Below are 54953 nucleotides of genomic sequence, written 5' to 3' on the forward strand. Positions count from 1 at the left end.
CCAATGTGTTCGGAGATGCCAAGATGACCACGGCGCTGCTGGACCGCCTCACGCATCACTGCCATATTCTGGAAACCGGCAACGACAGCTACAGGTTCAAGAACAGCTCCGCACAGCAACCACCACAGACCACCAAGAAGGAGAAGATAGCCAAGAACTTATCCACAACGTGAGCGTGAAGTTCACGAACAAGGGTGGGTCAGATCGAGATGGAAATGGTGGGTCAGGTTTGCGTGGAAATCAACAATCACAGCGTCGGCTCCCACCCCTGGCTCACGATTCAAGCGGCGCGGTGGCTCAGTTCTACTTCGGCGCGGACACTCTGCTGCTCGAAAGATTTTGAACAGGCTCTTAGCGAAATTGCGCATCTTGTCCACTCGTGAGTACCACTTGGTCAAGAAGGGCGACTCAAAGCAGTTATGCAAAGTCGGCGCGGCCCTTGCTATTCCAGTCCTCACCAATCAGATACGCAAGGCCACGCGAACGATTGATAAAGTCCAATCAGTTCAACATGTTTCAAGACTTTGTTTGGGCCGCAAGATCTGCGACGAATCGAGTTTTGAAACTATGTTCAATTTTTTTAGACTTTGTTTAGCACTCCCTCTCCCTGCCGCATGCTCCGCTACCTCACCGTCCCGGTTACCGCCTTCCAGCAGAACTGTTCCCTCGTCTGGTGCGATGCCACCCACCAAGCCGCCGTGATCGACCCCGGGGGCGATCTGGATGTGCTGCTGGCTGAAATCAAGCGGCTGGGCCTCACGCTGTCGCAGATCTGGCTCACGCACGCGCACATCGACCACGCGGGGGGCACGGGCGAGCTGGCCACGCGTTTGGGGCTGCCCATCGTGGGGCCGCACCCGGGCGACCAGTTCTGGATCGATGGGCTGCCGCAGCAAAGCGCGATGTTCGGCTTTCCGCCCGCGCAGCATTTCACGCCCACGCGTTGGCTGGCAGACGGCGACACAGTGCAGATTGGCAACGAGACGCTGGCCGTGCGCCACTGCCCCGGGCACACGCCGGGGCATGTGGTGTTCCATGCGCCGCAGATCGACCGGGCCTTTGTGGGCGATGTGCTGTTTGCGGGCAGCATCGGCCGCACGGATTTCCCGATGGGCAACCACCAGGATTTGATCGACAGCATCACCCAGCGCCTGTGGCCCATGGGCGACCAGACGGTGTTCATCCCCGGGCATGGACCAGAGAGCACCTTTGGCCGCGAGCGCAAGAGCAATCCCTACGTGGGCGGCACCTGAAACGGTGTGCTCACGCTTTGAAGTTTGTGCTTTTCAGCCGTTACCGCGCACTGGATAAGCGACATTAGCTATCAAATTTGAAGCAACAGACTCCCTGCCCTGGTCCCTGCGCGCCCACCAGGTCACGCGCCGGTCTCCGTGGCAGGGGCCTCACCCCGCCTTAAAAGTCAAACGTGGCCGACAAGCGCACGGCGCGCGGTGCGCCCACGTTCACCCGGCCCGCACCCCAGATGCTTTCAAAGTACGCGCGGTTGGCGAGGTTGGTCACCGTGGCGCGCAACACCACCGGCTGTGCGCCAAAACGCGTAGCATAACGCGCGCCCACGTCCACGGTGGTCCAGGCAGGCAGCTTCACGCTGTTGTCGCCCGTGAGCCACTGCGCGCCCGTGTGGTTCACCCGGCCGTTGACCGACAGGCCCTGCACACCGGGGATGGCCCAGTCGGCGCCCAGGTTCAGCGTGAGCTTGGGCACGCCAAACTGCGCACGGCCCTGGTTCACGCCCTTGGTGGTCTTGGTCTGGTCGGCCTCGGTGTAGGCCACGCCGCCCAGCAGCGTGAGGGCTGGGTTCAGCTGGCCAAACATGTTCCACTCCACGCCCCGGTTGCGCTGCTCGCCGTCCGGCACCTGGCGGTTGCCCGCCTCGATGAGCGCGGGCTTGCTGATCTGGAACAGGCTCACGGTCTGCGTGAGGCTGCCGCTCACCCACTTCACGCCCACTTCCATCTGCCGGCTCTTGTAGGGCGCAAAGGTCTCGCCCTCGTTGGCATAGGGCGCCTTCACGGTGGTGCCCGCGCTCAGGCCTTCCACGTAGTTGCCGTACAGCGAAACGCTCTCGCCCCAGGGCTTGGCCACCACGCCCACCAGCGGCGTCACGGCGCTTTCCTTGTACTTGTTGAGCTTCTGGTTGACCTGCTGCGCGCGCAGGCCCAGGGTGAGCTGCACCTTGTCGTCGGCAAACGCGAGGGTGTCCACCACGCTCAGCGCCGTCATCACGTCGTCGTTGTACCTGGTGAAGGTCGAGGCTGCGGCGCCATTGGGCATGGTGATGGGCCGGGGGTTGTAGATGTTGCTGTTGATGGCGGCCGTACCGTTGGCGCGGCTGCCGCCTTCGTAGTTCATCACATTGGCCGCCAGGGTCAGCCTGTGCGCCACGGCGCCGGTGCTGAACTGGCCGCGCAGGCCCAGCTCGGCCGTGGTGGTGTTGTACTCGCCCCAGGAGTTGTAGGCCGTGCCCGTGGCGTTGCCGGTGGCCGCATTGGCCGTGGTCCAGACAGGCCGGGTGCCAAAGATGAAGCCGTCGTAGGAATGCTCGGCCTTGCCCGCAGAGGCAAACGCCATCCAGCCCGCATCGATCCGCGCCTGGCTGCGCACGATAAGGCCCTGCGTCTGCGTGTTGCTGTACACACCTTCGCCATAGAAGAAGTTGGTGGAGCCATCGGGCGCCTTGGGCACCGTGGTCCAGCCCGTGATGATGGGCTGCATGGGCGAGCCCTTGCGCACCTTGTTCTTCAGCGAATAGGCGTCGGCCTCCACGTTCCAGCCCTCGCCCTGGTAGTCCAGCGCCAGGTGGCCGATCTCGCGCGCCTTGGTCTGGTGGTCCAGCCAGGTCTCGCCGCCTGACAGCACGCCGTTGACCCGCACGCCCAGGCGCTGGTCTGCGCCGAAGCGGCGCGACACATCGGCATGCACGCCCACGTTGGATTGGGACGAGTAGGTGGTGGTCACGCGCGTCAGCGGCTCCTTGCCCGCGCGCTTGGGCACGAGGTTGATGGCGCCGCCCACATCACCCGCTGGCGGCAGGCCCATCATCATGGCGCCGGGGCCCTTGAGCACTTCCACCCGCTCGAAGATCTCGGTCGGCGTGTTCTGCTCGGGCGCCAGGCCAAACACTCCGTTGATGGCCAGCGAGTTGGCAGAGACCCCAAAGCCCCGGATGATGAAGTTCTCGACGATGTGGCCTTCGTTGGTGGTGGTGCGCACTGACGGGTCGTTCTTGAGCACGGCGCCCACGGTCTGCGCCTGCTGGTCGGCAATGCCTTCGGCGGTGTAACCCGTCATGTTGAAGGGCGTGTCCATCACGCCCACATTGCCCAGCACGCCCAGGCGCGTGCCCTTGGCCACCTTGCCGCCGGGTGCGGCAGCGGGCAGGCTCTCGGGCGTTTCAGCCGCCGCGTTCACGGTCACCTCCTTGAGCACCACCGGGGCGGCCGGGCTTTGTGCCAGTGCCGCGCCAGCCCCTGCCAGCAAGGTCCACGCACAGGCCTGAGCGATCTGGCGCAGGGCAAAAGGATGGGCCGGGGAGTTCCCCCGGAATGGGCGGCGAGTCTGCATAGAGAAAGTCCTGAATCAAAAACGGCAGGAAAAGGGAAAGCCGCCCCACCAATGGATTGCAAACAAGAATGAGTGCGATTTCATCCAGAGCACGAACCCGCTCCAGGACGGAGCGGTAGCAACGAAGTGCCCAGGACGTGTTGCAAGGCGTGCCGACTTGTTACATCCGGCATACAGCGATGGTTCCACGCGGCCCGTGGACCTGTGTTTGCACGGTCAACAAAGATGTTTGCGGCACCCGCGCTGCCCGCAAAGAGCACATGGCCAAGCTACGTTGGAAGCGCCCTCCTGGGGAAACGCACCGCCATGGAATACGGGGCTTCGAATCTCCCCACGCGCCTGCAGCGGGCGCGGCCCCGCCAGGGCCGCCGCGCAAGGGCCGCCCCGCCGCGCTGGCGGCGTCCCCCTCTGGGGGAAGGCGCCGCAGGCGACTCAGGGGGTTTCAAACTCTTCCGCGGGCCAGCTTCGGCGGCATCCCAAACCGCTTGCGGTACGCCGTGGCAAAGTTGGCGGCGCTGTTGTAGCCCGCCACCAGGGCTGCCTGCCCCACCGTCAGGCCATCCTGCTCCAGCGCGTGGCGCGCCCGCTGCAAGCGGTGTTCGCGCACAAAGTCGAACACTGTGGTGCCATACACGGCGCGGAAGTGGCGCTGCAGCGTATTGGCATTGGTACCCGCCTGCCGCGCCAGGGCGTCCAGCGACATGTCCATGGCACCATCGGTCTGCAAGAAGGCGTGCAGTGCGCGCATGCGCTGGTGTTCGTGGGGCAGCAGGCGCAGCGCGGCGGCAGCGGGGGCCGGTGCAGGGGAGGGCGCCGGGGCAGGCCCAGGGGCGTGCTGCGACAGGCTGCCCAGCGCCTCGCCCACCAGCTCTAGCGCGCGGCTTTCCAGGTACAGGTGCAGCAGCAGGGGGCTGAGGTCGGGGGCGCGGGTGATCTGCTCGGCCACGGCCGCAATGCGGGCCGACGGCTGCCAGTGGTGCATGGCCAAGTGCTGGCGGCGAAAGGCCTCAATGGCATCCGACGCCGATGGGCCCGCCACCTGCTCCAGCCATTCCCCGCCCAGGCCCACGCTCACGCGGCGCGCATAGGCGCCCTGGCGTCCGCGCCGTTCAAACCGCTCGGGCTGGGCCACCGACACCAGCAGTGCGCGCGGCAACCCCGGCGCGCGGGCGCGCTGCGCCGCCGCACTGGACGACAAGGCCACGCGGCGCGGGCCATAGCTCACATCCACCGAGCCCTCCAGCAGCAGCACGATGCGCAGGCCCGCCTCCATCTCGCCGCTGGCCGTGAAATCCTGCACATCCGCCGTGTCGTCGGCATGCAGGTGCAGCCCGGGGCGCAGCACCCGCACGCGCTGCAGGTGGCGTTGCAGCGACGCCTGCATGCCTTCCAGCGGCGGCGCCGAGGGTTGGACATGCATGGGACTCAGCAGCGACATGGACAGACCGGGCGGTGGATGGAAAGGTGAAAAAAGAATGAGGACGGAGAGACAAGGTGCGCGGCCCATGCCACCGGGCCAGGGCCGCGCAGCAACCCTTCCCAGCTCCCTCGCCGCTTGGAGGTTTGCGCAAAGGTTTTTCTCCATCAGGCAAACACGGCGGGCGCCAGGCTATGGGATGCTAGCAACTTGCGATAATAAATGCAAATGATTCTCAATATTGCGTTTCGGCGTTGGCCCACCCTGGCCGCTCCGCGCGCACCTTATCGCCCATGACGCTCACCCTCACCCGCTGGCTGGCCTCCACGCCCGCCGTTGCCGCCCTGCTCTGCGCCCTGGCCCTTGCAACCGCCCCCGCGCAAGCCCAGACCATCACCCACACCGTGACCGACCTGGCCGGCCGCAGCGTCACCGTGCCCACCAAGGTGGACCGCATCCTGCTCGGCGAAGGCCGGCTGCTGCCCGCGCTGGGCGTGTTCGAGCGCCAGGATGTGGCCCGCCGCCTGGTGGGCATGATGGGCGACTACGAAACCCTGGACGCCGCCGGCTATGCCCAGTGGCGCAGCCGCTTCCCGCAGCTGGACAAGGTGCCCCGTGTGGGCCGCAACAACGCGGGCAGCTTCAGCGACGAGCAAGCGATTGCGCTGCGCCCGCAGCTGGCCATCCTGGGCCTGGCGGGCGGCCATGGCCCCAGCAAGAACGACCGCGAAACCCTGGCCCGCCTGGAAGCCGCCGGTGTAGCCGTCGTGTTTGTGGATTTCCGCCACGACCCGCTCAAGAACACCACCCGCAGCATGGAGCTGCTGGGCGCCGTGCTGGGCAAGCGCAAGGAGGCCGAGGCCTTCAACACCACTTGGCGGGCGCAACTGGAGCGCGTCGAATCGCGCCTGCGCACCCTGCCCGCTGGCACGCGCCACCCCGGCGTGTTCCTGGAAAACCGCGTGGGTCTGTCCGATGAATGCTGCGCCACCATGGTGGGCCTGGTGGGCGTGCTGCTGGATGCGGCGGGCGCCGACAACGTGGCACGCGGCCGCATCCCCGGAGAGCACGGCACGCTGAACCCCGAGTTTTTGATTGCCACGCAGCCCCGGCTGTACATCGGCACCGGCATCGGCAGCATGGCCACGGCCGAGAAGTCGCCGCTGCGCATCGTGCTGGGCGCCGACGCCACGCCCGAGGCGGCCCGTGCATCCCTGGTGCGCGCCACGCAGCGCCGGGGCATCGCCCAGCTGCAGGCCGTGCAGCAGCCCGGCCGCGCACACGCCATCTGGCACCACTACTACAACTCGCCATTCAACGTGGTGGCCGTGCAGGTGTTTGCCAAATGGCTGCACCCCGAGCTGTTCGCCGACCTGGACCCACGCGCCACGCTGCAGACGATGTTCAGCCAATTCCAGCCGATCCCGCTGACCGGCGTGTACTGGACCAGCCTCTGATGCCCGTGCCCCCGCCACCGCAGGGCACGCGCCGCGCGCTGCTCGCCGCCGGTGCTGGCGCCAGCCTGGGCCTGCTGGGCGGCTGCGCCAGCGGTGGCCCGGCGGCGCCCGCGCCGCTGCTGCAGGCCCCCGCCGCGCAACTGCCCGGCACCCACCAGCAAGACCTGCGCGACCCGTCCAGTGGCCGCACCTGGCGCGTGTGGGTGCAACGCCCGGCTGGCCCCATGCCGCCCACAGGGCACTCGGTGCTGTATGTGCTCGATGGCAATGCCGCGTTCGCGCTGGCCGCGCAGCTGGCCCGCAACGACGCCGAACGCCCGCCCGAGATGCGCCCCGACGCGGCCATCGTGGTGGGCATCGGCCACCCCGGCGACGCGGTGATCCACCCTGCCGAGCGCCAGCGCGACTACACCCCCCCGCCCCCGGGCGGCGGCGCCACGGCCCAGGCGGGTGGCGCAGACCTGCTGCTCGGCTTCATCGCGCGCGAGCTGCAGCCCCGCATTGCCGCAGCCTTTCCCGTCGATGCTCAGCGCCAGACGATCACCGGCCACTCGTTTGGCGGTCTTTTTGTGCTGCACGCACTGTTCACGCGCCCGGCGCAGTTCACGCGGTACGCAGCCACCAGCCCCTCGGTATGGTGGAACCAGGGCCAGGTGCTGCAGACGGCCCAGCAGTTCATGCAGGCGCATGCCACGGCGCCCCGCGCCTTCAGCGCCCGGCTGCAGCTGCGCGTGGGCAGCCTGGAGCATGTACAAGCGGCCGCTACGCCCGCGCGCGCCGCCGTGCAGGCCGAGCGCCGCCTGCTGGAGCGCACCACAACGCTGGCAAACCAGCTCACCACCCAGGCATGGCCCGAGCTGCGTGTGCAGATGGCCGTGTTGCCCGGCCTGGACCATGGCAGTGTCATGCTGCCCGGCCTGGTCGATGCGCTGGCCCTGGCGCAGCAGGCGCGCTGAGCCTTTCACCCGCTTTTGCAATGTCTGCCGTGCCTGATTCCGCAACCGCTTTGGCCCCCGCCTCCCCCACCCCGCCATCCACGGGCCCGCTCGCACAGCGCTACCGGCATTTCGTGCGCAGGCGCCTGCTGCTGCTGGCCGCACTGCTGGCCGTGCTGTGCGCCAGCGTGGTGGCCGACATTGCGCTGGGCCCCTCCACCTTCACGTTTGCCGATGTGCTGCGTGGCCTGTTCGCACCCGACGCCCTGCCGCAGGCGCAGCAGGTGATCCTGTGGGAAGTGCGCCTGCCCTATGCCGTGATGGCCGTGCTGGTGGGCGCCAGCCTGGGACTGGCGGGTGCCGAGATGCAGACTGCGCTCAACAACCCGCTGGCCAGCCCGTTCACACTGGGTGTGTCGGCCGCCGCCGCCGTGGGCGCCTCGGCCGCCGTGGTCAGCGGCTTCACGCTGCTGGCCTGGGGCGAGAACCTGGCCGTGCCGCTGTGCGCCTTTGTGGGTGCGGCGTGCGCCACGGCGCTGATCCAGCTCTTGGCCTGGCGCCAGGGCTCCAGCGTGGACACGGTGGTGCTGTTCGGCATCGCCCTGCTCTTCAGCTTCGAGGCGCTGCTGTGGCTGCTGCAGTTCATCGCCGACAGCAATGCGCTGCAGCAGATCGTGTTCTGGACTATGGGCAGCCTGGGCCGCGCCACCTGGACCAAGATCGGCATCGTGGGCACGGTGCTGCTGCTGTGCCTGCTGTGGTCGGCACGCCAGGCCTGGGCCCTCACGGCGCTGCGCGCGGGCGAGGACCAGGCGCGCAGCTTTGGCATTGCGGTGGAGCGGCTGCGGCTGGTGACACTGCTGCGCGTGAGCCTGCTGGCCGCCACGGCCCTGTCGTTCGTGGGCACCATCGGTTTTGTGGGCCTGGTGGGGCCGCACATCGCGCGCATGCTGCTGGGCGAAGACCACCGCTACTACCTGCCGGGCAGCGCGCTGGCCGGGGCGCTGATGCTGTCGCTCGCGTCCATCCTGAGCAAGGCGCTGGTGCCGGGCGTGGTGCTGCCGATCGGCATCATCACTGCGCTGGTGGGCGTGCCGCTGTTCATGGTGCTCGTTCTGCGCCAAAGAAGGGCTGCGTGATGAGCACGACCGGCTTTGCCCTTGAACAACTCACCGCAGGCTACCCCGGCCGCCCCGTGCTGCAGGGCGTGACCCTGCCCGGCGTGCCCGCTGGCACGCTGGTGGCGGTCGTGGGGCCCAATGCCGTGGGCAAATCCACCCTGCTCAAGGCCGTGGCCGGGCTTCGGCCTGCGCAGGGCCGCGTGTGGCTGGAAGGCACGGACCTGGCCACGCTGGCGCCGCGCGAGCGCCTGCGCCGCGTGGGCTACCTGCCCCAGGCACTGCCGCAAAGCACCTCGCTCGTGGCCTACGAAACCTGGCAGAGCGCGCTGCGCGCCGGGCGCAGCGAATGGAGCACCGCCCAGCGCGAGGCGGCCATCGAATCCGTGGTGGCCGCGCTGGGCCTGCAGGCGCTGGCGCTGCGGCGGCTGGACGAACTCTCAGGTGGGCAGCGGCAGATGGTGGGCCTGGCCCAGGTCATCGTGCGTGCGCCGCGCCTGCTGCTGCTGGACGAGCCCACCAGCGCGCTCGACCTGCGCTGGCAGCTGCAGGTGCTGCAGGCCGTGCGCGCCATGGTGTTGCAGCAGGGCGCCATCGGCCTGGTGGCCGTGCACGACCTGAACCTGGCCCTGCGCTTTTGCCAGCATGTGCTGGTGCTGGGCGGCGGCAGCGTGCTGGCGGCAGGCAACCCGGCCGAGGTGCTCACCCCGGCCCTGCTGCAGCGTGCGTATGGCGTGCAGGCCCGCGTGGAGCGCTGTTCGCAGGGCAACCTGCTGGTGCTGGCCGATGCAGCCCTGCCGCTGTAACCCCTTCACTTTCCGCACAACAACGACACCCACCCATGATGCGACGCGAGGGTCATGTGCCCACCACCGAGGCCAGCCGCTACCTGCAGCGCCTGTGTTACCACTTCAAGCGCAAGATCAGCGTGACCTACGACGAGCACCGGGGCGAGGCCCACTTCCCCTGGGGCCTGTGTGTGCTGCGCGCCGATGAAGCGGCGCTGCACTTCGACTGCAGCGCCGAGGACGATGCCAGCCTGGCACGTGTGCAGTTCGCCATCGACTCGCATGTGGAGCTGTTCTCGCGCAAGAGCCCCGTGGCCGTGGACTGGAAGCCCGTGCAGGCCGACTGAGCGCTACCGTCCGTCAGAGCGCCCACAGGCCTCAAAACACACGAAGAAATAGCCGTTTGCGCGCATCCCCCATGCCCAAAAAGCTATCCAAAGAATAGCATTCAGCCTTTACTCCGCGCCGCTTCATACAACCCCTGTACCTTGGGCACGTTCTGCTCCAGCTCCTTGATGCGCGCGGGCCCTGAGGGGTGGGTGGACAAAAAGGCCAACCCGCCCTGTTTGCCGCCCGTGGCGTTGCCCATCTTCTGCCACAGGCTCACGGCAGCCGAGGGCTGGTAGCCGCCGCGCGCGGCCAGCTCCAGACCCACCAGGTCGGCGTCACTCTCGTCCGATCGGCTGAACTGCAGCGTGAGCAGCTGCCCACCCAGCCCGGCCGCCGCCTGACCCAGGTCGCCCAGGCCCAGCAGCTGCGAGCCCAGGCGCAGCGCCAGGTTGGTGCCCTGCGTCTTGGCGATGCGCTCGCGCGCGTGTTCGCGCAGCGCGTGGGCCATTTCGTGGCCCATGATCATCGCGGCCTCATCGTCGGTGAGCTTGAGCTGGTCGAGGATGCCGGTATAGAACGCGATCTTGCCGCCAGGCATGCAGAACGCGTTGATCTGCTGGCTGCCGATGAGGTTGACCTCCCAGCGCCATTGCTTGGCGCGGTCGTTCCACGGCGTGGTGAACGGGATCAACCGCTTGGCGATGGCATGCAGGCGCTGCAGCTGGGGGTGGTTGTCGGGGGCCAGCGCACGTTTGGCGCTGGCCTGCTCCAGCATCTGGCGGTACTGCTGGGCGGCAGAATTCTCCAGCGTCTCGGCGGGCACCAGCTTGCGCAGGCTGGAGGACGAGCCCACATCGACCTGTGCGATCACCGGTGTGGCCGCTGCAGCGCCTGCAGCCAGCAAAAAGGCCCGGCGTGCAGACCAGGGGGACGAGACCGCAGCGGAAGGGGTGGGGCAAAAGAGGCACATACCAGAATCACCTGAAGGAATAATGGGCGGCGCTGACCGACCCTGTGGTTTGCAGCAGCGTCTGCCGCCCAGATGGAGGCAGCGGGCTGCGCTGCAAGGGTGTCGGCGATGATAGACAAAACCTCCAGCCCCCCATGTCAGACACCTCCACTTCTTCCACCCCTGCCCGCGCTGCCGACAAGCCGCCCCGCACGCCCTGGCTGCAGACCCTGCGCGTGTACCTGGAGCCCGCGAGCCTGCGCATGCTCACGCTCGGGTTCTCCGCCGGGCTGCCACTGCTGCTGGTGCTCGGCACACTGAGTTTTCGCCTGCGCGAGGCGGGCATCGACCGCAGCACCATCGGGTATCTGAGTTGGGTGGGCCTGGCCTATGGCTTCAAGTGGGTGTGGGCGCCACTGGTGGACCGCATGCCGATCCCGCTGCTCACCCCGGCGCTGGGGCGCCGCCGCAGCTGGCTGCTGTTGTCGCAGGCGTTGATCGTGGCCGGGCTGGTCGGCATGGCACTGGCCGACCCGCGCCAGACGCTCGGGCCCATCGTGTGGTGCGCGCTGGCCGTGGCCTTTGGCTCGGCCACACAGGACATTGCGCTGGACGCCTTCCGCATCGAATCCGCTGATGCCAACCACCAGGCGGCGCTGGCGGCGTCGTACCAGACGGGCTACCGGCTGGCGATGATCTGGGCCGGGGCGGGCGTGTTGTGGATTGCGGCGCGCGCCGAGGTGGCGCCCGCCGTGGGCCAGGCAGTCGCCCAGGGTACGGCGGCCTACCAGAACGGTGCGTGGCAGGCGGCCTATCTGGTGATGGCGGCATCGATGGCCGTGGGCGTGGTCACCGTGCTGTTCTCACGCGAACCCGCACCGGTGGCGCTGCCCCCGGCCAGGAACGCCGCCGAGTGGATCCAGGGCGCGCTGGTGGAGCCTTTTGCCGACTTTCTGCGCCGCTATGGCTGGCATGCGGCGCTGATCCTGGCGCTCATCGCCGTCTACCGCATCAGCGACGTGGTGATGGGCATCATGGCCAACCCGTTCTACGTGGACATGGGCTTTACCAAGGACGAGGTGGCCGCCGTGACCAAGGTCTACGGCGTGATCATGACGTTGGCAGGCGCCTTCGTGGGGGGCGTGTTGTCCATGCGTTTTGGCGTGATGCGCATCCTGATGCTGGGCTCCATACTGAGCGCGGCCAGCAACCTGCTGTTTGCCTGGCTGGCGGGCCACGGGCATGACGTGACGGCGCTGATCGCCGTGGTGTCGGCCGACAACCTGGCCAGCGGCATCGCCTCGGCCGCGTTCATCGCCTACCTGTCGAGCCTGACCAATGTGAGCTACTCGGCCACGCAGTACGCGCTGTTCAGCTCCATGATGCTGCTGCTGCCGAAGTTTGTGGCGGGCTTCTCGGGCGACTACGTGGATGCGTTTGGCTACGCCCACTTCTTCACATCGACGGCGCTGCTGGGGCTGCCGGTGCTGGTGCTGGTGTGGCTGGCTTCCAGAGTAAAAACCGCCCCTACCGCCCGATGAATATGCCTTAATAGCTATGTTATTGATAGCAAATTGAGTCACATACCCAAAGGCGATTTACCGCAACTTTACGGAGGCTTCAACACGGGGTGACGCCCCCGCCTGAGCATGGAACCCTGTCTGGAGACCCCCAACTACACTGCCCCCATGAGCTCCCAACTGCTGATGATCGAAGACGATGCCCGCCTCGCACAGATGGTGGGCGAGTACTTGGGCCAATCGGGCCTGCAGGTCACGCACCGTGCGGACGGCAAAAGTGGCCTGGCGCAGTTGCAGGGGCCCGATGCCGGGCCACTGCCCGACCTGGTGATCCTCGATCTCATGCTGCCCGACATGGACGGCCTGGAAGTGTGCCGCCGCATCCGCTCGCTGCAAGGCAACGCGGCCCAGGTGCCGGTGCTCATGCTCACCGCCAAGGGCGACCCCATGGACCGCATCATTGGCCTGGAGCTGGGCGCCGACGACTACCTGCCCAAGCCGTTCGAGCCGCGCGAACTGTTGGCCCGCATCCGCGCCATCCTGCGCCGCCGCACCGATGGCGGCAACGCGGCGGCGGCCACGCAGGTGCTGCGCTTCGGCACGCTGGAGATCGACCGCGACGCGCGCACCGTGACCGTGGGCGGCGAGCTGGCCGACCTCACCTCCTACCAGTTCGATTTGCTGGTGGCGCTGGCCGAGCGTGCGGGCCGCGTGCTCACGCGCGACCAGATCATGGAAGCCGTGCGTGGCCGCGAGCTGGAGGCGTTTGACCGCAGCATCGACGTGCACATGGGCCGCATCCGCGCCGCGATTGAGCAGGACGCCAAGAACCCGCGCCGCATCCTCACGGTGCGGGGTGTGGGCTACGTGTTCGCCAAGCAGCAGGACTAGACATGCCCCCTGAGTCGCTTCGCGCCTTCCCCCTCAGGAGGACGCCGCCAGCGCGGCGGGGCGGCCCCTGCGCGGCGGCCACGGGCCTGGGCTGCGCCAGTTTTCAGCAGCGCGCCTCCTGCTGACGCCCACCGAAGGATCATGTCCCTCTCCACCCCTTTTTCCCGCCGCCTGTACCTGCGCATCTGGCTGGCCGTGGTCGCTGGCATCGCCGTGCTGACCCTGACCGTGGGTTGGGCCTGGCGCATGGCCGAGGAGCAGAAGGCACAGACCAACCAGCCTTTTGTGCCGCCCTCGCGCGAGATGGCGCTGCGCGACCCCTCGGGCCAGCTGCTGCTGCGTGGCATGGCCACGCGCCAGCCTGCCGAGCCCGGCGAGGGCGTGGAATTCCGCATCGAGTCCGACACCGGCCAGACCTTCACCCTGCAGATGGCGCCCCGCCAGCCGCGCGGCGAGTGGGCGGGCGGGCGGCCCGGTGGCGGCGGGCCCAACAACCAGGGCTGGGCTGCGTTCTGGACGCGCCCGCCGTTTGGCTTCTTGTGGCTCTTGGGCATCGTGAGCCTGGCGGTGGCCGTGGGGGTGTACCCCATCATCCGGCGCCTAACGCAGCGGCTCGAAGCCCTGCAGCGCAGCGTGCAGAAGTTTGGCGAAGGCGACCTCTCGGTGCGCGTTCCCGAGCAGGGGCAGGACGAAGTGGCCGACCTGGCGCGCCAGTTCAACGCGGCGGCCGAGCGCGTTGAAACGCTGGTCAAGTCGCACAAGTCGCTGTTGGCCAATGCCTCGCACGAGCTCCGCTCACCGCTCACCCGCATCCGCATGGGGCTGGAGCTGATGGGCGGGCAGCAGCCCTCGCCCGCGTTCCGCGCCGAGATCTTGCGCAACATCGCTGAGCTGGACCAGCTGGTGGACGAGATCCTGCTCGCCAGCCGCCTGGATGCGCGCGAAGCCGATGTGGGCACCGTGGAGCTGGTGGACCTGATCGGCCTGGCCGCCGAAGAATGCGCCCGGGTGGACGCCGACCTGGACGTGAGCGCCAGCCCCGACTCGCTGGAGGTGCGTGGCGTGGCCAAGCTGCTGCGCCGGGCCATTCGCAACCTGCTGGAGAACGCGCGCCGCTACAGCCAGGGCGAGATCACGGTGACCGTGCACCGCCGCCATGGGCGGGCCGAGGTGCATGTGTCCGACCACGGCCCGGGCGTGCCGCCCAGCCAGCGCGAACGCATCTTCGAGCCCTTCTACCGCCTGCCGGGCGCGAGCGAACGCGCGGGCGGCGTGGGTCTGGGGCTGTCGCTGGTGCGCTCGATTGCCGGGCGCCACCAAGGCACCGTGCACTGCCAGGACCGGCCCGATGGCGAGCATGGCGCCTGTTTTGTGCTGACCCTGCCGCTGGCGCCTGCGGCTGTCACCACAAGCACTGCCCCTCACTGACCCAGGCGCCCCGAGCGCCTTAAAAGTTCAGCGGCTGCTGGCCAGCGGCCAGCGCCAGGCCATGGCCCCGTACACCACTGCGCCCAGCACCAGCGCCGCCGCCGCCACGGCCAGCCCGTACACAAACCCCTGGCCCTGCGTGGCCGCGTGGTGCAGCATCCAGGCCACCATGGGCGGGCCCACAATCTGGCCGATGCCATAGGCGGCGGTGAGCAGGCCCGGAAAACTGTCGCCCGCTGCGGGCCACACCCGCCGCGCCTCCTGCAAGGCATAGAAGGTGATGGCCGTGAAGGGCAGGCCCAGCAGCAGGCTGCCCAGCGCAAAACCCAGAGGCCCCGGCCACACCAGGCTGAGCGCGATGGCCCCGGCCTGCACACCATAGGCCGCCATGAGCAGCCAGCGCCGGTCCCACGCGGCCGGAGTGCGGGTGGACAGCAGCGCTCCCAGCGCCACGCCCGCGCCAAACAGCGGCCAGAACAGGTCGGGCCAGGGTGAGCCCGCAGGCAGCGCAGCGCGCGCGATCACGGGCAAGAAGGTGGCCGTGACGATGTAGCCCAGTCCCGCCAGCCCGTAGGCCAGCGTGAGCCCCGTGCGCGCCAGCGGGCCCAGGCCTGGCAGGGCAAGGCCCGGTGTGTGCGCGGCCGCCGCCGGGGCAGGCAAGGCCAGGCCTTGCAGCACGGGCCAGATGGCGGTGCACAAGCCCACGCTCAGCACGCCAAACACGGCCCAGCCCGCAGCGGCGGGCCAGCCCAGGGCCACCATGGCACTGGCCGACAGGCCCGTGAGCACAATGCCCAGCCCGGGCCCGCAAAAGATCAGACCGCCCAGCGCCGCATGGCCCAGCGCGACCAGCCGCACCATGCACCACACCGAGACGTTGAGGAACACCAGCGCACTGGCCACGCCCGCCGCAAAGCGCAGCACAGGCCAGGTGGCGGGCAGCGGTAACGCCATGCCCAGCGTGAGCAGCACCGTGGCCGCCAGCCCCCAGCGCGCCAGCCGCACCGCATGCCACCGCTGCCGCGCGGCAGGCGCCACCCAGGGCAGTGCCATGCAGGCCAGCGCGCCGATCAGATAACCCAGGTAGTTGGCCGTGGCCAGCCAGCTGCCGCCCGCCAGGGTGACCACACCGTCGTGCAGCATCATGGGCAAGAGCGGTGTGAAGGCAAAGCGTCCGATGCCCATGGCCACCGCCAAAGCGGCCATGCCCGCCAGCGCCACGGCCAAGGGCCGGTCTGCAAGAGCGGCGGCGGGGACACGGGGGGAGATCAGCGTTTCCATGGCGGCAATTCCGGTTTATGATTCTTTTTTGAGATTTATTTTTAAATAATCATCTAACAAAGAGAATGAACATGGACCTTACCGCACTCGAAATCTTCCGCGCCGTGGCGCAGGAAGGCAGCGTGACCCGCGCCGCCGGGCGCCTGGGCCGGGTGCAGTCCAACGTGACCACACGCGTGCAGCAGCTCGAAGAACAACTGGGCGCCACGCTGTTTTTGCGAGAGGGCAAGCGCATGGTGCCCACGCCCGCGGGTGAATCGCTGCGCGGCTATGCCGACCGCCTGCTGGCGCTGGCCGAGGAGGCCCGCCAGTCGGTGCACCCCGGCCAGCCCGGCGGCCGACTGCGCCTGGGCGCCATGGAAAGCACCGCCGCCGCGCGCCTGCCCCAGCCGCTGGCGCAGCTGCACGCGCAGTGGCCGGGGCTGGTGCTGGAACTGTCCACTGCGCCCTCGCGCCAGCTGGTGGAGCAGGTGCTGGCCCACCAGATCGACTGTGCGCTGGTGGCTTGGCCGCCTCCGGGCATTGACGCCGACGCACCCGTGGAACACACCGCCGTGTTCACCGAACCCCTGCTGCTGGCCTTGCCCGCCAACCACCCGCCCGTACACACGCCGCAGGATTTGCAGCTCGACACCCTGGCTGCGTTCGGCAACGGCTGCACCTACCGCCGCATGGGCGAGTCCTTCCTGCAGCAAAAAAACGGCAGCCCGCCGCGCGTACTGGAGCTGGCCTCGTACCACGCCATCCTGGCCTGCGTGGCTGCCGGGCGCTGCGCGGGCGTGGTGCCGCAGGCCGTGATCGACCTGATGCGCGAGCCCCCCGCCCTGCGGTGGGTGCCGCTGGACAGCTGCGACACGGTGCTGGTCACACGGCGCGGCTACCAGTCGCCTGCGCTGGAGGCCTTGCTGGCCACACTGCAGGCCGGCAGCGCACCCCACCCGCCCCGTTCCATTGCCTGAGAGGAGTTCCTGATGCCTTCTTCCCCCTTCACCACCCGCCTGGGCCTTGCGCTGCCCATCGTCCAGGGCCCCATGACGGGCTCCGACACGCCCGCACTCGCGGCCGCTGTGTCCCAGGCCGGTGGCCTGGGCATGCTGGGCTGTGGCATGCGCTCACCCGCCGCCATGGCCGAAGTGGCCGCCGAGGTGCGCCGCCGCACCGACCGGCCCTTTGGCATGAACCTGTTCGTGCAGGCCACTCCCACCCCCGACGAGGCCACGGTGGTGGCCGCGCTGCAGCGCCTGGCGCCGTTCTATGCCGAGTTGGGCCTGGTGCCCGAGCGGCCCACGCAGTGGTGCGAGGACTTTGGCGCGCAGTTCGATGCATTGGTGGCCGCACGCCCGGCGGTGGCCAGCTTCACCTTCGGCATCCTCTCGGCCGCGCAGGTAGCACGGCTGCAGGCAGCGGGCAGCTATGTGGTGGGCACCGCCACCACCGTGGCCGAGGCCCGCGCCTGGGCCGCCGTGGGGGCGGATGCGGTCTGCGCCTCGGGCATGGAATCGGGCGGGCACCGGGGCACCTTTTTATCACCAGGCCACGAGGCGCCGCCTGCGGGCGGGCCTTCGGTGGACGACTTCGAGGCCAGCATGCTGGGCACACTGACGCTGGTGCGCCAATGTGTGGACGCACTGCCGTCCCTGCCCGTGATCGCGGCGGGCGGCATCATGGACGGGCGCGGCATTGCCGGTGCGCTGGCTCTGGGCGCCCAGGCGGTGCAGATGGGCACGGCCTTTCTGACCTGCCCCGAGTCGGGCATCGGCCCCGCCTACCGCCAGGCGCTGACGCAGGCCGGGCCCACGGACACCCGCACCACGCGCATCTTCTCGGGCCGGCCGGCACGGGGCATCGTCAACACCATGATGGACCGCCTGCGGGCCGATGAGCGCAGCGTGCCGCCCTACCCCGTGCAGAACGCGCTGACGGGCGTGCTGCGCCGCGCGGCGGCCCAGGCGGGCCGGGCCGACCATCTGTCGCTGTGGGCGGGCCAGGGCGTGGCCCAGGTGCGGCCCATGCCTGCGGCCGAGCTGGTGGCGGTGCTGGCGCAGGAGCTGCAGGCCGCCAGCGCCTGAGGATTGCTATATTTTTAATAGCTGCTTGCGCTTGTCTATCGCGCGCAAACGGCTATTTTTATCAAAATTCTGGGTCCTGCCCCGTCAGTTTTTCCAGGGCAGCTCGCGCGCCGGGCCTTGAATGACCGGCGCCTGGGCGTTCAGGGTTTCGCCCGCCAACACCCGCTCGTACATGCGCAGGTAGTTGCGCGCCATGCGCTCGGCGCCAAAGTGCTCCACCACATGCTGGTGGCAGGCACGGGGATCGAAGTGGTTGCCCCGCACCGCCTCGGCCAGCACGCTCGCCTCGGCCGACAGCACGCCGCAGTGCAGGGGCACCAGCTCGGGCAGCGCGCCGTAAGGCGTGGAGAACACCGGGCAGCCAAAGTACAGGCTCTCGATGACCGCCAGCCCGAAAGGCTCGTGCCAGCGCACCGGAAAGATCAGCCCGCGCGAGGCGTTGAGCAGCCCCGTCTTCTGCGAGCCGCCCACCATGCCGTGGAAGTGGATCTTGCGCGACAAGGTCCAGCGGAAGCCACGCTTGAAGTTGATGCGATTGCCGCCCAGCACGTCCAGCTCCACGCCCGCGAGCTTGGCCACCTTGATGGCACCGCGCACGTTCTTCACGCCCCAGGCCGCCTTGCCCAGGAAGTGGTAGCGCGGGCGCGGCAAGCTGAAATCGACCGGGCCGTAGCCCGACCAGTCCAGCCCGTTGTAGACAAACTCGCTGGAGCCATACCGCGCTGCATGGTCGCGCGACAGGAACACCGTGTTGCGCGGCAGCGGCTTGGGCTTGCGCGCGTTGCCGTGTTCGGTCACCAGGTAGGGCTTGGCCAGCTCGGTGCGCGGGTTGAACTGAAAATGCGTGATGTCCACGTCGGCCGGAATCTGGCCCTCCCAGGGCTCATCCGGGCGGATGGGCAGTACCTGGCCGAAGTCGCAGGTCGAGCCCTCGGGCACCAGGTAGCTCACGCGGTGGCCCTGCTGCACCAGGGTCTTGCCCAGGTCCCAGATCACGCGCTCGGTGCCGCCGTAGCCATAGACGGGGATGGGGGAGTTGTTGACCAGCAGGATGTGCATGGAAGGAGCTCTCACAGGGGACGGGGGCAACCCAGACGGGCGCGGCGCTGGTGCAGAGCCGCCAGCACCAGGGGGCACATGAACAGGTAGAACATGTTGCCGCTGTTGTGGGCCAGGAACACCTGCGTGAGGCCAAAGCCGATGTACGACAGCGGCAGCAGCACGCCCACCAGGCACAGCGACAGCGATTCGCGGTCCATCTTGCCCTGGGCATCGCGGATGCGCTGCGCCGTGGGCCAGAACATCGCCAGCGGAATGCCATAGAAGGCCAGCAGCAGCAGCACGCCAGGCAGGCCGCGCTTGGCAAACAGGTCCAGGATTTCGTTGTGTGCGTGGCCAAATTCGAGCACCACGGGGTGCGCTTGCCCGGCCGCCACGCGCCGGGCCTTTTCTTCGGCATACCCCGCTCGGCCCCAACCGGTGAGGGGGCGGTCCCAGCCCATTTGCCAGGCCAGGCCCCAGTGCGCCAGCCGCTGGCCCACCGAGCTGCGGCCGTCGCCATGCTGCTGGTAGACCTGCACTTCCTGGCGGGCTTCGTCCACCCGCAGCTCCACCGCCGGCACCTGCGAGAGGGCCGCAGCCGCCACCACCAGCGCAGAAAGGCCCCAGTACACGCGCCGCTGCCCGGTGGTGCGCACCAGCAGCCAGGCACACACCGGCAGCAGCAGCACCAGCGCCAGCCAGCCACCGCGCGACTGCGACAGCACCGAGCCCGCCACGCCCAGCGCCACGGCGCTGGCCAGCAGCAGGCGCTGCCACAGCACCCAGCGCCGCCACTGCGCCACCAGCAGCAGGCCACTCATCACGGCCAGCAGCATGCTCAGGTTGCCGTACTGGATGGCGTTGGTGAACCCATTGGCGCGTGGCAGGCCCAAACCATAGGTCTGGTACAGCCCCACGAGCCCGCTGCCCACTGCCCCCACCGCAATGCCCATCCAGAGCCAGGCGGCGCGGGGTTCAAACGTCATCAGATAGAAGATGCAGGGCAGGGCCAGCAGGTACTTGACCGGGCGGTCCATGCTGCCCCAGCCCCAGGCGGTGCCCACATCCAGCATCCACAGCGCGGCCATGCAGGAAAACGCAGCCGTGAGCCACCAGGCGGCACGCGGCGCGGGGCGGCGCCACCACACCGGGGCACTGGCCAGCGCGGCCAACAGCAGCAAGGCCGCACCGTACGAATACCCCGAGGGCACACACAGCGCCAGGCACGGAACCAGGAAGGCCCCGATGCTCGCGCAGCGCGCCCACCAGCGTTGTGCGCCCATCAACGAATCACCTTGTCGGTCAGGCTGTCACGGTCATAGTGCAGGGCGGCGTAGCGAAAGAAGCCCTCCAGCGCCACAAAAAGACAATAAAGAAACCCGGCCCCGCCACACAGAAACCCCAGGCGGAACACGTACAGGCGCAGGAACATGGAAAGCCCCGAGGCCAGGCCACGCAGCACGCCGCCGCGCTGGCCCTTCTCGGCGCGCTTGGCGGCGCCCAGCATCACGTACTGCGTGAGCTTTTCCAGGCTGCCCCGCACCGTGGTGCGGGAGTAATGCAGCAGCCGCGCCCGGATCAAGCGACGCGGCACCACCCCGCCGCCGGGCAGCGGGTGCAGTTCGGCCTGCTCATGCACCACCCCGGTGAATTCCTTGACCAGGGCACGCACAAACAGGCGCTCGATCTGCGACTGCGAACGGAAGTAAGTGAGTTCGTGCCCGTAGGCCACCATGCGCCAGCGGATGCGCCACACGGCCTGTTCGCCCGATTGCACGATGGCCTGCAGCTCCTGGGCAAACGCAGGCGTCATCACCTCGTCGGCATCCAGAAAAAACACGTAGTCGCCGCGCGAATGCGCAAGCAGGCGGTTGCGCTGCACGGCAAAACCCTGCCAGTCGGGATAGCTGTGCACTTCCGCGCCCAGGCCCCGGGCCATGGCCACGGTGTTGTCCGTGCTGCCGCTGTCCACCACCAGGAGCTGGTCGGCAAACGCGGCGCTTTTCAGGCAGGCCTCAATGCGGTGCGCCTCGTTGTGGGTCAGCACCGCAACGGTCAACGAGGGCGGCGCCGATGCGCCGCCGGTTCCCACTGGCATCAATCAGTGACCAGCGTGTACGTGCTCACCCGCCTTCAGGCGGTACACCGTGCCGCAATACGGGCACTTGGCTTCACCCGTGCGGGCCACGTCCAGGTACACCTTGGGGTGGCTGTTCCACAGCTTCATGTCGGCCTTGGGGCTGGGGCAGAAGACCCCGCCTTGTGCGTTCAGGTCTTTGGCCAGGAGTTCAACGGTAGCTTGCGACATGTTCTTCAGACCTTGGTGAGCCAGTGGGCGTATTGGGGATTGCGGCCACCGACGATGTCGAAGAAGGCGCTCTGGATTTTTTCGGTGATCGGGCCGCGTGATCCGCTGCCCAGCTCGATCCGGTCGAGTTCCCGGATGGGCGTCACTTCAGCGGCCGTGCCGGTGAAGAAGGCTTCGTCGGCGATGTAGACCTCATCGCGCGTGATGCGCTTTTGCACAATCTCCAGGCCCAGGTCCTTGGCGATGTGGAACACGGTGTTGCGGGTGATGCCGTTGAGGGCACCGGCCGAAAGGTCGGGCGTGTAGATCACGCCGTTCTTGATGACAAAAATGTTCTCGCCCGCGCCTTCGGACACAAAACCCGAGCTGTCGAGCAGCAGGGCTTCGTCGTAGCCATCGTCCAGCGCTTCCATGTTGGCGAGGATGGAGTTGGTGTAGTTGCTCACCGCCTTGGCCTGCGTCATGGTGATGTTGACGTGGTGTCGCGTATAGCTGCTGGTCTTGACGCGGATGCCGCGCTTCAGGCCTTCCTCGCCCAGATAGGCGCCCCAGGCCCAGGCCGCCACCATCAGGTGGATCTGGTTGCCCTTGGGCGAAACACCCAATTTTTGCGAGCCGATCCAGGTCAATGGGCGCAGATAGCAGGATTCGAGCTTGTTTTCGCGCACCACGGCCTTCTGGGCCTCGTTCACTTCTTCCTTGGTGAACGGGATCTTCATGCGCAGGATCTTGGCGCTGTTGAACAGGCGGTCGGTGTGCTCTTCGAGGCGGAAAATGGCCGTGCCGTCCGCCGTGTTGTAAGCGCGCACGCCTTCGAAGGCGCCGCAGCCGTAGTGCAGGGTGTGGGTCAGCACATGGATCTTGGCGTCGCGCCAATCGACCATCTGGCCGTCCATCCAGATCTTGCCGTCACGGTCGGCCATCGAGGGAACTACGGGGCTCATGGGAATCCTTTGGTTGCTGTGGGTCGCAAAACCGGGATTTTACGGGCCCCCAGCCCGCCGGGAACCGCCGCCCGAGGGTGCAGTGCAGCAAACCCGCCGGATCAGGGCCGGGGTGTCATCCAGCTTGGGACGGGGTGTTGTCGTCCGCCTCGGGCCGCTCCAGCGCCCACTTCACCAGCTTGCCCTTGCGAAATTCGCAGGTCACATGCGATCGGGTGCCGTCGGTCCAGCGGTAAATCTCCGGGTCGGCCCCCTCGGGGGACAGCAGCTCGCCCAGCGCCTGCGTCATGGCCACCACATGCATCAGGTTCACGCCCTCGGCCAGCCGGGCATTGAGCATCACGGCGCTGCCCACATAGCCAATGGGCCGCTTGGCGGCCTTTTTCATCACATTCACCAGCCGCGTGAAGTGCAGCAGGGCCCACATGACCAGCCCGCCCACCACCGCTGCCACACCGGCCCAACCGTAGGCTGTAAAACCAAACCCGACCAGGGCCACCGCCCCCAGGGGCACCAGGATATTGCGCAGATTCATAGGCTGGGATTGTCTTACGGCCTCAACCGTGTGGGGCTGTGGGCATTGCTTACAAGCCCCGCACCACATTCATCGCCTCCTCCACCCGCTCCACCGCGTGGATGGTCAGCCCCTCAATGGGCTTCTTGGGCGCGTTGGCCTTGGGCACCACGGCCACGCTGAAGCCGAGCTTGGCGGCTTCCTTCAGCCGTTCCTGGCCGCGTGGTGCGGGGCGCACTTCGCCCGCCAACCCCACCTCGCCAAACGCCAGAAAGCCGCGCGGCAGCGCCTTGCCCCGCAGGCTGGAGGTGATGGACAACATCACCGCCAGATCGGCGGCCGGTTCGCTGATGCGCACACCACCCACCGCGTTCACGAACACGTCCTGGTCCATGCACGCCACACCCGCGTGGCGGTGCAGCACGGCCAGCAGCATGGCCAGGCGGTCCTTGTCCAGGCCTACCGACAGGCGCCGGGGGCTGGGGCCACCGCTGTCCACCAGCGCCTGGATCTCGACCAGCATGGGGCGTGTGCCCTCCAGCGTGACCATCACGCAGCTGCCCGGCACGGGCTCGGAGTGCTGGGAGAGGAAGATGGCGCTCGGGTTGCTCACACCCTTGAGGCCTTTTTCGGTCATGGCAAACACGCCGATCTCGTTCACCGCGCCAAAGCGGTTCTTGATGGCGCGCACCAGGCGGAACTGGCTGTGCGTGTCGCCTTCAAAGTACAGCACCGTGTCCACCATGTGCTCCAGCACGCGCGGCCCGGCCAGCGCACCTTCCTTGGTTACATGGCCCACCAGAATGACGGCGATGCCTGTGCCCTTGGCCATGCGTGTGAGGTGCGCCGCACATTCGCGCACCTGGGCGACCGAACCCGGTGCGCTGGTGAGCTGGTCGGAATAGGTGGTCTGGATGGAATCGATCACGACCACGGCCGGTTGGGTGGCTTCGACCGTGGCCAGAATTTTTTCGAGCTGGATCTCGGCCAGCAGCTTCACCTGGCTGCCCTCGATGCCCAGGCGCCGTGAGCGCAGCGCCACCTGGGCGCCACTCTCCTCGCCCGTCACATACAGCGTGGGCAGGCCCGCGCGCTGCAGTGCGTCCATGGCCTGCAGCAGCAGGGTGGATTTGCCGATGCCCGGGTCGCCCCCGATGAGCACCACGCCGCCTTCCACAATGCCGCCGCCGAGCACACGGTCCAGCTCGTCGATGCTGCTGGGGGTGCGCGCCACATCCTGCGCCTCAATGGCGGCCAGCGGCATCACGGGCTGCACGTGGGCCAAGCCCGCATAGCCTTGCGGCGCGCTCAGGCGGTTCTTGCCCGGCCCGGCCTCGGCCACCTGTTCGATCAGCGTGTTCCAGGCGCCGCAGGCGGGGCATTTGCCCAGCCAGCGCGGGCTGGTGCCGCCACATTCGGTGCAGGTGAAGATGATTTTGTCTTTGGCCATGGAAAGGGGATGGTCGGTGGGCACAGGCGCGGGTGGCCGACTATAGCGGCGCAGCCCCGGAACTCGGGCTCCACCCTACCAAGCACCTATAGACCCCAGGCGCTGCGCCCCTACGATGGCCACCCATCCACTTTGTTCTCCGACATCGGCAAGAATGCACGCCATGCACACACCCACCAATTCCTTCAAGCAGGCCCTGGCCCGGGGCGATACGCAAATCGGCCTGTGGCTGGGCCTGGCCGATGCCTACACCGCAGAAATCCTGGCGGGCACCGGTTACGACTGGCTACTGGTCGATGGCGAACATGCGCCCAACGACCTGCGCTCCATCCTGCATCAGCTGCAGGCCATTGCCAGCGCCAGCAGCGCCCTGCCGCCGGGGGCCCGCGCGCCCCACGCCATTGCGCGGGTGCCGGTGGGCGACACCGCCCTCATCAAGCAGTACCTCGACATCGGCGCGCAAACCCTGCTGGTGCCCATGGTGGACACGCCCGAACAGGCCCAGCAGCTGGTGCGCGCCACGCGCTATGCGCCCGATGGCGTGCGTGGCATGGGCAGCGCGCTGGCGCGCTCGTCGCGCTGGCAGGCCTACCCCCGGTATGTGCACGAGGCCAACCAGCAGGTCTGCCTGCTGGTGCAGGCCGAGACGGCGGAGGCCATGGCCCACCTGGATGCGATTGCCGCCACCCCCGGCGTGGACGGCGTTTTCATCGGCCCGGCCGACCTGTCGGCCTCGATGGGCCACCCGGGCAACCCGGGGCACCCCGATGTGCAAGCCGCCATCCACGACGGCATAACGCGCATCCTGCGCGCGGGCAAGGCGCCGGGCATCCTGGCCACCAACGAGGCCCAGGCGCGCCAGTGGCTGGCGGCCGGTGCCCTGTTTGTGGCTGTGGGCGTGGACACCATGCTGCTGACCAGCGCTGCGCAGAATCTGCTGGCGCGCTTTCGCACCGGCACGGACGCCGCTGCCGCGCCACGGCCCGCAGGCTACTGACCCTTCTCTTCCAGACAAGACACAACAACAAGCAAGGATCGACAAGCATGAAAGCATGTATCTACGGCGCGGGCGCCATCGGCGGCTGGCTCGGTGTGGCCCTGGCGCAGGCGGGCAACCCGGTCAGCCTGGTGGCGCGCGGTGCCACGCTGGCGGCGTTGCAGTCCGACGGCCTGCGCCTGCGGCGCCCCGACGGCACGGTGGCCCAGGTGGCGGTGACGGCGGCAGCCGACCCGGTGGCCCTGGGCGTGCAGGACCTGGTGGTAGTGGCCGTGAAAGCGCCCGGCCTGCCCGAGGTGGCACGCGCCATGGCCCCGCTGATCGGACCGGACACCATCGTGCTCACGGCCATGAACGGCGTGCCCTGGTGGTTCCTCGACGGTTTTGGCGGCGCTGCGCAAGGCCGCGCGCTCGAATCCGTGGACGCAGGCGGCGTGATCGCCAGCGCCATCCCCACGCGCCATGTGGTGGGCAGCGTGGTGCACACCAGCTGCTCGCTGGAGGCACCGGGTTTCGTCAAACAGCATTTCGGCAACCGTCTCATCGTGGGCGAGCCGGGCGGCCACCGCAGCGCGCGCCTGCAGGCCCTGGCCGATACGCTGCAGCGCGGTGGCATCGACGTGGAGCTGAGCGACTGCATCCAGAAGGACATCTGGTTCAAGCTCTGGGGCAACCTCACCATGAACCCCATCAGCGCACTCACCGGCGCGACCACCGACCGCATCCTGGACGACGAGCTGGTGCGGGGTTTTGTGTCGCACGTGATGCTCGAAGCCAAGGCCATTGGTGACCAGCTGGGCCTGCCGATCGACCAGCAGCCCGAAGACCGCCACGCCGTCACGCGCAAGCTGGGCGCGTTCAAGACCTCGATGCTGCAGGACGTGGAAGCGCACAAGCCCATGGAGATCGACGCCCTGGTGGGCGCCGTGCGCGAGCTGGGCCAGATCACCGCCGTGCCCACCCCGCACACCGACGCGCTGCTGGGCCTGGTGCGGCTGATGGCCCGCACGCGCGGCCTGTACTAAAAACTTCAAGCAAAAAAGGCCGTCTGCGCGCAACCCTATTGCCTTATAAGCTACATATTTAATAGCAAATTAGCCATGACCACACTCACGCTGTATTACACCCCCGGCACCTGCGCGCAGGCCGTGCGCATCGCTTTGGAAGAAGCGGGCGCCGCCTACGAACTGGTCCGCGTGGACTTCGCCGCAGGCCAGCAGCGCACGCCCGAATACCTGGCCGTGAACCCCAAGGGCCGCGTGCCCGCGCTGGCCACGCCGCAGGGCACGCTGACCGAAACCCCGGCCCTGCTGGCCTTTGTGGCGCAGAGCTTTCCCGCAGCGCGCCTGGCGCCCGTCGACGCGCATGGCTTTGCGCGCCTGCAGGAGTTCCACAGCTACCTCGCGTCCACCGTGCACATCGCCCATGCGCACCGCCCCCGCGCCAGCCGCTGGGCCGACGAGCCCGAGGCCCAGGCCGCCATGCAACGCAAGGTGCCGCAGAACATGACCGACTGCTTCAATCTCATCGAAAGCCACTACCTGCCGCCCGTGGACCAGGGCCCCTGGGTGATGGGCGAGCAGTACACCGTGGCCGACGGCTACCTGTTCACCATCGGCACCTGGCTGCACAGCGATGGCGTGGACATTGCCCGGTTCCCGAAGGTGTTTGCGCACACGCAGCGCATGCTGCAGCGCCCCGCCGTGCAGCGCGCACTGGCCTGAAATTTCTTTGGGGCTACATATCCACGCTGCGGGAGTGCGCGGCTTGTGAAGCTGGCGCGGCACAGGCCAGAGCCGCCGCGCAAGGGCCGCCCCGCCGCGCTGGCGGCGTCCCCCTTCCCGAATTGCGCAGCAATTCGAGAGAAGGGGGAAGGCGCGAAGCGCCTCAGGGGGTTGTCACTCTTAAATACCGCCAGTCGATGCGGTTGTCGGCGCGGTGGATGATGTCCACCTTCTTGGTGCCCGCCCACGGAATCACCTGGTTGTACAGCGGGATGTGCGAGACCAGCTCATGCTCCTTGATCAGTGCCTGCTCGATCAGCTGGTTGCGTGTGGTGGTGTCGGTTTCCTTCTTCACACGCTCGACCAGGGCGTCGATCTGCGGATCAGAGAAGCGGCCCAGGTTGAAGTTGCCATCGCCCCCCGCGCCGGGCGAGCGCACCAGCGACTGCAGGCTGTAGAACGCATCGAACGTTGGCACACCCCAGCCCAGCAGGTAGATGCTCGCCTCGTTGCGCTGGATCATCGGGAAGTACGTTGCAAACGGCAGCGAGCGCAGCTTGGCTTTCACGCCCACCTTGGCCCAGTGTGAGGTGATGGCCTGGCACAGCTGCTCGTCGTTGATGTAGCGGCCCGCGCTGCAGGCAAAGTCCACCTCAAAGCCGTTGGGGTAGCCCGCATCGGCCAGCAGCTTCTGCGCGGCCTTGGGGTCGTAGGGCCAGCGTACGTCGGCCTTCTTGGTCCAGCCGTTGACCTGGTTGGCGATGAGTGTGCCCGTGGGCTGGGCCAGGCCACGCAGCACCACGCGCTGGATGGACTGGATGTCGATGGCCTGGTACAGCGCCTTGCGCACGCGCAGGTCCTTCAGCGGGTTCTTGCCCTTCACGTCCGAGCCAGGCAGCTCGTCGCGGAACTGGTCCAGCCCCAGAAAGATGGTGCGGTACTCGGGCCCTTCCAGCACCTGCAGGGTGGGAGTCTGCTTGATGCGCGCCAGGTCCTGCAGGCTGGGGTCGATCACAAAGTCAATCTCGCCCGACAACAGCGCCGCCGTGCGCGTGGCGTCGGCCTTGATGGGGGTGTAGACGATCTCGGTCAGGTTGGTGGGGTACTTGCCTTTGCCCCACCAGTGGGGGTTGGGCTCCAGCACCACGCGCTGGTCGGGCGTCCACTGCTTGAGCTGGTAGGGGCCGGTGCCCAGCGCGTTACGGTGGGCAAAGGTTTCGTCCTTGGTCTTGATGTCCTTGGGCTCCACCGACTTGTTCTTCTCGGCCCAGGCCTTGCTCAGGATGCGCAGCTCGGTGAGCTGGTTCACCAGCACGGGGTTGGGCAGGTCGGAGTGGATGTCGATGGTGTAGGCATCGATTTTCTCGACCCGGTCGATGCCCTGGGTGTAGACGGCGAAGTTGGAAGTCTTGGCCTTGGCCCGCTCCAGCGAAAACTTGGCGTCGTCGGCCGTGAACTCGCTTCCATCGCTGAACTTCACACCCTTGCGCAGCGTGAGGCGCAGCTGCGTGGGCTTGATGAGCTTCCACTCGGTGGCGAGCGACGGCTCGGGTTTGAAGGTCTTGCTGTTGTATTCGACCAGCGTGTCGTACACCGCGCCGTGCATGGTGTTGTTCACACCCACGTTCTGGGTGTGGATGTCCCAGGTGGAAATGTCCACCGAGCGGGACCAACGGAAGGTGGCGGACTGCGCAGCCAGGGGCAGCGCGGCGGCAACGGCGGCTGCAAGCAGGAGGTGTTTAAAGCGCATGGGTACAAGGATAGGCAAAAAGGCCAAAGAATGCTGAATGGCCGGACTATCCCCCAAGCGGCTCCGCGTGGGAACGAACTTATCGTTCTTAGCTTAGAGCCATCACCCCCGCCAGCACCAGCATGGTGGTGGCCGTCACCGCATCCAGCACCCGCCACGCCGCCGGCGTGGCAAACAACGGCGCCAGCCAGCGGGCGCCCAGGCCGATCAACAAGAACCACAACGCACTGGCCAGCGAGCCCCCCGCCGCAAACAGCGCACGCCCCCAGGCCGGGTACGGCGTGGCCATGGTGCCCAGCAGCACCACGGTGTCCAGGTATACATGCGGGTTGAGCCAGGTGAGTGCCACCACGGTGGCCAGTGTGGTGCGCAAACTGGCGCCGGGGCCGCTGGTGGCCACCAACAACTGGCCCGGGCGCAGCGCCCGCGCGGCCGTCTGTACGGCATACATCAACAGGAACAGCGCGCCCGCCCAGCGCATGAACTGCGCCCACTCGGGCCGGTCCAGCAGCATGCCGCCCATGCCCCACACGCCCACCTGCAGCAGCACCGCGTCCGACAGCGCACACACCAGCACCACGGGCAGCACATGCTCGCGCCGCAGGCCCTGGCGCAGCACGAACGCGTTTTGCGCGCCAATGGCCATGATGAGCATGGCGGTGGAAGTGAAACCGTGAACGAATGCAGTGGAGACCATGGGTGCGGATTGTGGTCAACGCACCATGTAGACGCCAGCTATACTTTTTAACGATCCGTCAAAATGGCTAACCACCCATGCAACTCGACTCCGCCCAGCTCAACGCCTTTGCCACGGTGATCGACGAGGGCAGCTTCGAGCGGGCGGCGGCCGCGCTGCATGTCACGCGCTCGGCGGTGTCGCAGCGCATCAAGCTGCTGGAGGAGCGCGTGGGCCAGGTGCTGGTGCGCCGCGCCACGCCCTGCACGCCCACCGAGGCCGGGCAGGCGCTGTACCGCCACGCGCGCGAGGTGGCGCTGAGCGAGGCCGATGCGCTGGCCACCATTGGCGGCGGGCAGCACAGCACCACGCGGCTGGCGATTGGCGTGAATGCCGACTCGCTGGCCACCTGGTTCCCCCACGCCATGGCGCAGGCGGCCGAGGGGCAGGCCATCACCTTCGACATCCATGTGGAAGACCAGGACCACTCTGCCAACTTGCTGCGCGAGGGCCGCGTGATGGCCGCCGTGACGGCCGACCCGCAGCCCGTGCAGGGCTGCCAAGTGCTGCCGCTGGGCACGCTGCGCTACCGCGCGCTCGCAAGCCCTGCGTTCATGGAGCGCCACTTTGCGCAGGGCGTTAGCGCCACCACCCTGGCGCAGGCGCCCATGCTGGTGTTCAACCGCAAGGATGCGCTGCAGGCGCGTTTTGTGGGCCGCATCACGCGCCGCAAGCTCGCACCGCCCGTGCACTGGCTGCCCGAGGCGCATGCGTTCGTCAAAGCCACGCGCGCCAGCCTGGGCTGGGGCATGACGCCCGACGCCCTGGTGGAAGACGACCTGGAGACCGGCGCCCTGGTCGAGCTGATTGCGAACAAGCCCGTGGATGTGCCGCTGTACTGGCAGTGCTGGCGGCTGAACGTGCAGGCGCTGCAGCACATGACGCAGGCCGTGCAAAAGGCGGCGGCGCTGACGCTGCTGCGCTGAGAGGAAAGTCGAGAGGGATGTAGCAAGCAAGGGCCGACTACGCGGCGCTCGCCAGGTCCTCGTGGTGGTCGGTCGCCCCACGCTTCCAGTAAGCGGAGATGCGCATGCGCTTCGGGTCCACGCCCGGCTTGGCCAGCACGGCACGGCGCACGGCGGCCATGTCGCTGTGTTCGCCCGCAGCCCAGACAAAGCCCGCGCCGGGCGGCAGCGACAGCGCCTCCACAGCGGCAGGCAGCGCGCTCACCCACTGCAGATCCACCTGCGCCGCGCTCGCCAGCGTGCGCTGGTCGGCAGGGCTGCTCAGCTGGATGCGCACGGTGGCCACCGCGCTGGCGGGCAGCTCGGCCAGGCGGCGGGCGATGGCGGGCAGCGCGGTTTCGTCGCCCAGCAGCCAGTGCCAGTCGAAGCCCGTGGGCACGACCATGCTGCCGCGCGGCCCGGCAATGCCCACCCACTGGCCCACGGTGGCGCTGGCGGCCCAGTCGGTGGCGGGGCCGGCGTCGTGCAGGGCGACCTCGATGTCCAGCTCGCCCGCAGTGGCGTCAAAGCGCGCAGGGGTGTAGTCGCGGAGCACGGGGCGCGGGCCGTCAAACACGGGGCGGCCCTCCTGCAGCGTGGGCAAGGTGGGGCGGTCTTGCCCGGGCGAGGGAAGGATGAGCTTGAGATGGTCGTCGAACCCGGCGCTCACAAAGCCCGCCAGCTCGGGCCCGGCCAGGGTCAGCCGCACAAAGCCGGGGCTGACCTGGGTGCGGCGCACCACCTGGAGGTGGCGGCCCTGCAGGGGATGGCGAATGCGCTCGATGGCGAGGGAGGGGGCCGTGGCGGCCAGGGGCAAGGAAGCGTTCATGGCGTAAAATGTTGATTTAATCAACCAAATCATCCGCCATTCAGTTGACTTTTTCAACCGATAGCCACGCCATGCCCCCACGCGCCCGCCCCGATGTGTTTGAAGCCCTGCACGACCTGATGCATGCCTACCGGGCGCGCATGGTGCGCGCGATGACCTCCGTGCACCCGGACCTGACCTTCAACGAAGTTCGCGCGCTGAACTTCATCGGCCGCCACCCTGGCGCCACGCAGAAAGAGCTGGTGCGCCACAGCGGCGCCGACAAGGCGCAGGTGGCGCGCATGCTGGGCCTGTTGCAGGACAAGGGTTGGCTGGAACGCCAGCCGCACGCCGAGGACCGGCGCAGCCTGTGCCTCACGCTGAGCGCCGAGGGCCAGGCGCTGTACCAGGCGCTGCAGGCCGCGCGGCAATCCCTGTCGGCCCAGGTGCTGGCGGGCTGCGACGACGCCACCCAGGCGCAGCTGCTGGCCCTGCTGGCGCGGGTGGGGGCCAACCTGGATGCGCTGCCGCCCCTGGAGACTGGCGAGGACTGCGGCCACGGCAGGGGCCGGTCCTCGCGCTAGGGGCACCTCGGCGGCGCTTCAGACGCTTTTGAAGGGATTTTTGCCTCAAGCGCTAGTGCAACATGCCCTGATAGCTATCAAATAAAGAGCAAATCAGCGCCCCTGGATCACGCGCAGCGCCTCGGGCAGCGAATGCACATGGGGCAGGAAATGGTCGATGGTGGCGCCCAGCAGCACGGCGCAGACCAGCGCGCCCAGCAGCGGCTTCCAGGTCAGGCGCACAGCGGCGCTGAGCCAGCCCTCCCGCTCCACCCCCACGGCGGCGCGGGCAGTGGCCACTGAAAAGGCGATCTCCACCGCCACCGTGAGCAGCACATCCCAGCCAAAAAACAGCATGGCCAGCGAGCCCGCCCCCAGGATCAGCGCCGCGCCGATGAGAAAGATGGCCACCACGGGCACGACCACCACGGCGCCCTCGTCGGCGCTGCCCAGCGCATCGGCCGCGCCCCCGGCCATGTCGCCCAGCACGCTGGAGTCGCTGCCGGAGCCGCCGCTGGACAGACCTTGTGTCCACCCGCCCCCAAAGTCACCCGATGCGCCGCCGCCGCCAAAGTCGCCACCGCCCGTGCGCGGCAAGGGCACCTGGCCTCCACCGGAGGGGCCATTGCCACTGGGCCAGGAGATGTCGGGCAATTCCACACTGCTGCCGTCGCCCGACGACCCGTCCCGCCGCACCAGCCGCGCTGCCCAGGCGCGCAGCACCAGCAGATAGCCGACATAGCCCACCGACAGCGTGACCAGGTACCGCAGCGCCAGCGAATCCACGCCCAGCACCATCTGCAGGTGCGAGGTGGCCCACATCAGCAGCAGCGTGAAGCTGCCGATCAGCAGCCCATGCCAGCGCAGGCTGTAGCGCTGCTGCAGGCTGCGCGCCACCGCGCCGTGGTGCGGCATGCGCACCGAGCGCCAGGTGGAACTGCTTTTTTTCTTAGGGCTGGAGGAGTTGCTGCGGGGTGTGGCCATGGAAGGAGCGTGCTGCGCGCGGTGGCAAAAAGACGGCGCCATTTCACACCAGTTTCAGGCCAACCCTCGCTCAGCCCGCACCCCGCAGCGTGAACTTCTGCGCGAACCGCAGGGGCACAGAGGGAGGACGTCAGGCCACGCCGTCCACCACCACCGGCACGCGCTGGGCCAGTGCACACATCAGCTCGTAGCCCACGGTACCTGCGGCCTGCGCCACCTCGTCGATGGGCAGCACAACCCCATTGCTGGCCCGGCCCCAGAGCGTCACCTCGCTGCCAAAACCCGCCGCCACCCCGGCCTGCTGCAGTGGCGTGAGGTCCACCGTCACCATGTCCATGCTCACCCGCCCTACCAGGCGCGTGCGCACGCCGTTGACCAGCACCGGGGTGCCGGTGTCGCAGTGGCGCGGGTAGCCGTCGGCATAGCCGCAGGCGGCGATGCCGATGGTCAGCGGCCCATCGGCCGTGAAGCGCGAGCCATAACCCACCGTGTCGCCCGCCTGCAGCTGCTGGGTGGCGATGAGGCGGGTGGACAGCGTCATGGTGGGTTGCAACCCCCAGTGGCTGGCGTTGTGCTCGGGGAAGTCGGGCGCGCTGCCATAGACCACGATGCCCGCGCGCACCCAGTCGGCGCGCACGCCAGCGTCCTGCGCGTGGCGCAGGGTGGCGGCGCTGTTGCTCAGGCTGCGCTCGCCAGGCAGGTCCTGGGCCGCAGCGGTGAAGGCCGCCATCTGGTGCGCAATGCCACGCGGGCCATCGGCATCGCTGAAGTGGGTCATGAACGAAATCTCGTCCACCTGCGGCAGCGCATTGAGCCGGGCCCAGGCCGCGCGGTAGCGCTGGGGCGTGAAGCCCAGGCGGTTCATGCCCGAGTTCATCTTGAGGAACACCCGGTGCGGCACCTGCGTCTTGTGCGCGGCCAGCATGTCGATCTGCTCGTCGCAGTGCACCGCGTGCCACAGGCCCAGGCGCGAGCACAGCTCCAGGTCACGCGGCTCGAACACGCCTTCGAGCAGCAGAATGGGCCCGCGCCAGCCCAGGTGGCGCACGCGTTCGGCCTCGGCCAGGTCCAGCAGCGCAAAACCGTCGGCCCCGCGCAGACCCTCGAACACCCGCTCGATGCCGTGGCCGTAGGCGTTGGCCTTGACCACTGCCCACACCTTGGCGTCGGGCACCGACTGGCGCACGCGCGCGAGGTTGTTGTGCAAAGCGGCGGTGTGGATGGTGGCGGTGATGGGACGGGGCATGGAATGGAGCAGTTGGGACGGGGGAATCTACCGGGGAATACCTGCAGGATTCTGGCACTGCAGCCGTTTATCCGCGTGATATAACCGCCTGTCTCCTGCTACGGTTACTCACAATTAACAGTGCATCAGCCCAACTGATGCACCCACCAGCCATTCGATGAAGCGCGGTTTCTACACCATCATGTCGGCGCAGTTTTTCAGCTCGCTGGCCGACAACGCACTTTTCGTGGCCGCCGTGGAACTCCTGCGCTCTGAGGGCGCCCCCGAATGGCAGCGCGCCGCCCTGGTGCCCATGTTTGCGCTGTTCTATGTGGTGCTGGCGCCCTTCGTGGGCGCTTTTGCCGATGCGCTGCCCAAAGGCAAGGTGATGTTTGTCAGCAATGCCATCAAGGTGGTGGGCTGCCTGATGATGCTGTTCGGCTCGCACCCGCTGATTGCCTACGCCGTGGTGGGCCTGGGCGCAGCGGCCTACTCGCCCGCCAAGTACGGCATCCTCACCGAGCTGCTGCCCGCGTCCCAGCTGGTCAAGGCCAACGGCTGGATCGAGGGGCTCACCATTGCCTCCATTATCCTGGGCGTGCTGCTGGGTGGCCAGCTGGTAGGGCAGCACATGTCGGCCATGCTGCTGGGCATCGACATCCCGATGATCAACACCGGCGTGGACACGCCCGCAGAGTCGGCCATTGCCGCGCTGATCGTGGTGTATGCCGTGGCCGCCTGGTTCAACACCCGCATCCCGCACACCGGCGTGGAAATGCGCCCGATGCGTGCCGACCCTGCGCGCAGCATCGTCTCCAACACGCTGAGCCTGCTGCCCGACTTCTGGGCCTGCAACAGCCGCCTGTGGCGCGACAAGCTCGGCCAGATCTCGCTGTCCACCACCACCCTGTTCTGGGGCGCGGGCGGCAACCTCAAGTTCATCGTGCTGGCCTGGGCCGCCGTGGCGCTGGGCTACAACACCACACAGGCCTCGGCCCTGACCGGCGTGGTCGCCATCGGCACTGCCGTGGGCGCCGTGGTGGCCTCGATGCGCATGCGCCTGGACATGGCCACCAAGGTCATCCCGCTGGGCATTGCCATGGGGCTGCTGCTGATCCTGATGGTGTTCATCAGCAACATCTGGGTGGCCATCCCCTTCCTCATCATCCTGGGCGGCCTGGGCGGCTACCTGGTCGTGCCCATGAATGCGCTGCTGCAGCACCGGGGCCACAACCTCATGGGTGCGGGCCGCTCGATCGCCGTGCAGAACTTCAACGAGCAGGCCTGCATCCTGGCGCTGGGCGCGTTCTACAGCCTGTCGCTCAAGTTCGGGCTGTCGGTGTTCGGTGCCATCACGGCCTTCGGGCTGGTGGTGGCGGGGGTGATGTGGCTGATCCAGCGCTGGCACCAGAACAACTGTGTGCAGCACCGCGAAGAGGTGGAACACTTGCTGCACATTGCGCGGCACGACACGCACCATTGAGAAGCCCCCTGAGCGGCTGCGCCGCTTCCCCCGGAGGGGGACGCACCCAGTGGCCTGGCAGAGCCAGCTCCACGGGTGCGCTGGCAGGGGCGGTGTGCCAGTGTCTGGCGCTCCGCCATTTACTATCATTTTCATAGCTACCAGCGCTTACCTGTTGCGCGGTAACGGCCATTTTTTCTTCAATGCAATCGCCCCTGCCCTTTGCCGCCCTGCTGTTCAACGCCTTTGTCTGGGGGCTGGCGTGGTGGCCGTTCCAGCACATGCACCAGGCGGGGCTGCACCCGCTGTGGGCCACGGCGTTCATGTATGCGGTGGTGCTGCTGGCGCTGCTGGCCTGGCGCCCCACGCTCTGGGCCCAGGTGCGCCAGCACCCCGAGCTGTGGCTGCTGGCGCTGGCCTCGGGCCTGAACAACGTGGCCTTCAACTGGGCCGTGACCATTGGCGACGTGGTGCGCGTGATCCTGCTGTTCTACCTGATGCCCGCCTGGGCCGTGCTGCTGGCCTGGAAGGTGCTGGGCGAGCGTCCCACCCCGGCGGCGCTGCTGCGCCTGGCGCTGGCTTTCTGCGGTGTGGTGCTGGTGCTGCTGCCCGAGGGCGCACCCGCGTCGCGCCTGCTGCAGAACCTGTCGCTGGCCGATGGGCTGGCGCTGCTGGGCGGCTTCATGTTTGCGCTCACCAACGTCACACTGCGCCGCCTGCACACCGTGCCGGGGCCCGCGCGCATGTTCTCGATGTTTGGCGGCTGCATGCTGATGGCGCTGGCCGTGGCGGGCATCGGGCTGCAGGTGGGTGTGGTCGAACCCTTCCCCGCCGCCAACGCCACCTGGGTCATCACCGGGCTGCTGCTGGCGGGCGTGCTCATGCTGGGCAACTGGGCACTGCAGTTTGGCGCGGCGCGGCTGGCGGCGGGCACCACGGCGCTGGTGATGCTGTCGGAGGTGATGTTCGCCAGCGTGTCCTCGGCCCTGCTGGGCGCGTCCACACTGAGCACGCGCACCGTGCTGGGCGGGGCGCTGATCCTGCTGGCATCGCTGCTCGCAGCACTGCAGTTCCGCCGCCCGGGTGCTGCGGGTCATTGACCCGTGTGCGCGCAGGCTTGGGCGGCAGGGGCTACGATGGCCCGCCATCCCCACCCGGAGTACCCACATGCCCAGCAGCATCTACGACTTTGAAGCCCTGCAGATGAACGGCCAGGCCGTGCCCCTGTCGCAATACCGGGGCAAGGTATTGCTCATCGTGAACACCGCGAGCGCCTGCGGCTTCACGCCCCAGTTCGGCGGGCTGGAAGAACTGCACAAGGAATACGCCGACCAGGGCCTCGTCGTGCTGGGCTTCCCCTGCAACCAGTTCGGTAGCCAGGACCCCGGCAGCAATGACGAGATCGCCAGCTTCTGCCAGCTCAACTACGGCGTGAGCTTTCCGATGATGGCCAAGACCGACGTGAACGGCGCCAATGCGTCCCCCTTGTACAAATGGCTCACCGCCGAGGCCCCGGGCCTGCTGGGCAGCAAGGCCATCAAGTGGAATTTCACCAAGTTCCTGGTCGGCAAGGACGGCCAGGTGATCCGCCGCTATGCGCCGCAGGATGCGCCTAAGAAGCTGGCGGGGGATATTGAGGCGGCGCTAGCGCAGGGCTGAGGGCGGCGCCCAGCGGCACAACACCCGCTCACGGCCCGTGCCGGGATGGTGGTCCACCACCTCTTCCACCAGGCCACAGAGCGCGTAGAACCGCCGCGCCCGCAGGTTGGAGGTGGCGACATGCAAGGTCCACCCATGGGGACACAGCGTCTCGCAGACCTCTTGCACCAGGGCCGCCCCCAGACCCTGCCCCTGCACCCCGGGTGCCACGAAGAGCTGGTGCAGATGGCCCTGGGCCCGGTCCAGCACCATGAAAGCCCGGACGGTGTGGCCCTGCTCCACCAGCACGGTGGTAGTGCAAGGCGGGCCAAACTCAGCATCCACCCGCGCCGCCCAATGTGCCAGTGGCGCCACGGTGGTCACCGCCGGGTTGGCGCTGGCCCAGGCGTCGCGCCACAGGGGCGCGAGTTGAGGGAGGTCTTGTGGGGTGGCGGAGCGCAGCGTGAGTGCTGGCGGCAGGCGGCTCATGCCCGCATTGTGCGGGCCAGCCCGAACAGCGGCCACAGCCACCCCACGCGCTGCACCACCGCCGTGATCCCCCAGCACAGCGCCACCGTGCCCACCACCAGCAGCACGGGCTCCGCCACAGGGCCCAGGTGCCAGGGTGAAAAAACCACCACCAGCCCGATGATCACCGTCTGGTGCAGCACGTACCAGGGGTAGACCGACGCATTCGCCCAGCGCAGCCACGGCCAGGGACGGTTGAGGCGGTGGTGGGCCCAGCCCAGGATGGCCAGCAGCGCAGCCCAGAGGTAGACATCCGCCAGCACACGCAGCGGCAGGCGCGCAGCCCGCACACCGTGTTGCTGCGCCAGGCCCAGCAGCCCCAGGTACAGCACAAGCAAGCCCAGCGCCAGGCCCAGGGTGCGCCAGCGCTGGCGCACCAGCTCGGCCCACAGGCCCACATCCAGCCCGATCCAGTAGCCATAGACGAACACGGTGAAGTACACGGCATGCAGCCAGGCATCCTGGACCAGGTCATGGGTGGGCGGGAAGTGGGGCCACAGCAGCACCGAGTACAGCGCCAGCGGCAGCACCGGCACCACAACCAGCCACGCGCCCCGCAGCCGGATGAAGGCCCGGCGCAGCCGCTGGCCGGCGGCGGATTCGGCCAGAGGCAGCAGCAGCGCCAGCACCACGGTGTAGACCCAGAGGTAGGCCAGGTACCAGAGGTGGTTCCAGGTGACGCCCACCTCCCAGCCGTCGAACGCACCGGCGGGCCAGGCACTGCCGGGGTGGTAACGCAACAAAAACCTGCCAAACCCCGGCGCGATCAGGCCGTTGGCCACGCCCTGCGCATAGGCCTGGTAGGGCACCACCACGGCCATGCCAAAGGCCAGGGGCAGCAGCAGACGCAGGCTGCGCTGACGGATGAGGCCCGCCGGGGTCTGCCCCCGGGCCACCAGCCCGAAGGCCAGGCCGGAGATGAGGAACACCAGGTCCATGCGCCACAGGTTGAGCGCGCGCATGGGCGCCTGCAGCCACTCGGCCGCATGGGGGCTTTTGAGGTGCCAGTGCCAGTCGGCCACGTAAAACATGGCGACGTGGTACAGGATGACCAGGGCAAAGGCCAGGGCGCGCAGGGCGTCGATGTCGTGGCGGCGGGGGGACATGGGATGAGGGGTTCCGGGACAAAAGATGCGCCATGCTGGGCCGGGGACGGTGCTGGCAGCCCTGCGATGGGACGGCCCCACGCCCCGCCTGGGACCAGCGGTGGCCCCGTGGGACGAACCGCAGCGCCCCCGGGGGCCTGCTGCCTACACTAGGGCATGACCTCCGCCGCCCCCACCTGGCCTGACCACTACCTGCGCGACCCGGCGCTGCGCCGCCGCGCCGAGGTGGGCTTCTGGGCCATGGTGCTGCTGGTGCAGGCCCTGTTCAACGCCGTGGTGACCTCGCTCGATCTGGCGGGCGCCGGGCGGCAGGTGCTGGCCTGGGAGCCCTGGGTGTGGGAGATCTCCAGCGTGGTCGTGGTGGCCGCGCTGATCCCGGCCGTGGCCGCGCACGAGCGGCGCTTTGCACTGCACTGGGACACCCTGGCGCGCCACCTGCCCTGGCATGTGCTGGGCAGCGTGGTCTATTGCAGCCTGCACCTGGCCGGGATGATGGCGCTGCGCCATGCCGCCTATGCGGTGCTGGACACGCCTTACCGCCCCGGCCACTGGTGGGCCGCGTGGGGCTATGAATACCTCAAGGACGTGCGCACCTATGTGCTCATCGTGAGCACACTGGTGGGCTACCGGTTTCTGCTGCTGCGCCTGCAGGGCGAGGCGCGCGTGCTGGATGCGCCCGACCCGGCCCTGGCCACGGCCACGGCGGCCCCAACCCCAGGCGCTGCGGAGTCCGAGCCCACCCCACAGCCCCTGGCCCCGGCAATACCGGAGCCGGGCGCCACCCCCACGCCCCCACCCACCCCGGCACGGCCCGAGCGTTTTCTGGTGCGCAAGCTGCGGCGCGAATTCCTGATCGCCGCCACCGACATCGCCTGGCTGCAGGCCGAAGCCAACTATGTGGGCCTGCATGTGCAGGGGCACGACTACCTGTTGCGCTCCACGCTCACCGACTTCCTGGCCCAGCTCGACCCGGCGCGCTTCGTGCGCGTGCACCGCAGCTACGCCGTCAACCTGGATGCGATCGCAATGATCGAGCCGCTGGACAGCGGCGATGCGCGCCTGGTGATGAAGGACGGCAGCACCGTGCCGTGCAGCCGGCGATACCGGGACGCGCTGACACCCGGCACGGGCCGAGGCCTTTGAACCTGGCGTGGCCGAGGCCAGTGCCCCCGGTCATCGCGCTGCGCGCCACCCGCAGCGGATGAAACTGGCGCGGCCCAACGCCAGTGCTCCCGCGCAAGGGCCGCCCCGCCGCGCTGGGAGCGTCCCCCTCCCGACTCGCGCAGCGAGGAGAGAGAGGGGGAAGGCGCGAAGCGACTCAGGGGGTGCTGCATTTCACGCATTGAGCCCCGGCGTCTGCGCAGGCGCCCATTCGGGCGGGCAGGCAGCCATCTCGGCCTCCACCTTGCGCAGCATGTCGGCCAGCGTCTTGCCGGGCTCCTGGCGGAACTGCTCGTCGAGCACCACCAGGTCCACGATGCGGTCGATGCGAAAGCCCCGGAAGTCGTTGCGCAGCTCGCACCAGGCCGACAGCGTCCAGACCTTGCCCCAGTAGAAGCAGCCCAGCGGGCGCAGGCGGCGCAGGCTGGGGCGGCCGTGCACGTCGGCATAGTCGATCTGCACCACATGGCGGCTGTGCACCGCCTCCCGCAGCGCCTGCAGCGTGGCCTGGGCGCGCGGGTCCAGCCCCACGGACGGCGCATAGAGCGCCTGCGCCTCGGCCGCCACGCGCGCGGCCGGGGGCAGCACCGACAAGATCTTGCCCAGAGCGCCCTCCACCTCGCGCGCCAGCCCGGCATCAAGCCAGGCCTGCGCCAGCCGCGCGGCGGCCACCAGGGCGTTGGCCTCGCCCTGGCTGAACATCAGCGGCGGCAGATCAAAACCCGCGCCCAGGCGGTAGCCCACACCGGCCTCGCCCTCAATGGGCACGCCCTGGTGCTGGAGGTCCGCCACATCGCGGTAGATGGTGCGCGCCGAGACTTCGAGCCGATCGGCCAGAAAGGCGGCCGTGGACAGGCGCCGCCCTCGGATGAGCTGAACAATCTGGAACAGGCGGTCGGCGCGGCGCATAGGCAGAGAATATCAGTATTTTAGGGCTCTACCGCCTGTCCATCAAGCACTTGTAGCTATACTATTTATAGCACAACACCCACATGGATGGCCACCTTGTCGGGCCCTTCGTAGGCCTCGAAATCCGTGCCGAAGCGGCGCCGCACCTGGGGATTTTCGGCAAAGTAGTGCCAGATGCGGACCCAGGTGTCGATCACCATCTGCGGCATGTCGCCCTCGCCGCTGAAAACGAGGTAATCACCCGCCTCGATGTCGATGCGGTGCGCGTCGGGCACGGTCTTCTGCACCAGCTCGGGCTCGGCAACCGCCACACCGGCGGTCACGTCGAAGGCGCCATGCTCGTTGGATTCGTAACCGCTGTACACGCCGAAGATGCGACCATCGTCGCCCTGGCTGGGCAGCTTGCGCTCCCAGCTCTGGCTGAAAAAGCGGTTCCACAGGCCGCCCAGGCGGGCAACGGCCGGGTTCATCTCTTCGCTGTTGCGCGTTCGCACAGCAATGCCCGCCACGCTGAACGCGGGGATCTAGAGGGGGATGGGTGTGGTGGTTGGGGTCATGGCAGGTCCTCTCTCTCGTCTTCAGTGGATGGAATCGGTGCACGGGCCGATGGGCGCTGTGCGAGAGAGGCATGGTGCGTGCACGCTGCTGACAGCCTGATGTCAGTAGCGTGCGCCCACCCCGTTGGCCCGGCATGGGCGCTGTGGCGGAAGCGGGGTGGCAGGGAGGCACCGGCCCCTGCCCCGCCACCGGTCAGTCCGGCTGCGCGACGATGGCCGCCGTGGCACGGCGCACCACCGGCAACACCAGCAGCAGCGTGGGGAAGGCCACCACCCAGGACAGCGCCCAGGAACTGAGCCACAGCCACGGAAAGTCCAGCGAGAAGCCCGCCACGCGCACCGTGCTGATCAGGGACACGATAAAGGTCATGAGCAGCGACAGCAGCAGCGGCGTGACCCAGACCGTCGAGCGCGCAGGCAGCTTGGGCAGCCCGAGGAAGGTCTGGCGGGAAGACGGGGGGAGCGAGGAAGGTTGGTTCATTGAGGTTCCAGAAAGCAAACCGGTCAGGCAAGGTGCCGCCCCCGCCCTGCAGCATCGGCAGGCTGGGGGCCACCACCCCGGCAGGGCCGGTGTTGGTGAGCACGTTGATTGACGTAAACGCTTACGGCAACCCATGAACCGGGTCGCATCCAAATTCTAGGCGGTCTCAGTGCCTGCCCGCAGGTGATGGCTGATGTGCCCGGCCACCGCCTCGGCATGGGTCTGGGCCAGGTCGTGGGCACCGCCTGGCAACACCTGCAGCCGCGCACGGGGCAGCAGGCCCTGCAAGCGTTCGCCCACCGCGACGGGGCTGATGACATCGGCATCGCCCCACAGCAGCAAAGTGGGCGCGCGCACCGATGCCAGCTGCGGTGCCAGGTTCCAGCGCTCACGGGCCATCCACGCAGGGAAGGCGGGGTTGGAGCGCATGAAATCAGGGCGCCAATCATGCGGGCGCAGGTCGTCGATGGGCACACCGCCGGATGTGGCCACGAGCACCAGGTGCGTGAGGTATTCAGGGCGCTGCAAGGCCGCCAGCACCGCCACCACGCCACCCATGGACTGTGCGATCAGTGCACAAGGCCGGTCCATGTGCGGCGTGACCGCATTGACCAGGTCCTGCATGCAGTCCGCCGTATCTGGCGGCATGTCTGCGGCCGATGCCAGGCCGAACCAGGGCCAGCCCAGCAGTGCCCGCTCAGCAGGGAGCGTGATCGCGTCCGAGGCGGCCTGCCAGAAAGCAGGGTTGCCCCCCACGCCGGGCAAAAAAATCAGGCGCGCGGGAGCTGCAGACACGAACGCCCTGCCTGGCTTCAGTCGCCCTGGGCTGGCGCCGCCGCTGCGTCCTCGGCACCAGCAGATTCGGCGGCGGCAGCCGCATTTGCCGCAGCCACCTGCTGCGCCCGCACTGCTGCCAGGCGGCGCGCACGCTCGATCTGCTGGCCCACGGTGCGGGGCACCAGGCCGTACATGTCGGCAAAGGCGTCCAGTGTCTGGCCGCTGGCTTCAAACGCGCGCAGCAGGGCTTCGTCCTTGGCGTTGCGAGCGGCCCAATCGGCAAAGGCTTCTTCGAGCAGGGCGTTGGCCGATTCGTCGCGGCTTGCTACCAGCGCGGTGTAGTCCTCGCGCGTGAGGCCCGAGGCTTCGAACGCCGCGATCATGCGGTTGCGCAGCTTGGGCAGCAGATCTTCGGTGGCGCGGGCCTTTCGGCGGCGGTAGACCTCCAGCAACGCGTGGTGCACATGCTCGGGTGCCATGGCCTCCACCGGCTGGCCTTGCAGATCGTGGCGCTTGTCGCCCGCCGCCACGCTTTGCAGGTAGCGCGTGGAGCGGGTGTGCAGGCCCAGCGCCACCTTGAGCGCCTCGCGCTCGAACAGCTCGGGGTGGGCGGCCAGGATGTCCTGGAAGATGCCGCGCTTGAGCGGGCGGAACACCGCGCCAAACAGGTTCGGGTACAGCGCCGCGAGTTGCTCCAGCGCCGGATGCACGCGCTGGGGCGCACGCGGGGCTGCGCCAGGCGCAACGGCCTCGGCCGCCCCTTCGGGCGCCGGGCGCCCATCGGGCTTGCGGCGGTTGCGGCCACCCCGGCGGGACCCGCCCTTGCGCTGCGGCTGGGCCGCACCGGCGTCACCGGCAGGCGCAGCGGTTGCCATGGCAACGGCAGATTCGGCCACCACAGGCGCGGCCACGGGGGCGGCAGGGGCTGCGTGGGGTTGTTCTTGTGCGGACGCGGAGTCGGTCATGGCAATGCGGTTCGGGGGCGAATGGGAAGCGACAAAACCCTTGATCATGCCAGTGTTGCACCCGCATGCCACCAGAGGCCCGGGATGGGGGACTGTGCGAAGGGGCGGACGGCGCCCCGGCCACCCCCCTGTCAGGAGGTGCGCAGCGCCTCGTCCAGCACCTCCACCCAGTGCCGCACGGGTGTGCCCGTGCCGCTTTGCAGGTGCGTGATGCAGCCGATGTTGGCCGACAGGATCATGTCGGGTGGTTGCTCGCCAAAGGCCTCGGCCAACACGCCGAGCTTGCGGTCGCGCAGCTGGTACGACAGGTCGGGGTTGAGCACCGAATAGGTGCCCGCCGAGCCGCAGCACAGGTGGGCGTCGTTGCGTGCGTTGCGCAGCTTGAAACCCAGCTGGTTCAGGTGCGCCTCCACGCCCCCGCGCAGCTTCTGGCCGTGCTGCAGCGTGCAGGGGGGGTGGTAGGCGTACAGGGTGTCCGGCTGGTTGACACGGCCCTGCAGCTTGGTGGCCAGCTCGGGCAGCATGGCGGGCAGCAGCTCCGACAGGTCGCGCGTGAGGGCGCTGATGCGTTCGGCCTTGGCCGCGTATGCCGCGTCGTCCTTCAGGATGTGGCCGTATTCCTTGACGGTGACGCCGCAGCCCGAGGCGTTCATGACGATGGCCTCGACCCCGCCCGCTTCCACCAGCGGCCACCAGGCGTCGATGTTGGCGCGCATCTCGGCCATGCCGCCTGCCTGATCGTTGAGGTGGAACTTGACGGCGCCGCAGCAGCCCGCCTTGGGCGCGATCACGGTCTGGATGCCCACCACGTCGAGCACGCGGGCGGTGGCGGTGTTGATGTTGGGCATCATGGCCGGTTGCACGCAGCCCGCCAGCATGAGCACCTTGCGGGCGTGTTCGCGTGTGGGCCAGGCGCCAGCGTTCTGTGGTGCGGGCACCTTGGCCTTGAGCGCCTCGGGCAGCAGGCCGCGCACCAATTGCCCTGCCTTCATGGCGGGGGCAAACAGCGGCGAGGGCAGGCCTTCCTTCAGCGCCCAGCGCAGGGCTTTTTCGCCCACGGGGCGGGGCACTTTTTCATCGACGATCTTGCGGCCGATGTCCACCAGGTGGCCGTATTGCACGCCGCTCGGGCAGGTGCTTTCGCAGTTGCGGCAGGTGAGGCACCGGTCCAGGTGCATCTGGGTCTTGCGCGTGGGTGTCCCGCCTTCAAGCACCTGCTTGATGAGGTAGATGCGGCCGCGCGGGCCGTCCAGCTCGTCGCCCAGCAGCTGGTAGGTGGGGCAGGTGGCGGTGCAAAAGCCGCAGTGCACGCACTTGCGCAGGATGGATTCGGCCTCCAGGCCATCGGCGCGGGCGCGGTATTCAGGGGAAAGCTGGGTTTGCATGGTGCATGCCTGGGCGAAGAAACAGAAATTTTCAGGACGGATTCAGCGCGTGGCCGGTGGGTCAGCAGGTGGGCCCAGGGGTGGGTCGAGCGAAACATTGAGCGCGAGCGACTTTCGCAACGGGTGGCGCAACCGTGCACGGTCGGCCCACAGCGGGGGCAGCGACAGGGCCAGCAACACCAGCGCCAGCGGCACCACAAACACAAAGCCCACATACTTGAAGCCCGCCGCGCCCGCAATGCCGCCCACCAGGAACATGCCCAGCAGCCCGGCAAACAGCCGCAGCCGGGCCTGGTTGGCACGCACTTGTGATTCGGGCGCGGTGCCGGTGCGGTTCCAGTAGAGCATCTTGCCCATCTCGATGCCCAGGTCGGTCACCACGCCCGTCATGTGGGTGGTACGGATCTGGGACGAGGACATCTTGGTCACCGTGGCGTTCTGCAGGCCCATGATGAAGGACAGCAGCAACACCGTGAGTGGCACCGCAAACGGCGTGGGCCAGTTGAGCGTGATGGCCCCCACCAGGCCAAACAGCAGCATGAGCACGGCCACCAGCAGCAGCGGCAGCGCAAAGGTGCTGCGCAGCCTGCGCTGGCGCGCCCAGTTGACCATGATGGCCGTGGTGCCCGCGCCGGACAGGAAGGCCCACAGCGCTCCAATGGCCCCCAGCACCAGCTTCATCTGGCCCAGCACCAGGTTGTCGGCCAGGGATGACAAAAAACCGGTCATGTGCGAGGTGTAGAGGTGCACGACCAGGAAGCCCCCGGCATTCACGGCACCCGCATTGAACGCCAGCAGCAGGCCCAGCACCCGGTTGCTGGCCACCGTGCGGCGGTGTCCGGTGAGGTGGCGAAGGCGTCGCATGCGGGGGCGGGACGAGAGTCGGGCGGCTGCGCTTACCAGGCCCGTGCCACGCGGCCGGGGTTGAAGATGCCTGCCGGGTCAAAGCTGTGCTTGAGCCGGGCGTGGATCTGTTCCAGCGCTGTGGATTTGAGGTCAAAAAGGCCTTTTGCGCCTGTCCCACCTGTGCTTGCAGCTACAAAAACAGAAGCGTTTCCGCCCACGGCCTGTGCAGCTTCGCGCAGGGCCTCGCCCGCCGATTCGGGGGCCTGCACCCAGCGCAGTGCGCCATGCCACTCCACCAACGGCTCGGCACCGCCGGGCAGGGCCAGCACCGGGGCGGTGGCGGGCACGGACAGGCGCCACAGCGCATGGTCGGGGCGCTGGGCGCGGTCGGTGAACCACGGCAGGGTCTGCTCGCGGCAGGCGGCCCAGTCGGCAGCCACGGCGGCGTTGTCCATGCGCGTGCCACCCAGGGTCTTGCACGCGGCCTCCACCGCCGCCACGGCGCCGCGCAGGCGCACATAGAGCGTGCCCACGCCACCGTCTTGCACCCAGCAACTGGCGTTCAGGGGCAGCGGCTGGCCGCCCCAGGCGTGCAGCTTGCGCAGGGCGTCAGCCTGGCCGACGCCATCGAACCTGAGCGTGGCCTCGCCGGGCGCCACGGGCAGCACCTTGAGGCTCACCTCGGTCAGCAGGCCCAGCGTGCCCCAGGCGCCCGCCATGAGGCGCGACACGTCGTACCCCGCCACGTTCTTCATGACCTGGCCGCCAAAGGTCAGCAGCTCGCCCTTGCCGTTGAGCACCGTCACGCCCAGCAGGTAGTCGCGCACGGCGCCCACGCTGGCGCGGGCGGGGCCCGACAGGCCCGCTGCCGCCATGCCGCCCACGGTGGCAGCGTCCGAGGAGGTCTTGGCGAAATGGGGTGGCTCAAACGGCAGGCACTGGCCACGCTCGGCCAGCGCGGCCTCCAGCTCGGCCAGTGGGGTGCCGGCGCGCACTGTGACGACCAGCTCGCTGGGCTCGTAGCTCACGATGCCGCGCAGCCCCCGGGTGTCGAGCACCTCGCCGTGCAGGGCTAGGCCGTGGAAGTCCTTGGTGCCCCCGCCACGGATGCGCAACGGGGTCTGGTCGGCCGCAGCGGCACGCACACGCTCGGCAATCGGGGCAAGGGAAAAGTCCATCCGTGCATCGTAGCGGCAGCGGTGTACGGCACGGCAGGCGGGGCGCGTGAATTTTTTGAACAGCGCTTGTGAAGGACAGCGGTCTGGTGGAAGGGGACAGCAAGGGGCGCAACGCCCCTGCTCCAGAACAAGCCAAGCGAGCCCCCTGCTGGCGCAAAAATGGCCCGCCGGTGGTCGGCGGGCCAAAGAACCCAGAGGAGTAACTCGCTTGTTTTTCTTGCTACCACGCCACGGTGCCACCAGACACCGCAGCGCGCGGGGCGCAGGGCCGAAGATCAGCGGTTGTACGCCGTTTCGCCGTGCGATGTGATGTCCAGACCTTCGCGTTCGTCTTCTTCCGTGACACGCAGGCCCAGGGTCAGGTCCACAATCTTGTAGGCCACGAAGGACACCACACCCGACCACACGATGGTCAGCAGCACGGCCTTGGCCTGCGTCCCCACCTGGGCGGCGATGGAGTAGTCAGCAGCCGTGACCATGGAAGCGGTCACCCAGTCAGCCACGTAGCCAGGACCGCCGAGGGACGGCGAGTTGAACACGCCGGTCAGCAGGGCACCCACGATGCCGCCGATGCCGTGCACGCCGAACACGTCGAGCGAGTCGTCTGCACCCAAGAGCTTCTTGAGGCCGTTGACACCCCACAGGCAGGCAAAACCACCCACCAGGCCGATCACCAGGGCACCGCCGATGCCGACGTTGCCAGCAGCCGGCGTGACGGCCACCAAGCCTGCCACGGCGCCCGACGCTGCACCCAGCATCGAAGCCTTGCCACGCATCAGCGCTTCACCGATGCACCATGCCAGCACGGCAGCGGCGGTGGCCACCAGCGTGTTGATAAAGGCCAGGGCGGCGAAGCCGTTGGCTTCCAGGGCAGAACCGGCATTGAAACCGAACCAGCCCACCCACAGCAGCGAGGCGCCCACCATGGTCAGCGTCAGGCTGTGAGGCGCCATGGCTTCCTTGCCGTAGCCGATGCGCTTGCCCACCATGAACGCGCCCACCAGGCCCGCCACAGCGGCGTTGATGTGCACCACGGTACCGCCAGCGAAGTCCAGAGCACCCCACTGCCAGATCTGGCCGGCCTTGCCGGTCATGGCGTCAGCCACTTCCTTGGAGGCGTAAGCGTCAGGGCCCATCCAGAACCACACCATGTGGGCGATCGGCAGGTAGCTGAAGGTGAACCACAGCACCATGAACAGCATGACGGCGCTGAACTTGATGCGCTCGGCGAACGCACCCACGATCAGAGCGCAGGTGATGCCGGCGAACGTGGCCTGGAAGGCAGCGAACACCACTTCAGGAATCACGACACCCTTGCTGAACGTGGCCGCGTTGGCAAACGTGCCCGCAGCGTTGTCCCAGATGCCCTTCATGAACAGGCGGTCGAAGCCCCCGATGAAGGCACTGCCTTCGGTAAAGGCCAGGCTGTAGCCGTAGATGAACCACAGCACCACGATCAGCGAGAACGTGACCATGACCTGCATCAGCACGGACAGCATGTTCTTGCTGCGCACCAGGCCGCCGTAGAACAGCGCCAGGCCGGGCAAGACCATCAGGATCACCAACAGGGTGGAGGTCATCATCCAGGCCGTGTCGCCCTTGTTGGGGACGGGCGCTGGCGCTTCTGCGGCAGCGGCAGCAGGAGCGGCGGCAGGAGCCGCAGCCGGGGCAGCAGCAGCTGCGGGTGCAGCGGCCTCAGCAGCCGGGGCAGCGGAGGTGGCGGCCGCCGGTTCGGCGGCAGGAGCCTGGGCCAGGGACAGATTGCCCATGGTCAGCAGACCCAGCCCCAGAATGAAGGAAGCAAGCAGTTTTTTCATGGCATTTCTTCTCTTGTGTCTGTTGCGACCGGGCCCTTACAGGGCTTCCTTGCCGGTTTCGCCCGTGCGGATGCGCACCACCTGCTCCAGGTGGGTCACAAAGATCTTGCCGTCACCGATCTTGCCGGTGCGCGCGGCGCTTTCGATGGACTCGATCACACGGTCCACCAGGTCGTCCGCGATAGCGGCTTCGATCTTGACCTTGGGCAAGAAGTCCACCACATACTCTGCACCACGGTACAGCTCGGTGTGACCCTTCTGGCGGCCAAAACCCTTGACCTCAGTGACCGTGATGCCTTGCACGCCGATGTCCGAAAGCGCTTCGCGCACTTCGTCCAGCTTGAAGGGCTTGATGATGGCTGTCACCATTTTCATTTTGGATTCCTCCGGAATGGGCGCCCGGGGCGCCCATTGAGATTTACAGGGTTTTGGTCAGCGTGACGATCACGCGCGACTTGTTGACGTGGCCGAAGAAGGCCTTCTTGTTGGCACCAACCACGGCCGCGCCCAGCGACAGGCCACCGCCAAAGTCATACGCGCCACCCAATTGATAGTCCATGTAGTTGGGTACGCCCAGGTCCTTGATGTCGCTGGCAAAACGCGTGAAGCCCACCGAGGCCTTCACGGTGACGCTGGGCGCCACTTCCTGCGCAAAGCCGAAGTTCAGGTAACCCGTGTTGCGGCCCTTCAGGCCCGAGCCGGACTTGGCACCGGCAAAGCCGAAGTAGTCCTTGGAGATGGTATGCGAATACTTGGCAGTGAAGGGGCCCATGGTGGCCGCGCCATACAGCTCGGTGGTGTTGCCGTTGCTGTTGCCGGGGTAGATGTAGGTCAGGGCGCCCACATCGAAGTCAGCGCCTGCGGCCTTGAACTTGTAGCCGCCGTACAGGTCGGATTCGAGCGAATTGTTGGTCAGCCAGTCCACGCTGGAGTTCCAGTTGCCCACGTACCAGCCGGATTCGCCAAAGGCGTAGTCGAAGCCGCCTTGCAGCGCAGGCTTGACGGCCTTGGCCTTGGTGGCGTCCTGGTCCTGGCCACGGAACTTGTAGTTGGTGGTCAGGCTGACGTTGCCGGTGAGCTGGGCACTGGCCAGCATGGGAAGGGTTGCAACAAGGGCAACGCCCAGGGTCTTGATGATGGCGCGGGTCATGTTTCCTCCGGTTGGACAAAGTAGGGACAAGCGCTTTAAGCACGGAACGTGCCATTGCCTCCACAGGCCCGGCGCATGCGGCCCGGGCGCGGTTGCGTTGGGTTACAACAATCCCCAGTACAGTGGTGGGGATCGCGCCGGGCGCAGCGCACCCATATGGTGCATAAACCCACAAGCCCGCGCCAAAACACCCACAAACGCACCCATCTGGGGAGAAACCGTTTCATGAGTCTTGCTTTGGTGCAAAGCCGCGCCCTTCTGGGGATGTTGGCGCCTTCTGTCACCGTGGAAGTGCATCTGGCCAACGGCCTGCCCAGCTTCACGCTGGTGGGGCTGGCCGAGGTGGAGGTGAAGGAGGCCCGCGAGCGCGTGCGCTCGGCGCTGCAGAACGCGGGGCTGGAGTTCCCCACCAACAAACGCATCACGGTCAATTTGGCCCCGGCCGATTTGCCCAAGGACTCGGGCCGCTTCGATTTGCCCATTGCCCTGGGCATCCTTGCCGCCAGCGGCCAGGTGGATGCCAGCCGCCTGGCGGGCTACGAGTTTGCGGGGGAGCTGTCGCTGTCGGGCGAGCTGCGCCCCGTGCGCGGCGCGCTGGCCACCAGCCTGGCGCTGCAGACGCAGCGGATCGACACCCAGCTGGTGCTGCCCCCCGGCAGCGCCGAAGAGGCCGCCCTGGTGCCCTCTGCCCAGGTGGTGCGCGCGCGCCACCTGCTGGACGTGGTGCGCGCCTTTCTGCCCCCGGGCTGCGTGGCGGGCGACGATGCCGACGTGGCCAACGACGGCTGGACCCGCCTGGCGGCCACCCCCATGGCCACCCGCACCACCGGCCCCGACATGGCCGACGTGAAGGGCCAGGCCGGCGCCAAACGCGCGCTGGAGATTGCCGCTGCGGGTGGCCACAGCGTACTGATGGCCGGACCACCGGGCTCGGGCAAATCGATGCTGGCTCAGCGTTTTGCGGGCCTGCTGCCCGCGATGACGGTGGAAGAAGCGCTGGAGAGCGCCGCCATTGCCAGCCTGGCCGGGCGCTTTCGCCCCGAGGCCTGGGGCCAGCGACCGACTGGCCAGCCGCACCACACGGCCAGCGCAGTGGCGTTGGTGGGTGGCGGCTCGCCCCCGCGCCCGGGCGAAATCTCCCTGGCCCATCAAGGCGTCCTTTTTTTGGACGAACTGCCTGAATTCCCCAGGGCCGCGCTGGAGGCCCTGCGAGAGCCGCTGGAGACAGGCCACATCACCATCGCCCGCGCCGCCCAGCGCGCGGAGTTTCCGGCGCGCTTTCAGATGATTGCGGCCATGAACCCCTGCCCCTGCGGGTTTCTGGGCTCCTCTCAGCGCGCGTGCCGCTGCACACCCGACCAGGTGAACCGCTACCAGGCCAAGCTCAGCGGCCCGCTGCTGGACCGCATCGACCTGCATGTGGAGGTGCCCGCCCTGCCCGCCGAGCAGCTGGTGCAGACCCCGGCGGGTGAATCCACCACCGCCATCCGCACGCGCGTGGAGCAGGCCCGCCAGCGCGCACTCGCCCGCCAGGGCAAGGCCAACCAGGCGCTGCAGGGCCAGGAGATCGACAACCACCTGCAGCTGCAGGATGCGGCTGCGAAGTTCCTGAACACCGCTGCCGCCCGCCTGGGCTGGTCGGCGCGCAGCACGCACCGTGCGCTCAAGGTGGCCCGCACCATTGCCGACCTGGCAGGCGCCGCTGACACCGAGGTGGGCCATGTGGCCGAGGCCGTGCAGTACCGCCGCGTGCTGCGCCACCCCGCCTGACGCGCATGGCAGGCGCCTGCCACTGCGGGTTTTTACGCATCATTTACTACTATTTTTATAGCTAAACAGGCAATACAGACAGGCGCAAACGGCTGATTTGAATCAAATTTCTTGCTGTCTTGCACCCACCCCCACATTGCGCCGCCACAATCGCCCCATGCCCAGCCCCCGCACTTCCAAAAAGACCGCCGCCGCCACGCTCGACACCCCTGCCACGCCCGCGCCTGAATCGGTGGACACCGGTTTTCTGCGCACCCTGGTGGGCTACAACGCGCGGCGCGCGTCGCTGGCCGTGATCGAGGTGTTCATGGAACGCATGGCGGTGTACCGCCTCAAGGTGGTGGATTTTTCGGTGCTGTCGCTGGTGGCGCACAACCCGGGCGTGACCTCGCGCCAGCTGTGCGTGACGCTGGGCGTGTTGCCGCCCAACCTGGTGGGCCTGATTGCGGCGCTGGAGCGGCGCGGGCTGATCGAGCGCCGCCCCCACCCCAGCGACGGCCGCGCCATGGGCCTGCACCTGACGCCCGCCGGTGTGGAACTGACCGCCCAGGCCGAGCAGACCGCCGCGCAGCTGGAGGTGGACGCCACCGCCGGCCTCACGGCCGCCGAACGCAAGACGCTGATACGCCTGCTGCAAAAGGTCTACGCCCGCGACGGGGCCTGACAAAAAAATGGGGCGCTGCAGCCAGCGCCCCTTGGTCTTTGGTTTTGTGCCCGGCTTCGGGCAGCTTCAGCGCCCCGTTTATTGGCCTGCGGCCGCCGGTGCCACCGCCTCAGACTTCGCCGCCATGGCCGCCGCCAGCCCGCCCCACTTTTCGTGGAACAGGCCCGCGTCCATGGTCTTCACATTGCGCATGATCGGCTTGAAGCCCATGTGCGCCAGCACGTCGCGCTCCAGGTCGATGCCGGGCGCAATCTCTGTCAGCTCCAGGCCTTCGGTGGTCAGGTGGAACACGGCGCGTTCGGTCACGAAGAGCACGTTCTGCTCCCGCTGGGCAGCATCCAGCCCGTTGAAGGTGATCTGCTCGACCTTCTCGATGAACTTGCGCGAGCGGCCTTCCCGGGCGATGGTGAGCTGGCCGTCGGCCACCTTCACCTCCAGGCCACCTGCCGTGAAGGTGCCGCAGAACACCAGGTTCTTGGTCGAGCGCGTGATGTTCACAAAGCCGCCACAGCCCACGGGCCGGCCGTTGAACTTGCTCACGTTCACGTTGCCGTGGTTGTCGGCCTGCGCCAGGCCCAGGAAGCTCGCGTCCAGCCCGCCGCCGTCGTAAAAGTCGAACTGCAACGACTGCTCAATGATCGCGTCGGCGTTGTAGGCCGTGCCGAAGTCACCCAGCTGCGCCGGGATGCCGCCGGTGATGCCACTTTCCACGCTCAGCGTGAACTGGTCCGCCACGCCCTCTTCCGCCGCCACCGACGGCACACCGGCCGGAATACCGATGCCCAGGTTGGTGATGGCACCCGGCTTCAGCTCCAGCGCGGTGCGGCGTGCGATGACCTTGCGTTCGTCCAGTGCCATGGGCGCCAGCGAGTTCACCGGCACGCGCACGTCGCCACACAGCGCGGCGTTGAACTGCGTGGTGATGGTCTGCATGTGGTTCTCGGGCTGGCTGACCACCACGTAGTCCACCGACACCCCCGGCACCTTGACCGACTTGGGGTGCAGGCTGCCCGCCTTGACGATGCGCTCCACCTGCGCGATCACGATGCCGCCGCAGGCCTTGGCCGCGTGGGCGATGTTGATCTGCTCCAGCAGCACACCTTCCTTGTCCAGCGTGATGTTGCCGTTCTCGTCGGCCAGCGTGCCGCGGATGATGGCCACATCAACCTTGGGCGCGGGGTAGAACAGCCATTCCTCGCCGTTGAACTCGACGAGCTTGACCAGGTCTTCGGTGGACTTGCTGTTGAGCTTGCCGCCTTCGATGCGCGGGTCTACAAACGTGCCCAAGCCCACCTTGGTCAGCAGCCCGGGGCTGCGGCTGGCGATGTGGCGCGTGAGGTGCGACAGGCTGCCCTGCGGGAAGTTGTAGGCCTCGACCTCGCCGTCAAACACCATCTTCATCATCTCGGCGCCGGTCTGGCCAAAGTGGCCGGCCACCGTGCGCTTGATCATGCCGGGGTGGGCAAAGTGCACCATGCCCGCGTCCTTGCTGTTGCCAATGGCGCCGCAGGCCCAGGTGGTCACGTTCTTCGGGCTGCCGTGGTCGAGGAAGTTTTTCTCGATGCCCTTGAGCACTTCCTCCGGCAGGCTGGAGACGGCCAGACCGCCCAGAAAGATGGTGGCGTTGTCGGGGATCAGGGCCCCGGCCTGGGCTGCGGTGATGATTTTCATGGTGCTGTGCTCTTGCAAATGGGTGTGAAGACTGGATTTACGCGTCGGTGTTCTCGATCAGCAAAGCAATGCCTTGCCCGCCGCCCACACAGGCGCTGGAGATGCCGTAGCGCAGCCCACGGCGGCGCAGTTCGCGCGCCAGGGTCACCGTCAGGCGCACGCCGGTGGCGGCCAGCGGGTGGCCCAGGGCAATGGCGCCGCCGTTCACGTTGAGCTTGTTGAGGTCCAGCCCCAGCTCGCGGCCCACGGCCAGGGTCTGTGCGCCCTGGGCTTCGTTGATTTCGAACAGGCCGATGTCATCCAGCGTGAGGCCGGTACGTGCCAGCAGCGCGCGAATGGCTGGGGCCGGGCCGATACCCATGTACTCGGGCGCCACACCCACAGCGGCCACACCGCGCAGGCGCGCCAGGGGCTTGAGGCCACGCTGCTGCACATAGGCATCGCTGGCCACCACGGCGCCCACGGCGCCATCGACCAGGGCCGAGCTGTTGCCAGCGGTCTGCACGCCGCCGGGGTACACGGTGCGCAGGCCCGCCAGGGCTTCCACCGGCGAGGGGCGCGGGTGGGTGTCGCGGTCCAGCTGCGCCACCTTGCGGGGCAGCGTGATGCCGCGCGTGGCGTAGCCTTCCAGTTCAAACATCTCGCTGCTCACTGGCACGATCTCGCCCGCCAGAAAACCATCCTCCTGTGCCTTGAGCGCGCGGGCAAAGGACTGCGAGGCATAGGCGTCCACATCCTCGCGGGTGATGCCGTATTTCTTGGCCAGGTTCTCGGCCGTCTCGATCATCGTCACCGGGCCTGCGGTGTCGATCAATGCCTCCATCAGGAAGTCCTTGAACTCCACGGGCGCGCCCAGCTTGAAGCCGGTGCGGTGTGTGTAGGCCGCAATCGGGTTGCGCGTCATGGACTCAGTGCCCACCACCAGCGCCACGTCGGTGTAGCCCAGCGCGATCTGGTCGGCGGCCTGGCGGAACAGCTCAAAGCCCGTGCCGCAGATGCGTTGCACCAGGATGGCGGGCACGGCCTGCGGCACACCTGCATACAGGCCAATGTAGCGCGGCAGCACAAAGGCGTCGAAATCGGCCTGCGCCATGGAGCCGGTGATGACCGAGCCCACATCGGCAGCGGGCAC

Annotated in this window: 54 protein-coding genes (1 of these 54 running past the window's edge); 23 read left to right on the forward strand and 31 right to left on the reverse strand. The window is 68.0% G+C overall.

Features of this window, described 5'->3' with window-relative positions; all coding sequences use genetic code 11:
• Together ACYZGB_RS14200 and ACYZGB_RS14205 are read left to right on the forward strand one after the other, a co-directional pair.
• Window positions 1-173, forward strand: a 173-nt coding sequence (locus tag ACYZGB_RS14200) for an ATP-binding protein (protein ID WP_462389258.1), incomplete at its 5' end; no start/stop codon positions are given.
• Window positions 174-614: 441 nt separating this feature from the next.
• On the forward strand, window positions 615-1253 hold the full coding sequence (locus ACYZGB_RS14205; RefSeq protein WP_462389115.1) for an MBL fold metallo-hydrolase: 639 nt from the start codon (window positions 615-617) through the stop codon (window positions 1251-1253).
• Window positions 1254-1413: 160 nt separating this feature from the next.
• Here ACYZGB_RS14205 and ACYZGB_RS14210 read toward each other — a convergent pair whose 3' ends face one another.
• Entirely contained in the window at window positions 1414-3585 is a 2172-nt protein-coding gene (locus ACYZGB_RS14210; RefSeq protein ID WP_462389117.1) for a TonB-dependent receptor, read from the reverse strand.
• A 442-nt stretch (window positions 3586-4027) separates the two neighbouring features.
• Window positions 4028-5023, reverse strand: a complete 996-nt coding sequence (locus ACYZGB_RS14215) for a helix-turn-helix transcriptional regulator (RefSeq protein WP_462389119.1) — start codon at window positions 5021-5023, stop codon at window positions 4028-4030.
• A gap of 272 nt (window positions 5024-5295) precedes the next feature.
• On the opposite strand from ACYZGB_RS14215, the gene ACYZGB_RS14220 reads away from it, so the two are divergent.
• Genes ACYZGB_RS14220 through ACYZGB_RS14240 form a run of 5 tightly spaced genes read left to right on the forward strand, consistent with a single transcriptional unit; the run spans window position 5296 to window position 9647 of the window.
• The gene (locus ACYZGB_RS14220) at window positions 5296-6459 is read left to right on the forward strand and encodes an ABC transporter substrate-binding protein (protein WP_462389121.1); all 1164 of its coding nucleotides are present in this window, start codon (window positions 5296-5298) and stop codon (window positions 6457-6459) included.
• Window positions 6459-7415 (forward strand): alpha/beta hydrolase, encoded by a 957-nt coding sequence (locus ACYZGB_RS14225; protein WP_462389123.1) that lies wholly within the window; start codon window positions 6459-6461, stop codon window positions 7413-7415. Before ACYZGB_RS14220 ends, ACYZGB_RS14225 begins: the two co-directional genes overlap by 1 nt.
• Before the next feature lie 20 nt (window positions 7416-7435).
• On the forward strand, window positions 7436-8533 hold the full coding sequence (locus ACYZGB_RS14230; RefSeq protein WP_462389125.1) for a FecCD family ABC transporter permease: 1098 nt from the start codon (window positions 7436-7438) through the stop codon (window positions 8531-8533).
• Window positions 8533-9318 carry an ABC transporter ATP-binding protein gene (locus tag ACYZGB_RS14235; protein ID WP_462389127.1) on the forward strand — a complete coding sequence of 262 codons (786 nt, stop codon included), beginning with the start codon at window positions 8533-8535 and terminating at the stop codon, window positions 9316-9318. Before ACYZGB_RS14230 ends, ACYZGB_RS14235 begins: the two co-directional genes overlap by 1 nt.
• A 35-nt stretch (window positions 9319-9353) precedes the next feature.
• Complete coding sequence (locus tag ACYZGB_RS14240; protein WP_462389129.1) at window positions 9354-9647, forward strand: DUF2218 domain-containing protein; 294 nt, start codon at window positions 9354-9356, stop codon at window positions 9645-9647.
• Window positions 9648-9748: 101 nt separating this feature from the next.
• Here the strand turns inward: ACYZGB_RS14240 and ACYZGB_RS14245 are convergent, their stop codons facing one another.
• Window positions 9749-10600 carry a M48 family metallopeptidase gene (locus ACYZGB_RS14245; RefSeq protein ID WP_462389130.1) on the reverse strand — a complete coding sequence of 284 codons (852 nt, stop codon included), beginning with the start codon at window positions 10598-10600 and terminating at the stop codon, window positions 9749-9751.
• Window positions 10601-10734: 134 nt separating this feature from the next.
• On the opposite strand from ACYZGB_RS14245, the gene ACYZGB_RS14250 reads away from it, so the two are divergent.
• From ACYZGB_RS14250 to ACYZGB_RS14260, 3 genes are all read left to right on the forward strand, one after another.
• Complete coding sequence (locus tag ACYZGB_RS14250) at window positions 10735-12120, forward strand: AmpG family muropeptide MFS transporter (RefSeq protein WP_462389132.1); 1386 nt, start codon at window positions 10735-10737, stop codon at window positions 12118-12120.
• Window positions 12121-12267: 147 nt separating this feature from the next.
• Window positions 12268-12990 carry a response regulator gene (locus tag ACYZGB_RS14255; protein ID WP_462389134.1) on the forward strand — a complete coding sequence of 241 codons (723 nt, stop codon included), beginning with the start codon at window positions 12268-12270 and terminating at the stop codon, window positions 12988-12990.
• Between the two features lie 141 nt (window positions 12991-13131).
• Entirely contained in the window at window positions 13132-14418 is a 1287-nt protein-coding gene (locus ACYZGB_RS14260) for a HAMP domain-containing sensor histidine kinase (protein WP_462389135.1), read from the forward strand.
• A gap of 27 nt (window positions 14419-14445) precedes the next feature.
• Here the strand turns inward: ACYZGB_RS14260 and ACYZGB_RS14265 are convergent, their stop codons facing one another.
• Window positions 14446-15699 carry a YbfB/YjiJ family MFS transporter gene (locus tag ACYZGB_RS14265; protein ID WP_462389137.1) on the reverse strand — a complete coding sequence of 418 codons (1254 nt, stop codon included), beginning with the start codon at window positions 15697-15699 and terminating at the stop codon, window positions 14446-14448.
• A 71-nt stretch (window positions 15700-15770) separates the two neighbouring features.
• Here ACYZGB_RS14265 and ACYZGB_RS14270 point away from each other — a divergent pair, with 71 nt between their 5' ends.
• Both ACYZGB_RS14270 and ACYZGB_RS14275 read left to right on the forward strand, forming a co-directional pair.
• Entirely contained in the window at window positions 15771-16658 is an 888-nt protein-coding gene (locus ACYZGB_RS14270) for a LysR family transcriptional regulator (protein WP_462389139.1), read from the forward strand.
• Between the two features lie 12 nt (window positions 16659-16670).
• A complete protein-coding gene (locus ACYZGB_RS14275) occupies window positions 16671-17768 on the forward strand; it encodes an NAD(P)H-dependent flavin oxidoreductase (protein ID WP_462389140.1) in 1098 nt (365 codons plus the stop codon).
• Window positions 17769-17852: 84 nt separating this feature from the next.
• Here the strand turns inward: ACYZGB_RS14275 and ACYZGB_RS14280 are convergent, their stop codons facing one another.
• The 7 genes from ACYZGB_RS14280 to radA all read right to left on the reverse strand — a co-directional run bounded on the left by ACYZGB_RS14280 (window position 17853) and on the right by radA (window position 24025).
• Window positions 17853-18827 (reverse strand): glycosyltransferase, encoded by a 975-nt coding sequence (locus tag ACYZGB_RS14280; RefSeq protein WP_462389142.1) that lies wholly within the window; start codon window positions 18825-18827, stop codon window positions 17853-17855.
• Between the two features lie 11 nt (window positions 18828-18838).
• On the reverse strand, window positions 18839-20092 hold the full coding sequence (locus tag ACYZGB_RS14285; protein WP_462389144.1) for an O-antigen ligase family protein: 1254 nt from the start codon (window positions 20090-20092) through the stop codon (window positions 18839-18841).
• Window positions 20092-20907 (reverse strand): glycosyltransferase family 2 protein, encoded by an 816-nt coding sequence (locus ACYZGB_RS14290; RefSeq protein ID WP_462389146.1) that lies wholly within the window; start codon window positions 20905-20907, stop codon window positions 20092-20094. The genes ACYZGB_RS14285 and ACYZGB_RS14290 overlap by 1 nt, the downstream gene beginning before the upstream one ends.
• Before the next feature lie 3 nt (window positions 20908-20910).
• Window positions 20911-21117 (reverse strand): zinc-finger domain-containing protein, encoded by a 207-nt coding sequence (locus ACYZGB_RS14295; RefSeq protein WP_056057299.1) that lies wholly within the window; start codon window positions 21115-21117, stop codon window positions 20911-20913.
• A 5-nt stretch (window positions 21118-21122) separates the two neighbouring features.
• Window positions 21123-22061 carry a branched-chain amino acid transaminase gene (locus ACYZGB_RS14300; RefSeq protein WP_462389148.1) on the reverse strand — a complete coding sequence of 313 codons (939 nt, stop codon included), beginning with the start codon at window positions 22059-22061 and terminating at the stop codon, window positions 21123-21125.
• A 115-nt stretch (window positions 22062-22176) separates the two neighbouring features.
• Window positions 22177-22596, reverse strand: a complete 420-nt coding sequence (locus ACYZGB_RS14305) for a glycerate kinase (RefSeq protein ID WP_462389150.1) — start codon at window positions 22594-22596, stop codon at window positions 22177-22179.
• 49 nt (window positions 22597-22645) lie between these two features.
• The gene (radA, locus tag ACYZGB_RS14310; protein WP_462389151.1) at window positions 22646-24025 is read right to left on the reverse strand and encodes a DNA repair protein RadA; all 1380 of its coding nucleotides are present in this window, start codon (window positions 24023-24025) and stop codon (window positions 22646-22648) included.
• Window positions 24026-24188: 163 nt separating this feature from the next.
• Between radA and ACYZGB_RS14315 the strand changes: the two genes are divergently transcribed.
• The 3 genes from ACYZGB_RS14315 (at window position 24189) to ACYZGB_RS14325 (ending at window position 26746) form a co-directional block, all read left to right on the forward strand.
• Window positions 24189-25022 (forward strand): aldolase/citrate lyase family protein, encoded by an 834-nt coding sequence (locus tag ACYZGB_RS14315; protein WP_462389153.1) that lies wholly within the window; start codon window positions 24189-24191, stop codon window positions 25020-25022.
• A 47-nt stretch (window positions 25023-25069) separates the two neighbouring features.
• On the forward strand, window positions 25070-26047 hold the full coding sequence (locus ACYZGB_RS14320; protein WP_462389155.1) for a 2-dehydropantoate 2-reductase: 978 nt from the start codon (window positions 25070-25072) through the stop codon (window positions 26045-26047).
• A gap of 75 nt (window positions 26048-26122) precedes the next feature.
• Window positions 26123-26746, forward strand: coding sequence for a glutathione S-transferase family protein (locus ACYZGB_RS14325; protein WP_462389156.1), 624 nt, complete (start codon window positions 26123-26125; stop codon window positions 26744-26746).
• Between the two features lie 163 nt (window positions 26747-26909).
• Here the strand turns inward: ACYZGB_RS14325 and ACYZGB_RS14330 are convergent, their stop codons facing one another.
• Together ACYZGB_RS14330 and ACYZGB_RS14335 are read right to left on the reverse strand one after the other, a co-directional pair.
• The gene (locus tag ACYZGB_RS14330) at window positions 26910-28496 is read right to left on the reverse strand and encodes an ABC transporter substrate-binding protein (protein WP_462389158.1); all 1587 of its coding nucleotides are present in this window, start codon (window positions 28494-28496) and stop codon (window positions 26910-26912) included.
• An 88-nt stretch (window positions 28497-28584) separates the two neighbouring features.
• Window positions 28585-29193, reverse strand: a complete 609-nt coding sequence (locus ACYZGB_RS14335; RefSeq protein ID WP_462389160.1) for a LysE/ArgO family amino acid transporter — start codon at window positions 29191-29193, stop codon at window positions 28585-28587.
• A 77-nt stretch (window positions 29194-29270) separates the two neighbouring features.
• Between ACYZGB_RS14335 and ACYZGB_RS14340 the strand changes: the two genes are divergently transcribed.
• Complete coding sequence (locus tag ACYZGB_RS14340) at window positions 29271-30158, forward strand: LysR family transcriptional regulator ArgP (protein WP_462389162.1); 888 nt, start codon at window positions 29271-29273, stop codon at window positions 30156-30158.
• Window positions 30159-30195: 37 nt separating this feature from the next.
• Here ACYZGB_RS14340 and ACYZGB_RS14345 read toward each other — a convergent pair whose 3' ends face one another.
• On the reverse strand, window positions 30196-31005 hold the full coding sequence (locus ACYZGB_RS14345) for a siderophore-interacting protein (protein WP_462389164.1): 810 nt from the start codon (window positions 31003-31005) through the stop codon (window positions 30196-30198).
• 71 nt (window positions 31006-31076) lie between these two features.
• Between ACYZGB_RS14345 and ACYZGB_RS14350 the strand changes: the two genes are divergently transcribed.
• The gene (locus ACYZGB_RS14350; protein ID WP_462389166.1) at window positions 31077-31568 is read left to right on the forward strand and encodes a MarR family winged helix-turn-helix transcriptional regulator; all 492 of its coding nucleotides are present in this window, start codon (window positions 31077-31079) and stop codon (window positions 31566-31568) included.
• A 93-nt stretch (window positions 31569-31661) separates the two neighbouring features.
• On the opposite strand, the gene ACYZGB_RS14355 is transcribed toward ACYZGB_RS14350, so the two are convergent.
• Window positions 31662-32531 carry a hypothetical protein gene (locus tag ACYZGB_RS14355; RefSeq protein ID WP_462389167.1) on the reverse strand — a complete coding sequence of 290 codons (870 nt, stop codon included), beginning with the start codon at window positions 32529-32531 and terminating at the stop codon, window positions 31662-31664.
• A 130-nt stretch (window positions 32532-32661) separates the two neighbouring features.
• Complete coding sequence (gene alr, locus ACYZGB_RS14360; RefSeq protein ID WP_462389168.1) at window positions 32662-33777, reverse strand: alanine racemase; 1116 nt, start codon at window positions 33775-33777, stop codon at window positions 32662-32664.
• A 157-nt stretch (window positions 33778-33934) separates the two neighbouring features.
• Between alr and lplT the strand changes: the two genes are divergently transcribed.
• The 3 genes from lplT (at window position 33935) to ACYZGB_RS14375 (ending at window position 36877) form a co-directional block, all read left to right on the forward strand.
• Window positions 33935-35239 carry a lysophospholipid transporter LplT gene (gene lplT / locus ACYZGB_RS14365; protein WP_462389170.1) on the forward strand — a complete coding sequence of 435 codons (1305 nt, stop codon included), beginning with the start codon at window positions 33935-33937 and terminating at the stop codon, window positions 35237-35239.
• Window positions 35240-35421: 182 nt separating this feature from the next.
• On the forward strand, window positions 35422-36318 hold the full coding sequence (locus ACYZGB_RS14370) for a DMT family transporter (RefSeq protein WP_462389171.1): 897 nt from the start codon (window positions 35422-35424) through the stop codon (window positions 36316-36318).
• A gap of 67 nt (window positions 36319-36385) precedes the next feature.
• Window positions 36386-36877 carry a glutathione peroxidase gene (locus ACYZGB_RS14375; protein ID WP_462389173.1) on the forward strand — a complete coding sequence of 164 codons (492 nt, stop codon included), beginning with the start codon at window positions 36386-36388 and terminating at the stop codon, window positions 36875-36877.
• Here the strand turns inward: ACYZGB_RS14375 and ACYZGB_RS14380 are convergent.
• Entirely contained in the window at window positions 36863-37345 is a 483-nt protein-coding gene (locus tag ACYZGB_RS14380; RefSeq protein WP_462389175.1) for an N-acetyltransferase family protein, read from the reverse strand. The genes ACYZGB_RS14375 and ACYZGB_RS14380 overlap by 15 nt on opposite strands.
• The gene (locus tag ACYZGB_RS14385; RefSeq protein WP_462389177.1) at window positions 37342-38490 is read right to left on the reverse strand and encodes an acyltransferase family protein; all 1149 of its coding nucleotides are present in this window, start codon (window positions 38488-38490) and stop codon (window positions 37342-37344) included. The genes ACYZGB_RS14380 and ACYZGB_RS14385 overlap by 4 nt, the downstream gene beginning before the upstream one ends.
• A gap of 156 nt (window positions 38491-38646) precedes the next feature.
• On the opposite strand from ACYZGB_RS14385, the gene ACYZGB_RS14390 reads away from it, so the two are divergent.
• Window positions 38647-39633, forward strand: coding sequence for a LytTR family DNA-binding domain-containing protein (locus ACYZGB_RS14390; RefSeq protein ID WP_462389179.1), 987 nt, complete (start codon window positions 38647-38649; stop codon window positions 39631-39633).
• Window positions 39634-39825: 192 nt separating this feature from the next.
• Here the strand turns inward: ACYZGB_RS14390 and ACYZGB_RS14395 are convergent, their stop codons facing one another.
• The 11 genes from ACYZGB_RS14395 to ACYZGB_RS14445 all read right to left on the reverse strand — a co-directional run bounded on the left by ACYZGB_RS14395 (window position 39826) and on the right by ACYZGB_RS14445 (window position 49716).
• Window positions 39826-40560 carry a helix-turn-helix transcriptional regulator gene (locus tag ACYZGB_RS14395; RefSeq protein WP_462389181.1) on the reverse strand — a complete coding sequence of 245 codons (735 nt, stop codon included), beginning with the start codon at window positions 40558-40560 and terminating at the stop codon, window positions 39826-39828.
• 65 nt (window positions 40561-40625) lie between these two features.
• Window positions 40626-41084: a GyrI-like domain-containing protein gene (locus tag ACYZGB_RS14400; RefSeq protein ID WP_462389260.1), complete on the reverse strand. Its 459-nt coding sequence runs from the start codon at window positions 41082-41084 to the stop codon at window positions 40626-40628.
• A 226-nt stretch (window positions 41085-41310) separates the two neighbouring features.
• Entirely contained in the window at window positions 41311-41598 is a 288-nt protein-coding gene (locus tag ACYZGB_RS14405; protein ID WP_462389183.1) for a DUF2798 domain-containing protein, read from the reverse strand.
• Between the two features lie 156 nt (window positions 41599-41754).
• Window positions 41755-42393 carry an alpha/beta fold hydrolase gene (locus ACYZGB_RS14410; RefSeq protein ID WP_462389185.1) on the reverse strand — a complete coding sequence of 213 codons (639 nt, stop codon included), beginning with the start codon at window positions 42391-42393 and terminating at the stop codon, window positions 41755-41757.
• Between the two features lie 17 nt (window positions 42394-42410).
• Window positions 42411-43340, reverse strand: a complete 930-nt coding sequence (locus ACYZGB_RS14415; RefSeq protein ID WP_462389187.1) for a ProQ/FINO family protein — start codon at window positions 43338-43340, stop codon at window positions 42411-42413.
• A 131-nt stretch (window positions 43341-43471) separates the two neighbouring features.
• On the reverse strand, window positions 43472-44725 hold the full coding sequence (gene glcF / locus ACYZGB_RS14420; RefSeq protein ID WP_462389188.1) for a glycolate oxidase subunit GlcF: 1254 nt from the start codon (window positions 44723-44725) through the stop codon (window positions 43472-43474).
• A gap of 42 nt (window positions 44726-44767) precedes the next feature.
• The gene (locus tag ACYZGB_RS14425; protein WP_462389189.1) at window positions 44768-45589 is read right to left on the reverse strand and encodes a YoaK family protein; all 822 of its coding nucleotides are present in this window, start codon (window positions 45587-45589) and stop codon (window positions 44768-44770) included.
• 32 nt (window positions 45590-45621) lie between these two features.
• Window positions 45622-46749, reverse strand: coding sequence for a glycolate oxidase subunit GlcE (gene glcE, locus ACYZGB_RS14430; protein ID WP_462389190.1), 1128 nt, complete (start codon window positions 46747-46749; stop codon window positions 45622-45624).
• Between the two features lie 275 nt (window positions 46750-47024).
• A complete protein-coding gene (gene amt / locus ACYZGB_RS14435; protein WP_462389192.1) occupies window positions 47025-48566 on the reverse strand; it encodes an ammonium transporter in 1542 nt (513 codons plus the stop codon).
• A gap of 36 nt (window positions 48567-48602) precedes the next feature.
• The gene (glnK, locus tag ACYZGB_RS14440; protein ID WP_108615702.1) at window positions 48603-48941 is read right to left on the reverse strand and encodes a P-II family nitrogen regulator; all 339 of its coding nucleotides are present in this window, start codon (window positions 48939-48941) and stop codon (window positions 48603-48605) included.
• 43 nt (window positions 48942-48984) lie between these two features.
• On the reverse strand, window positions 48985-49716 hold the full coding sequence (locus tag ACYZGB_RS14445; protein ID WP_462389194.1) for a TorF family putative porin: 732 nt from the start codon (window positions 49714-49716) through the stop codon (window positions 48985-48987).
• Window positions 49717-49941: 225 nt separating this feature from the next.
• Here ACYZGB_RS14445 and ACYZGB_RS14450 point away from each other — a divergent pair, with 225 nt between their 5' ends.
• Both ACYZGB_RS14450 and ACYZGB_RS14455 read left to right on the forward strand, forming a co-directional pair.
• Window positions 49942-51486: a YifB family Mg chelatase-like AAA ATPase gene (locus ACYZGB_RS14450; RefSeq protein ID WP_462389196.1), complete on the forward strand. Its 1545-nt coding sequence runs from the start codon at window positions 49942-49944 to the stop codon at window positions 51484-51486.
• A 157-nt stretch (window positions 51487-51643) separates the two neighbouring features.
• Window positions 51644-52150 (forward strand): MarR family winged helix-turn-helix transcriptional regulator, encoded by a 507-nt coding sequence (locus ACYZGB_RS14455; RefSeq protein ID WP_462389198.1) that lies wholly within the window; start codon window positions 51644-51646, stop codon window positions 52148-52150.
• Window positions 52151-52228: 78 nt separating this feature from the next.
• Here the strand turns inward: ACYZGB_RS14455 and ACYZGB_RS14460 are convergent, their stop codons facing one another.
• Complete coding sequence (locus ACYZGB_RS14460) at window positions 52229-53821, reverse strand: acyl CoA:acetate/3-ketoacid CoA transferase (RefSeq protein WP_462389200.1); 1593 nt, start codon at window positions 53819-53821, stop codon at window positions 52229-52231.
• Between the two features lie 37 nt (window positions 53822-53858).
• A protein-coding gene (locus tag ACYZGB_RS14465) for a thiolase family protein (RefSeq protein ID WP_462389202.1) crosses the window boundary here: on the reverse strand, window positions 53859-54953 show its 3' portion. 159 nt of this gene lie beyond the right edge of the window; only the last 1095 of its 1254 coding nucleotides appear in the window; the start codon falls outside the window, past its right edge — the gene reads right to left on this strand; the stop codon is at window positions 53859-53861.

Source organism: Acidovorax sp. Q11 (assembly GCF_054950075.1).

Coding starts and splice junctions, on each gene's coding strand:
- ACYZGB_RS14450 (WP_462389196.1), top strand. CDS start 49,942: ATGAGTCTTGCTTTGGTGCAAAGCCGCGCCCTTCTGGGGATGTTGGCG.
- ACYZGB_RS14260 (WP_462389135.1), top strand. CDS start 13,132: ATGTCCCTCTCCACCCCTTTTTCCCGCCGCCTGTACCTGCGCATCTGG.
- ACYZGB_RS14290 (WP_462389146.1), bottom strand. CDS start 20,907: ATGCCAGTGGGAACCGGCGGCGCATCGGCGCCGCCCTCGTTGACCGTT.
- ACYZGB_RS14315 (WP_462389153.1), top strand. CDS start 24,189: ATGCACACACCCACCAATTCCTTCAAGCAGGCCCTGGCCCGGGGCGAT.
- ACYZGB_RS14390 (WP_462389179.1), top strand. CDS start 38,647: ATGACCTCCGCCGCCCCCACCTGGCCTGACCACTACCTGCGCGACCCG.
- glcF (WP_462389188.1), bottom strand. CDS start 44,725: ATGCAAACCCAGCTTTCCCCTGAATACCGCGCCCGCGCCGATGGCCTG.
- ACYZGB_RS14370 (WP_462389171.1), top strand. CDS start 35,422: ATGCAATCGCCCCTGCCCTTTGCCGCCCTGCTGTTCAACGCCTTTGTC.
- ACYZGB_RS14305 (WP_462389150.1), bottom strand. CDS start 22,596: ATGAATCTGCGCAATATCCTGGTGCCCCTGGGGGCGGTGGCCCTGGTC.
- radA (WP_462389151.1), bottom strand. CDS start 24,025: ATGGCCAAAGACAAAATCATCTTCACCTGCACCGAATGTGGCGGCACC.
- ACYZGB_RS14295 (WP_056057299.1), bottom strand. CDS start 21,117: ATGTCGCAAGCTACCGTTGAACTCCTGGCCAAAGACCTGAACGCACAA.
- ACYZGB_RS14245 (WP_462389130.1), bottom strand. CDS start 10,600: ATGTGCCTCTTTTGCCCCACCCCTTCCGCTGCGGTCTCGTCCCCCTGG.
- ACYZGB_RS14210 (WP_462389117.1), bottom strand. CDS start 3,585: ATGCAGACTCGCCGCCCATTCCGGGGGAACTCCCCGGCCCATCCTTTT.
- ACYZGB_RS14320 (WP_462389155.1), top strand. CDS start 25,070: ATGAAAGCATGTATCTACGGCGCGGGCGCCATCGGCGGCTGGCTCGGT.
- glcE (WP_462389190.1), bottom strand. CDS start 46,749: ATGGACTTTTCCCTTGCCCCGATTGCCGAGCGTGTGCGTGCCGCTGCG.
- ACYZGB_RS14395 (WP_462389181.1), bottom strand. CDS start 40,560: ATGCGCCGCGCCGACCGCCTGTTCCAGATTGTTCAGCTCATCCGAGGG.
- amt (WP_462389192.1), bottom strand. CDS start 48,566: ATGAAAAAACTGCTTGCTTCCTTCATTCTGGGGCTGGGTCTGCTGACC.
- ACYZGB_RS14330 (WP_462389158.1), bottom strand. CDS start 28,496: ATGCGCTTTAAACACCTCCTGCTTGCAGCCGCCGTTGCCGCCGCGCTG.
- ACYZGB_RS14405 (WP_462389183.1), bottom strand. CDS start 41,598: ATGAACCAACCTTCCTCGCTCCCCCCGTCTTCCCGCCAGACCTTCCTC.
- ACYZGB_RS14425 (WP_462389189.1), bottom strand. CDS start 45,589: ATGCGACGCCTTCGCCACCTCACCGGACACCGCCGCACGGTGGCCAGC.
- ACYZGB_RS14345 (WP_462389164.1), bottom strand. CDS start 31,005: ATGAACGCTTCCTTGCCCCTGGCCGCCACGGCCCCCTCCCTCGCCATC.
- ACYZGB_RS14230 (WP_462389125.1), top strand. CDS start 7,436: ATGTCTGCCGTGCCTGATTCCGCAACCGCTTTGGCCCCCGCCTCCCCC.
- ACYZGB_RS14275 (WP_462389140.1), top strand. CDS start 16,671: ATGCCTTCTTCCCCCTTCACCACCCGCCTGGGCCTTGCGCTGCCCATC.
- ACYZGB_RS14205 (WP_462389115.1), top strand. CDS start 615: ATGCTCCGCTACCTCACCGTCCCGGTTACCGCCTTCCAGCAGAACTGT.
- lplT (WP_462389170.1), top strand. CDS start 33,935: ATGAAGCGCGGTTTCTACACCATCATGTCGGCGCAGTTTTTCAGCTCG.
- ACYZGB_RS14300 (WP_462389148.1), bottom strand. CDS start 22,061: ATGAGCCCCGTAGTTCCCTCGATGGCCGACCGTGACGGCAAGATCTGG.
- ACYZGB_RS14285 (WP_462389144.1), bottom strand. CDS start 20,092: ATGGGCGCACAACGCTGGTGGGCGCGCTGCGCGAGCATCGGGGCCTTC.
- ACYZGB_RS14455 (WP_462389198.1), top strand. CDS start 51,644: ATGCCCAGCCCCCGCACTTCCAAAAAGACCGCCGCCGCCACGCTCGAC.
- ACYZGB_RS14270 (WP_462389139.1), top strand. CDS start 15,771: ATGGACCTTACCGCACTCGAAATCTTCCGCGCCGTGGCGCAGGAAGGC.
- ACYZGB_RS14235 (WP_462389127.1), top strand. CDS start 8,533: ATGAGCACGACCGGCTTTGCCCTTGAACAACTCACCGCAGGCTACCCC.
- ACYZGB_RS14325 (WP_462389156.1), top strand. CDS start 26,123: ATGACCACACTCACGCTGTATTACACCCCCGGCACCTGCGCGCAGGCC.
- ACYZGB_RS14355 (WP_462389167.1), bottom strand. CDS start 32,531: ATGGCCACACCCCGCAGCAACTCCTCCAGCCCTAAGAAAAAAAGCAGT.
- ACYZGB_RS14340 (WP_462389162.1), top strand. CDS start 29,271: ATGCAACTCGACTCCGCCCAGCTCAACGCCTTTGCCACGGTGATCGAC.
- ACYZGB_RS14280 (WP_462389142.1), bottom strand. CDS start 18,827: ATGCACATCCTGCTGGTCAACAACTCCCCCATCCCCGTCTATGGCTAC.
- glnK (WP_108615702.1), bottom strand. CDS start 48,941: ATGAAAATGGTGACAGCCATCATCAAGCCCTTCAAGCTGGACGAAGTG.
- ACYZGB_RS14265 (WP_462389137.1), bottom strand. CDS start 15,699: ATGGAAACGCTGATCTCCCCCCGTGTCCCCGCCGCCGCTCTTGCAGAC.
- ACYZGB_RS14385 (WP_462389177.1), bottom strand. CDS start 38,490: ATGTCCCCCCGCCGCCACGACATCGACGCCCTGCGCGCCCTGGCCTTT.
- ACYZGB_RS14375 (WP_462389173.1), top strand. CDS start 36,386: ATGCCCAGCAGCATCTACGACTTTGAAGCCCTGCAGATGAACGGCCAG.
- ACYZGB_RS14220 (WP_462389121.1), top strand. CDS start 5,296: ATGACGCTCACCCTCACCCGCTGGCTGGCCTCCACGCCCGCCGTTGCC.
- ACYZGB_RS14415 (WP_462389187.1), bottom strand. CDS start 43,340: ATGACCGACTCCGCGTCCGCACAAGAACAACCCCACGCAGCCCCTGCC.
- ACYZGB_RS14350 (WP_462389166.1), top strand. CDS start 31,077: ATGCCCCCACGCGCCCGCCCCGATGTGTTTGAAGCCCTGCACGACCTG.
- ACYZGB_RS14380 (WP_462389175.1), bottom strand. CDS start 37,345: ATGAGCCGCCTGCCGCCAGCACTCACGCTGCGCTCCGCCACCCCACAA.
- ACYZGB_RS14445 (WP_462389194.1), bottom strand. CDS start 49,716: ATGACCCGCGCCATCATCAAGACCCTGGGCGTTGCCCTTGTTGCAACC.
- ACYZGB_RS14225 (WP_462389123.1), top strand. CDS start 6,459: ATGCCCGTGCCCCCGCCACCGCAGGGCACGCGCCGCGCGCTGCTCGCC.
- ACYZGB_RS14215 (WP_462389119.1), bottom strand. CDS start 5,023: ATGTCGCTGCTGAGTCCCATGCATGTCCAACCCTCGGCGCCGCCGCTG.
- ACYZGB_RS14250 (WP_462389132.1), top strand. CDS start 10,735: ATGTCAGACACCTCCACTTCTTCCACCCCTGCCCGCGCTGCCGACAAG.
- ACYZGB_RS14335 (WP_462389160.1), bottom strand. CDS start 29,193: ATGGTCTCCACTGCATTCGTTCACGGTTTCACTTCCACCGCCATGCTC.
- alr (WP_462389168.1), bottom strand. CDS start 33,777: ATGCCCCGTCCCATCACCGCCACCATCCACACCGCCGCTTTGCACAAC.
- ACYZGB_RS14255 (WP_462389134.1), top strand. CDS start 12,268: ATGAGCTCCCAACTGCTGATGATCGAAGACGATGCCCGCCTCGCACAG.
- ACYZGB_RS14240 (WP_462389129.1), top strand. CDS start 9,354: ATGATGCGACGCGAGGGTCATGTGCCCACCACCGAGGCCAGCCGCTAC.
- ACYZGB_RS14460 (WP_462389200.1), bottom strand. CDS start 53,821: ATGAAAATCATCACCGCAGCCCAGGCCGGGGCCCTGATCCCCGACAAC.